This is a genomic window from Psychrobacter sp. TWR1-1-1, from assembly GCF_049895865.1.
Taxonomy (GTDB): domain Bacteria; phylum Pseudomonadota; class Gammaproteobacteria; order Pseudomonadales; family Moraxellaceae; genus Psychrobacter; species Psychrobacter immobilis_A.
In genome coordinates this window covers 288357-346027 of record NZ_JAFCTE010000003.1, presented here as the reverse complement: position 1 = coordinate 346027, position 57671 = coordinate 288357, and the positions used below count along the sequence as shown (strand labels likewise).

The following is a 57671-nucleotide window of genomic DNA, read 5'->3' as shown; positions in this document are numbered from 1 at the left end:
TCAGCGAACTCAAAAATTCAGGTTTGCGAGCTATTAGTGACTTGCGTAACGAAAAGATTGGATTTAAGATACGAGAGAAAACATTAGAACGCGTTCCCTATATGCTAGTATTAGGGGATAAAGAAGTCGAATCGGGCAGTGTCAATGTCCGTACTCGTGAAGGTGAAAACCTTGGCGTGATGAGTGTTCCAGAATTTATTACATTAGTACAGACCGCTGTCAGCAACAAAGGCCGACAGACCCCAAAAACAGATGAGGAGTAATACCTATTAAACAGTCAAACCGTTTGAACATCAACGAAGATATCACAGCCAAAGAAGTCCGTCTCGTTAAAGAAGACGGCGAACAGATGGGCGTGGTCGATATCGAAACCGCGATGAAAGCGGCACGTGAGGACAGTCTAGATTTGGTCGAATTGGTTCCTGAAGCCAAACCGCCAGTATGCAAAATCATGGATTATAAGCATTTCCTCTATGATCAAAAGCAAAAAGCGAAAGAAGCTAAAAAGAACCAAAAGCAAACTCAGCTAAAAGAGATGAAGCTGCGTCCTAGTACTGAAGAAGCTGATTATCAGGTTAAACTGAAAAAAATCGTCAGCTTTTTGGAAGACCAAGACAAAGTTAAAATCAGTATTCGCTTTCGTGGCCGTGAAATGGCGCACCAAGAAATTGGTCGCAAGCAGCTAGATCGTATTATCGAAGATACTGCTGAGATTGCTAACGTTGAGCAATATCCTAAGATGGAAGGTCGTCAGATGGGTATGCTGCTTGGGCCAACTAAGAAAAAGTAATCTGTTTATTAGATGGCTGTTAGTCAATATAGATATGTATAACCTTAACCATCAATATACTGCGGGATATTGATGGTTTTTTATTGTGTGCATAGATACATATCTCTTTTAAATATGTTTAGTCAGATATAATTGGCTGACTCTATTTTACAAAACCTACCTTCTCAACCATTTGATTACGCGGTAATCTAAAGATCTGTTTTATATTTGCTAATCAGCATTTATTAAAAATTTCTAGTAAGTGTATAAAAATAACGTATATCACGGCCATCAGAGTCGTTGACAAAAACACTACTTTTATCCAATATTGAAGGAAATTTCATGCAAGAATTGACCCCACCAGAAAACGCAACGACGCCAAGTATTTCTCTAACCGCGCCTGAACCTGTGAGAGAAATACAAAAAAGCGAAGCAGATCAGATGGTCAAATTGGATGACAGCCAAATCCCAGAACTTGATGCAAAGGTCGATGCCTTTGTTGATCATGTGATTAACAATTCTGTGCACAGTGCTGAATTTCAGCAAAATGTGCAATCGATTCATAATCTCGGTACCAAAGAGATTCGTGAATCAGCCCAAGTGTCTAATCGTATGCTCGATTTACCCGCCAAAAGCCTCAATGACAGCTTGTTTGATAATTCTCCTATCGCCAAGTCATTGACTGAGTTGCGCGGCATCGTCGAAGATTTAGATCCCAGTAAAAAAGAGCTGACCAGCTCACGTAAGTTATTCGGTCTCATCCCATTTGGCAATAAAGTACAGGATTACTTCCGTCAATACGAATCTGCACAGTCGCATATTAATGCGGTTGTTACCAGTCTATATAATGGTAAGGATGAGCTGCTCAAAGACAATGCGATGATTGAGCAAGAAAAAGTCAACATGTGGGAGCTGATGCAATCCATCCGTCAATACGTTTATGTCGGCAAAAAAATCGATGAGCAGTTAGAACAAAAGGTTTATGCGATAGAAGCGACCGATCCCGAAAAAGCACGCATTATTAAAGAAGAGATGTTGTTTTATGTGCGTCAAAAAAACACCGACTTCTTAACTCAGTTAGCCGTGAACGTGCAAGGCTATCTAGCGCTCGATACCATTCGCCGCAATAATTTAGAATTGATAAAAGGTGTTGATCGAGCCACCACAACCACTGTATCTGCATTACGTACAGCGGTCGTGGTTGCACAAGCAATGACCAATCAAAAACTGGTACTTGATCAAATTACTGCTTTAAATAAAACCACCAGCAGCTTGATTGAATCGACCTCAGCGATGCTAAAACGTCAGTCAGGTGAAATCCATGAACAAGCGACCAGTAGCAGCATTGAGCTTGATAAATTGCAAAACGCTTTCAATAACGTCTATGATACGATGGATATGATTAGCAATTATAAAATTGAAGCGCTAGAGAACATGAAACAGACGGTCAATACTTTGACTACTGAAGTCGATAAGGCTCAGAAATACTTGGATAAGTCTAATCAAACAACAGTACTAGAAGTGTCGAAAGAGATAGACAGTAAAAAGATAACCAATAGATCAAGTACAGTCGATATCGACATTTGATTTGTTTTAATAGTTGTTGCCTATCAAAGGTGACTACTTCCTGCTACCAAATACACTTAAGACAATTGACGCAAGATATTGCAACGTCGTTCGTGTTAAGATAGCCATTATTAATAATTTTAAAAATAGATACGGTAATTTATGAGTTGGAACGATCCAAACGCCTCAAGTGAGGCAAAAAGATATGACAATCCTATCCCTAGTCGCGAACTGATACTCAGTACGATTAATGAGCATGGTGAAGTCACGCATCAACAATTGGCAAAAGCCTTTAATATTGATGACCCAGACCAGTTTGACGCTTTAGGCAATCGCCTAAAAGCGATGGCACGTGATGGACAAGTAAACCGCGACGGTCGTCCTTATCGCTATCGCACGGTGACCAAGCAAGATGTCGTCAGAGGTACAGTGTCTGCACATCCTAAAGGCTTTGGCTTTGTATTATTAAGCGATATGCCAGATTTGTTTTTGCATGAAAAGCAAATGCGCTGGGTTTTCAATGGTGACACTGTAGATGCAGTTGGTACATCGACAGACAATCGCGGGCGCACAGAAGGACGTATTGTCGATGTCGTTGAACGTCGCCAAAATAACTTCATTGGTACATTAGCGCTTGATGAAGATGGCTACTGTGTCGAGCTTGGTAGTCCAAATAATCACCAGCCGATTACCGTCACTGAAGAAAATGTACAAGCGATGAATGCCAAGCAAGGATCTCCTGTTAAGGTTGATGTTATTGATTGGCCAAATCAGCATGAATTTGCGACGGGTAAAATCACTGAAGTACTGTCTGACGACAATGATCGCGAACTGATTATTGAAACCACCTTACTCAATTATGACATCCCATCAGATTTTAGCGAAGCAGCACTGAAGCAAGCCAACGATTATCAAGAACCAACTGAAAAGGATCTAAAAGGTCGTAAAGATTTGCGTGATTTGCCACTGGTGACTATCGATGGTGAAGATGCACGTGATTTTGATGATGCCGTATTCGCCGAAAAACGCTCAGGTGGCAACTATCGTGTCTTAGTTGCGATTGCGGATGTCAGTTATTACGTTACACCAAACTCGCCACTTGATAAAGATGCCTACGAGCGCGGTACGTCCGTATACTTCCCGCATCGTGTGATTCCAATGTTGCCTGAAGTGCTCTCCAATGGTCTGTGCTCACTGAATCCTGACCGTGACCGTCTTTGTATGGTCGCCGATATCAAAATATCGCGGGCAGGCAAAGTGACTGGTTATGAGTTCTATCCTGCTGTCATGCACTCACAAGCACGCTTAACGTATAATCAAGTGAATGCTTATCTTGAGAATCCAGAAGATAAGAGCGTACCTACCTCACTCACGGGTAATAAAGACGTCAAAAAATCTGTCGATACCTTACATCAATTGTATGAGCTACTGCTTAAAAAGCGTGAAGAGCGCCATGCAATGGAGTTTGAAACAGTTGAGACCTACATTAAGTTCAATGAGAAAGGTGGTATCGAGGCAATCCTACCGCGTACTCGCGGTGATGCTCAAAAACTCATTGAAGAATGTATGCTGCTGGCCAATACTTGTGCAGCAAACTTTGCACTCAAGCATGAGCTTCCTGTCTTATATCGTAACCATGACAAACCTGATGGCGAAAAATCAATGCGTATTCACGAATACGCAAAGAATTTTGGTTTAAGCTTTCCAGAAGAAAATCCAACGCAAGCCGATTATCAGCGCATTATTGAAGCCACCAAAGACAGACCCGATGCAATTAGTATCCACAGCATGCTGTTGCGCTCAATGATGCAAGCAAACTATGCACCTGACAATATCGGTCACTTTGGCTTAGCTTATGACGAATATAGCCACTTCACCTCGCCGATTCGTCGTTACCCTGATTTGATGCTGCATCGTGCCATCAAAGCAAAAGTGACCAATACTCAGCAGCCAGTAATGGACTTTTCTCTTGAAGCGGCTGGCACGCAAACCTCTGATACCGAGCGCCGTGCCGAAAAAGCCTCACGCTATGTAGAGTCTTGGCTCAAGTGTCACTATATGAAAGATCATGTTGGTGAAGAGTTCGAAGGTGTGGTCACTACAGTCACAAGCTTCGGTTTGTTTGTTACCTTGACTGACCTATATATCGATGGTTTGGTTCACATCTCTAATGTCGGTGATGACTTCTTTGTTTACGATGAGCAGCAACAACAGCTGATTGGTAAAGACAAAGGGACATTATTCGGACTAGGCGATCGCGTTAAAGTGAAAGTTGCTGGCGTCAATATGGATCTGCTACAAATTGACTTTGATTTAAAAGCCAAATTACAATCTAGTGAAATGAATCAAACGAAGAGCGCGCCTTCTAAGAAAGGCACTGATAAGAAAAGTACTGATAGAAGAGGCCCCGCTAAAAAGACTGGTAGCCGTAGTAAAGGTACAAGTAAGAAAAGCTAATGTTAGCAAACGCTTCAAATAATAAAAAGGCCAACGTCATCGTTGGCCTTTTTTGTGCGTGGTATTTTATAACGACTACTTAAATCATTATTGCGCATTACTCATCTGATCTAGACGTTCCTTGTCTGCTTCCTGAGCTTGATCTATTTTCGCGGTAGCATTATCGAGAATAGCTTTAGGCTGTTTGCCAAGTGGCTGGCTTGCGACATCTACTGAGCCACTTTCTACATCATCCGTATTTGGTAACGCTGTATCGGGAGATTGCTCAGATCCTGCATCACTTATGACTACTTCTCTATCTTTCTCACGTTGATTGCCATTAATGAGGTTGAAACCTAGTAACGCAACCATGCCCACTAGGGCGAATATAATCAAGTGTTTCATTTGCATAAAAAATGTCTCGTATTTGAATGATAATCAGATATACGTTTCGTTGCATTTTTTATGCCTAGTTTTTAGCAACTTTTTACAAATTATTCTTGCGGGCTATTATTATTCAGTAAATCAGTCTCGTCAGAGCTTTCTGCAATTTCCTGTTCAACTTTTTCCATGAGTTTGTCGTCAGGACGAGCGTTAAGCACCTCATCAGCATTGCGACCTTGTAAAATCAATTTGGCACGAGCCTTTGCTTGTTTTTTGTCCTTATCATCAACGCTATTATCTTCATTCTGGTTTTCATCAGTCACTTTGGGCGTGTTCTTCGTCATCGTCATATTAGTATTAGCACTGCTGGCGTTACTGTCCTGCATATGCTCAAACGCTTTTTCTAAGTTACTATTAAAACGCAAACGATAAATCGGTTCAGGCAAGCTGAAGCCTTCATTTTCTAACGCATGCTTGGTCTCACGAATGGCAATACTGCGTGCTTTTGAGAAGTCCGTGTCTGATTGATCCACCCAAATTTGAAATTCCAAAATGATATTAGAGTCGCCAACATTGGTAATGACAGCCACTGCTTTTGGCTCATCTAAAACGAATGCTAACGTATGTATCGCATCCAGTCCGACTTTAATAGCCGCTAATGGATCATCATTGGCATCAACGCCTAACTCAAAGGTAAATCGACGTTCTGGATTTTTGGTGTAATTTAAAATCGTTGCTTTAAATACTTCAGCATTGGGAATGCGCAACTGGTTGCCATCTAAAGTCATCAGAATAGTCGCACGTGAGGTTAGCCGTACTACAATCCCCTCTTGATTATTAATCAAAATATGATCGCGTGCGCGAAATGGTTGGCGAATACTGAGCATGAGCGAGGCAATGTAATTCTCAATAGTGTCTTTAACCGCAAAACCAACGGCGATACCGATAACGCCTGCACCGCCAAGCAAAGTGCCTAAGATGGTTTCGGCGCCTATCAAACTCAGCGCAAGAATCAAACCAAAAATAATAAAAATAACTTTAACGGTTTGTGACAGCAATTCGGCGACAAACGGATTGGGCGTGAGCCGTTGCCACATTTTTTTGCGATTAGACAGCCAACTGCCAAACCATGTCACCAATGCAAATAGGACAATGCCTACCAATAGGAGTGGCAAGGCTTTGACTAGATTTTTGGCTTGTGCTTTAAGACCTTGATAAACGGTAGTAACATTGTCTTGAACATCAAGCGTGCGATCAATCCGATCTTCGACGGTGACCACATCTGTCAGACGGTTGGTCAAATTGATGGCTTGTTGCGCTTTTTTCTCGTTTGGCGTCTCTCCGGTTAAGGTGACAACACCTTGCGTAACGCTGACATTGACGGCCTGCAGACCTTCTATTTCAGAAAAAATACCCTGAATACGTTGACGAATGTCATTGTCTTTTTGCGGAGTAGGAGTGGTTTCGATTTGTGCATTATTGGTGCTCTCACCACTGATTATGGGCGGTGGTGCTGGTTCAGGTATGACCACTGGAGATGCTGAAGCTTCCTCTTCTGATGGCCCATCAAGTAAAGGTTTGTCAGCTGCCGGATTTTCTGCTGTTTCTATCCCCAATGCAGTGGTGATACCAGTCACCTCTTCACCGGCCGCATACACTGGAAAGGCAAAAAGGATGCTTAGTAACAACAGCATTTGACCGCACGCTTTTATAAAATCGCGCATCGTTGAACGGTCAAAGTGAGTGTTCATAAGCATCCTTTGCTTTTTATAGATTTTCGTACTCATCTTTCTTTATTAAATGTTCAATAATCATTAACTGTCTAAATAAACTTGTGCCTCGCCTAAGTTTAACGTGCCTTCATAGATTGCGCGACCAGTAATGATACCTTCAATACAATCGCCATAAGGTTTCAACAGTTCGATATCTTTCATATTGGTCACGCCGCCTGAGGCAATCACAGGCAAGCCGCCTTCACGTGCCAAATTGACAGTTTGTTCAACGTTGACGCCTTGCATCATGCCATCACGGTTGATATCGGTGTAGACAATCGACGATACGCCGACATCAGCAAAGCGCTTCGCAAGCTCAGTCGCCTTAGTATCGGTCACATTTGCCCAACCATGAGTCGCGACCATGCCGTCTTTAGCATCGATACCTACAATGATATGACCCGGAAATTCGCGACAAGCCTCAGCGACAAAATCAGGATCTTCAACCGCTTTTGTACCAATGATGATATAAGTCAAACCAGCCGTAATATATTGCTCAATGGTGTTCATATTGCGCACACCGCCGCCCAACTGAATAGGCAGATTCGGATACGCTTTGGTAATGTCATTCACCACTTGTCTATGAACGGGTACGCCATCAAATGCCCCATTCAAATCAACCAAATGCAGTCGACGTGCACCTTCCTCTACCCAGCGTGCTGCCATGGCCACTGGATCATTAGAAAAAACCGTATCATCCTCCATACGGCCTTGTTTTAAGCGGACACATTTACCATCTTTTAAATCAATAGCCGGGATAATGACAGGCACAGCACACATATAGCATTCCTTATAAAGCACAACAATAAATACATTTAGAAAAGTAAATTCAAAAATCAGGGTGTATTGAACGTTCAACACCTTCTAAACACGCATAAAAACATCAGTCAAAAGTGACTTAATATATAGACGAATCAAAAGCTATCCATGATAGACCCAAAAGCCACTTCGATAGATAGAAATGACAATAAAAAAACGGTCAATCATAACCATAAGTTTTAATACATTGAATCACTGGCAACATTAGATAAATTCAATTACTGACTGGCAATTTTAGGTCAATTTAGCGTATAATCCTAGGTAAATTTTTATTTGTTTCTATGTGATAGTAACCATGCGCTGCGCTTTTTATTGAGTCATTTATGGCTTAGTGTTGCATAGCGGTCAGGATGAGTCGAGCAGCAGCTAAGTGCATCTTTTTGATGTTGGCTGACATATTGCTAAGAAGGGTTATATTAGAAATTTCAACTGGTGGCCTCTAAACAGTCTACTCTACAGCACTAAACTCTAATGACGCTTCTTTCTTTTTTATAGTCTCTATCATCTCTCTATCACTAGCTAACTATTTTAGAACAGTCATTACTAGCTGTATAGCCGCTTATTGATGTGAGTGAAATCTACTTAATAATGGCTTCGCTAGTTCGTCTGTTAACCAGTTTATCATCTATTTCGATAGATTATCTTTTGGCTATATTCTTATCTAATTGCGTATCTATTAACAAGATGCCAAACCAATAAGGGTGGTCAATTGCGCTGGTGTTACAAGCTTTAATTTTCAATGAAACGTATGATAGAGCTATTGTCTACACAATCATTTTCGCTAAAGGCTTGAACGATTGCGTTTGATTTGATGGTTTTAACATACACCTTGGTAGCCAGTCGCCACTTTGGTCATTCGAATAAGACATTAACGTGTTGTTAAGGAGTCTAAGGTCAGCGTTAATACTCTTACTAGTAGTTATGATCATGCGTTATTTTTAGAGATCCTTTGTCACTATCCTACTATAGGAAGAGAGACGTGGGGGCTTTATTGAATGACGCAGATGTTCATGCTACCGATATACCAAACAGGACGTCTGGTATCGTTTTAGACTATGGACTAAGTTTTCGCTTATGATTACCATCAAAAAAGGTTTGGATTTGCCCATCACCGGTGAATCATCCCGCGAGATATCTGAGCACCAACCGACACATGTCGCCGTTATTGGCTATGATTATGTGGGCATGAAGCCTACGATGAATGTCAAAGAAGGTGATATCGTAGCAAAGGGTCAGCCCGTTTTTGAAGACAAAAAACGAGTTGGCGTTATCTATACTGCCCCTGCTGCTGGTAAAGTCGTCGCGATTAAACGCGGTGAACGTCGTGTGTTTGAGAGCCTTGTGATTGCGGTCGACCCAAACGGTGAAGAAGTAGACTTCGAGCGCTATGACTCCCAGCAACTTGCTGACCTAGACGCTGAAGTTGTTGAAACCCAACTGCTTGCCTCTGGCGAATGGACCGCGTTTCGCACGCGCCCTTATAGCCGTGCGCCAGAAATCGGTGCCCGTCCTCATGCTATTTTTGTCACCGCTATGGATACCAATCCATTAGCATTTGACCCAATGCTGCTGATTAACGATCAGTTGCAAGCGTTCAATGACGGACTTGCTGTCTTATCGACACTCAGCCTCAAGACCTTTGTTTGCCATCACGGTGATGCCCAGTTGACGCCAGTTGCCAAAACGGCGGCTAATAATGTCACTGAGTATCATAGCTTTGCTGGTAAGCATCCTGCTGGTCTGGCTGGCACGCACATTCACTTTTTGCACCCAATCATGCGCGGCGTGACCGTATGGACGATTGGCTATCAAGACGTGATTGCGATTGGTAAGCTATTCACCAGCGGTCGCTTATATACGCGCCGTATCATTAGTTTGGCGGGTCCTGCGGTCACCAAGCCACGTTTGGTCGCTACTGAGCGCGGTGCTGATATCGCTGCTCTGACCAAGGGACAGCTGGCGGCTGGCGAGAACCGTATTATTTCTGGTTCGGTGTTGTCAGGTCGCAAAGTATTTGGCAATACGGCTTATCTTGGTCGCTTTCATAATCAAATCAGTGTGCTTCCTGAAGGGCGTGAACGTCCAGCGTTCCATTTCCTAAGTGTCGGCACCAACCGCTTCTCTAAGCTGCCTATTTATATTTCTAAGTTTTTTGGTAATAAGAAATATAACTTTACGACCACGAGTAATGGTTCACCGCGAGCGATGGTACCTATCGGGGTTTATGAAGAGGTCATGCCGCAAGATTATCTGCCGACACAGTTACTACGTGCATTAATTGTCGAAGACATGATTAGCGCCGTAGATTTGGGCGTGCTCGAATTGGACGAAGAAGATTTAGCATTATGCACCTTCGTATCTCCTGGCAAATATGAATTCGGTGATATTTTGCGTGATAACTTGACGCGCATTGAGCTGGAGGGCTAACCACGATGAAATTTTTACACAATATGTTCGATCGTATGGAGCCGTCTTTCACCAAGGGTGGCAAACACGAAAAATACTATGCTATCTTTGAGATGTTTGATACGTTTTTGCGTCAACCAAGCTCAACCACATACTCAGCATCACACGTACGCGACGGTATCGACCTAAAGCGTATTATGATTACCGTATGGTTATGTACTTTCCCAGCCATGTTTTGGGGTATGTACAACATCGGTCATCAAGCACTAACGGCGATTGCAACGCTTGGTTTGCAGCCTGAAGGCTGGCGTACTGTTATCACCAGTATGGCAGGCTATAACCCAGACAGTATCTGGGCAAGCTTCGTTTACGGGGCGATGCAATTTTTACCGATTTATATCGTCACTTTTGCGGTCGGTATTCTCTGTGAGATTATCTTTGCCGTAGTGCGCGGTCATGAAGTCAACGAAGGTTTCTTTGTGACCTCAGTGCTGTTTGCGCTTTGTTTACCACCAGATATTCCTTTATGGCAAGTTGCCCTCGGTATTATCTTTGGTGTCGTAGTCGCAAAAGAAGTGTTCGGTGGTACGGGTAAAAACTTCCTGAACCCTGCCCTATCGGGTCGCGCATTCTTATACTTTGCTTACCCTGCTTATATGTCTGGTGACTCAGTATGGACGGCGGTCGATGGTTTCTCTGGTGCAACACCACTTGGTCTTGCCGCGTTAGGCGTAGTTCCTCAAGACTTCGTCGACGTCTATGGTAATGCAATCACTTGGGGTGATGCGTTCTTAGGTAATATGCAAGGCAGTATCGGTGAAGTATCAACACTGGCTATCCTAATGGGTGCCGTCGTTCTACTTTGGACGCGTATTGCTTCATGGCGTATTATGGCAGGTTGTGTGGTAGGTCTGATTGCTACTTCTCTTGTCTTTAATATGATTGGTTCTGAAGACAATATGATGATGAACCTGCCGTTTTATTGGCATTTAGTGATTGGTGGCTTCGCCTTTGGTGCCGTATTTATGGCAACCGATCCTGTATCAGCTGCGCATACCAATAAAGGCCGCTGGGCTTATGGTATCTTGATTGGTTTTATGACGGTATTGATTCGCGTCGTGAACCCAGCTTTCCCAGAAGGCATCATGCTGGCCATTTTATTCGCCAACTTATTTGCTCCATTGTTTGATTACTTTGTGACCCAAGCAAACATCAAACGCCAAACAGCTCGGAGGGTTCGTTATGTCCAAGCCCAAAAGTAATAATGCGAAAACCATCAGTGTGGCATTGACGCTATGCTTGGTGTGTTCCGTCTTAGTTTCAGCAGTAGCGGTTGGTCTAAAACCTGCTCAAATTGAAAACGCACGCTTAGACCGTAACAAAAACATCTTGGTCGCCGCTGGGATGTACGATGCCGAGTCTGATACAGCAGATGATGTTGCTGAACGTTTTAAAGATTTCGATGTCGAAATTATTGACTTAAGTAAAGGCAGCTACGTTGATGATGAAGCGCTAAAAGCCGCTGGCATCCCTGATCGTAATGCTTATGACGCAAGCCAAGCGACTAAGAATAAAGCACTGAGTGAAGATTTAGGCAACGACGATCCTGCTGGTATTGGTCGTAAACCCAAATATGCCAAAGTCTATGTTAAAAAAGATGACGCAGGCAAACCTGAAATGGTTGTTTTGCCGATTCAAGGCTATGGACTATGGGGCACTATCTATGGTTTCTTAACCCTTGAAAGCGATATGAATACCATCAAAGGTATCAGCTTTTATGAGCATAAAGAAACCCCAGGTCTGGGTGCTCGTATTGAAGAGCCAGAGTGGCGTGCGAAGTGGAGCGGTATCCACTCATATGACGAAAACGGTAATGTTGCCACTGGTGTGACCAAAGCGGGTACACCAAAAGAGAACTGGGTCGATGGTATCAGTGGTGCAACCTTGACCGGTCGCGGTGTCAGTAACATGATTCAGTTTTGGTTGGGTGAGCAAGGTTATAAGCCTTATTTAGATACGCTACGTAAAGAGAGTGGTCAAGCGATTGATAATGCGGCAGATACGCAATCAACGCTGAGCGCTCAACCTGAAACCGAACTGGCAGCCAAGCGACCAGTAGCAAACGGCAAGGAGACATAACATGGCTGACACTAAAAGTATTTTAACCTCGCCTATTTTTGATAATAACCCCATTGCCCTACAGATTCTTGGTATCTGTTCGGCACTGGCTGTCACCACAAGCATGGCCAATGCCATGGTGATGTGTGTGGCGTTGACCTTAGTCACGGCGTTTTCAAGCTTCTTTATCTCGATCATTCGTAAGCAAATCCCTTCAAGCATTCGTATTATCGTACAGATGACCATTATTGCTTCCTTGGTTATTTTGGTCGATCAGGTGCTAAAAGCCGTTGCTTATGATGTGAGTAAAGGCTTGTCGGTCTTCGTTGGTTTGATTATCACCAACTGTATCGTGATGGGTCGTGCCGAAGCATTTGCCATGAGCAATCCACCAGTGCCAAGCTTTTTAGATGGTATTGGTAATGGTCTTGGCTATTCTGCGGTTTTGCTGTTTGTCGCGACTATCCGTGAGCTACTTGGCTCAGGTACGTGGTTTGGTATCACCATCCTACAGCCTGTCACTGATGGCGGTTGGTATATTCCGAACGGTCTATTACTGTTGCCACCGTCAGCATTCTTTATTATTGGTTTGTTCATTGCCATTATCCGTATCTGGAAACCTGAGCAGGTTGAAGATGCTGAATTTGTAATGAAGCCGCAGTCTAAAGGCATGGCACATGGAGGCGGTCACTAATGGGACATTATGTTAGTTTATTTATAACCTCAGTCTTTATTGAGAATATGGCGCTGGCCTATTTCTTAGGTATGTGTACTTTCTTGGCCGTATCAAAGAAGGTTTCAACCGCTATTGGTCTGGGTGTTGCCGTGGTCGTCGTGATGGCGATTACCGTACCGCTAAACAACTTACTCTTTCAGTTCATTCTAAAAGATGGTGCACTGGCATGGGCAGGTTTCCCTGATATCGACTTAAGCTTTTTGGGCTTGCTCAGTTATATCGGCTTGATTGCTGCGACCGTACAGATTCTAGAGATGTTCCTCGATAAGTTCGTTCCTAGTCTGTATAACGCGCTTGGGGTGTTCTTGCCACTTATCACTGTAAACTGCGCCATCTTAGGTGGTGTACTATTTATGGTTGAGCGTGACTATAATTTCGGCGAATCTGTCGTGTATGGTGTGGGCGCAGGCTTCGGTTGGGCATTGGCGATTACCGCATTGGCCGGTATCCGTGAAAAGTTAAAATACTCAGACATTCCAGCACCGCTGCGTGGTCTTGGTATTACTTTTATCACAGTTGGTCTGATGTCACTTGGCTTTATGTCTTTCGGCGGTATGTCAATTTAGACCGCTAAGCTTAACAGCCTATTTAGCGATTTGACCTATTTAATTCATTTATTCGGTAGGGGTTCAGGAAACACGCAATGACGTATTTTCGCACCCCTACTCCATAGATTAAGGATACCTACCATGGATTACGCTACGGCGATTGGTGGCGTTGCTATGTTTACCTTGATCATCATGGGCCTCGTTGCCATTATTTTGGCGGCGCGCTCAAGACTGGTCAGTTCAGGCGATGTTACCATCCATATCAATGATAATCCCGATAATGACGTCGTGACCCCAGCAGGCGGTAAATTACTACAAACCCTTGCAAGCGAAGGTATTTTCTTATCTTCAGCCTGTGGTGGCGGTGGTACTTGTGCGCAGTGTCGTTGCCGCGTTATTGAAGGGGGCGGCTCTATCTTGCCCACCGAAGAAGGCTATTTTACTCAAGGCGAAATTCGCAATCACATGCGTTTGGCTTGTCAGGTAGCCGTTAAGCAAGACATGAAAATCGAGATTGACCCTGAGTTTTTTGATGTACAAAAGTGGGAATGTGAAGTTCTCTCTAATGATAACGTTGCTACCTTTATTAAAGAGCTGGTTCTTAAAATTCCAGATGGCGAAGAAGTAAATTTCCGTGCTGGTGGTTATGTGCAGTTAGAGGCGCCGCCGCATGAAGTGCATTATAAAGACTTTATCATTGACGAAGAATACCGCGAAGACTGGGAAAAATTTGGTATTTTCAACTATGTCTCAAAAGTTGATGAGCCAGTTATTCGTGCTTATTCGATGGCCAACTACCCTGAAGAAAAAGGCCTTATTAAGTTTAATATTCGTATCGCCAGTCCACCGCCACGCGGTCCTGACGGTATTCCACCAGGCAAAATGTCCTCATGGGTATTTAGCCTAGTACCTGGCGATAAAGTAACGGTTTCAGGTCCTTATGGTGAATTCTTTGCCAAAGAGACTGACGCTGAAATGATTTTCGTTGGTGGTGGTGCTGGTATGGCACCGATGCGCTCGCACATCTTCGATCAGCTTAAACGCTTACATACTAAGCGTAAAATCAGCTTTTGGTATGGTGCACGCTCTATTCGCGAGATGTTCTATGTTGAAGATTATGATCAACTAGCAGAAGAGTTCGATAACTTTGAGTGGCATGTGGCTTTGTCTGATCCCTTACCAGAAGACAATTGGGAAGGTCCAACCGGCTTTATCCATAATGTTCTACTTGAAAACTATCTGAAAAACCATCCAAACCCAGAAGACTGTGAATACTACATGTGTGGGCCACCGATGATGAATGCGGCGGTCATCGACATGCTACACAGTTTGGGTGTGGAAGATGAAAACATCATGCTTGATGACTTCGGTGGTTAAGTGAGTAACTAAGCAAATGGTTACGTAAAAAAGTATTCTAAAGTGATAAATAAAAAAGAGTCTCAATTGAGGCTCTTTTTTTGGCTTTGACTAAATGCAACTCTTGCATAATAAGCCTACAAATCTAAATAGCAGACCATCTGCCCTCTACTATATGATTAATTGTTTATTGCCTTAAGAAAGGATTCTTATGAAAACCAACATTAAAGATTTGACCATTTGGATTACTGGTGCTTCTAGTGGTATCGGCGCAGCATTGTCTATCGCCTTTGCCAAACGTGGTGCCACCATTATTTTAAGTGGGCGTGATGAGGCAAAATTAGTAGCAGTCAAAAACCGCTGTAAAAATAGCAAAAATCATTTCATCATCCCTTTTGATATCACCGATGCTAAACAAGCAAAAGACGCGTATAAGACAGCTAAAGCTCAAGCTGGACAAATTGATTGGCTTATTAATAATGCTGGCATCAGTCAACGCTCGCTTATTATGGAAACCACTGAAGAAGTTGAGCGCCAAATTATGGAGATAGATTATTTTGCGCAGACACGTCTTACTAGACTGGTATTGCCAGATATGGTCACACAAGGTGGCGGCAAAATTGTCATGGTATCCAGTGTTGCAGGTTTATTAGGCACACAATATCGCGGCGCTTATGGAGCAGCCAAAGCCGCACTTCATATGTGGGCAAACAGTCTGCGTGCAGAACTGTACGAGCAAGGCATAGAGGTGGCGACGATATTCCCTGGATTTATTCAGACCAGTATTTCTATTAACGCCTTGACTGGTGATGGTAGCGCGCAAGGAACGATGGACGAGGCAACCAATAAAGGATTAACCACAGCTACCTTTGCTAAACAGGTCATAAAAGCCCTGATTAAGGGTGAAGAATATATCATCGTGGCAGGTACTAAAGAAAAACTGGCGACCACGGTCAATCGCCTATCGCCGCCAAAACTATATAAGCTCATCCGTGAATCAAAAGTAAAATAAATCTAGTCGTTTAAGCCACTAGGTCTTAAGTCGATGATTGGCGTTATGGGTGACAAGGGGTGTAAAATGGGCGACGCTAATAGAACGTGCCACTCGCCCTTTTGCCATAAAAGCCATTATGATTAATATGAGAAAACCAATAATGCAAAAATTATCCCCACTCTCATTGTCTAGAAAATCGATGAAAACCACCTTATTGCCCGTTATGGCTATCAGTGCTGTATTCAGTCTTAGCGCTTGCCAGCAAACGCCAGATTATGATTATCTCAGCGGTGAGACCATGGGAACGAGCTACCATATCAGTTATCAGCTACCTGCGGATGCAGATGAAGCGGCCATCCAAGCGTCGATTGATAAGCGCTTGCAGCAAATCAATGACAGTATGTCTACCTATCAAGCAGACTCTACTATCTCTAAGTTCAACCATTTAGGTAAAGACATCCCTCTCACTATCGATGCAGATTTTGCTCACGTACTTGATGTGTCACGAATCGTCTATCAGCAATCTGGTGGCGCCTTTGATCCTACCGTCATGCCATTGGTAGAGACTTGGGGCTTTGGTAGCACCATGACCGTTGAGCGCTTGCAAAGTCCGCCGACAGCACTTGAGATTGCTCAAGCAAAAGCCTTGGTAGATTTTGAGAGCATCATACAAAAAGAGCAGAGCATTTATAAAACCAAAGATGGCGTCGGGCTTGATTTCTCAGCAGTTGCTAAAGGTTATGGCGTCGATGTAATCGCCGATGTGCTCAGAGATGACTATCAAATTCGCAACTACATGGTAGAGATAGGGGGTGAAATTGCAACCTCTGGGGTCAATAATCAACAGCAGCCGTGGCAAATTGCGATTGATGCGCCTATTGAGGACAGTACGGTCAGCGAGCGTCAGACAATATCAGCGATTCGTCAACCCATCAATACCGATAATCAGATGTATTTGGCAACTTCTGGCAACTATCGTAATTCCGTCATATTCGACGGTCAGCGCTACAGTCATACGATTGACCCAACCACTGGCAAGCCTATCGCGGGCGGCGCACCATCGGTAACCGTTGCCGCAGACTCAGTCGCACTGGCAGATGCGTGGGCAACCGCCCTCACTGCGATGCCTTATGAAAAAGCCCTTGTAACAGCCAAAGCACAAGATATAGCTGCCTTATTTGTTGTTTTAGCTGATGAGGCAAAGGCGACGGATTCTGATAAGAATACTGACCAGTGGCAAGTGGTACAAACACCAGCGATGCAAGCATTACGCGCTGACAAACAGTCTTAGAACTTAGTCGCAATAGAGCTTAGTCGCAATACTGTAAACGGCTCGATAACCATCAACGAGCCATACAAAAATTTGCTATACTGGTTTTGCTATACTATATAGGTATTACCCTAGTACATAGCCACACTATTTTTAAAAATCGAGGTTTCCTCTATGCTTAATCAATTGCTTCCCATGCTTGCCATTACCTTTACCGTATTCGTCCTGTTCTTTATCTTTATGGGTATCGGTTATATGGTCAAAAAGAAGCCGCTTAGAGGATCTTGTGGCGGCGTTGCTAAACTAATGGGGGATGAAAATTGCTCGTTTTGTGGAAATGATCCCAATAAGTGTGATTCAATCGTGGCAGAACAGCAAGAAAATGCCCTTAAAGCCGCTCAGCTAGGCAAACCTGTATAAACTAAATTTTATAAATACCGCGTTTGTTACCATACGCTGGTAGTATTTACCTAACATCTGTTCTTATAATAGCGTCTAGTCCTTTGCAAGGGACTGGCGCTATTTTTAGTTGTGCCAGCCGCGACGTATCTAATTAGCATCGCTTTAAGATATTTTGGATATCAATACGGCACGTGCAAGGCCTGTTAATAATAGTAGACTAAATAAATCTAATACCGTATCCAGTTGATAGGCGATTGAAGATAAGCGCGCTTTCAAAATGGTTACTCATATATCTTGTATTCTGCAAATAATCTCTAGTTCTAATTTACGATTCTAATTGATGATTTTAGTCACCGTCCAGGTGCGTTTTCTTTGGTGTCATTTACAAGCGACGATGCTTCGGCGCTGTTTAATGACGTGTCCTTTTTCTTATTCTAATAGTCGTGCTGCTATGTCTACCTCTACTGATTTGCCACCTGATGTGCCATTACAGTCTCATTCAGATACGCCGTCACCGTTTGAGCTGCCCTCCTCACGCTTCACTTTTTGGCTCATTTTATGTGCCATGATTTTGCTCGCCACTAATATGCGTGCGCCTATTGTTGCTCTTGGCTCTATTGCCCCTGTGGTGCAAGATGCACTCAATATCTCTGAGACGCAGATTGGTTGGCTAGGAGCAGTGCCCATGCTGACTTTTGCGGTGGGCGCACTGATCGCGCCAGCCATTGGTAAGCGTTTTGGGCTTGAGAATACACTCATTGCGATGATTGCATTATTAACCACTGGTATGATTATTCGTACCGTTATTCCCACTTGGTCTGGGTTTTTGATTGGTACGTTACTGCTGACCTTGGCTATCGGTTTTGCGAATACCTTAGCTGCCCCTGTTATTAAACAGCGTACGCCCCAGCATATTCCACTCATAACAGGGCTATTTAGTCTAACGATGACGGTAACGGCAGGCATCGTCGCCGGAGTTGTACTACCATTATCTGAGCAAGTGGGTTGGCAATGGGCACTGGGTGGGTGGTCGCTATTGGGCATTTTTGCGATCATTATTTGGATATTTTTACGGCTGCGTCTGGGTTCGTCTAGTCATCAAGCAATTGTGCCACCTACCTCTGGAGCGTCTGATATATCCATGTGGCGTACGCCTTTTGCTTGGCAAATTGCGGTATTTATGGGGCTGCAATCACTATTATTTTATACCGTTGCCAGTTTCTTACCCTCTATTTGGGTAAGTAAGGGGCTATCCGCAGTGCAAGCAGGACAAATGGCTTCAGTGTTTCAGTTTATGGCGCCAGTCTCTATTTTGAGCCTGACGTGGCTGATCAATCGCGGCCGCCCTATTCAGGCGCTGGCGGTGTTTGCAGCGGTGCTGAATGTTATTGGTATTTTAGGAATCAATTATTTATCTACCGACCTCGCGTGGTTGTGGTCAGGTCTGATGGGCATTGGCTGCTCCGCTATTTTCACCTTGAGTATGATGCTGTTCTCCTTACGTACTTATACGACCAACCAATCTAGTGAGCTGTCAGGTATGGCGCAATTCGTCGGTTATTTGATTGCGTTTTTTGGTCCCTTAGGGACAGGTTGGCTACATGAAGCGACTGGCAGCTGGGATTTACCGCTATTCATTATGCTCATTTTGATGGTTATCAACGTCGTCATTGCTTGGGTAGTGAGTCGTCCAGTGATGGTTGATGGCAAAAAGCTTTAATATCAAAAACTACAGTAACCTTAGGATAATATTGGTGTCTGTCTTATTTTGCTACACTGGTTTGATTGCTTATAGGACAGAATAATCATGATGAATTTATCCATTCGTTTCGCTCGACACTTACCAACATTGGCTATTTTAACAGCCGTAATGGCGCTCGGTGGTTGCCAAAAACCATCTGAACCTAGCACCGATAATGGCATGCAAAATAGCACTCAAACTGCCGAACCTCAAACGACAAAATCTGAGCAACCGGTAACATCCACTGCACAGCAAGCGCCATTAACGATCTTGGCATTGGGCGACTCCCTGACAGAAGGTCTTGGGGTGGACAAAGATGACAACTATCCTGCTCAGTTAGAAGATCGTCTGCAAGCAATGGGTTACGACAATGCCAAAGTTATCAATTCAGGATTGAGTGGTGAAACCAGCACGGGATTGGTCAATCGCTTAGACTGGGTGTTGCAGACTAAGCCTAATGTGACGATTTTGACCATTGGTGCTAACGATGCCATACGCGGTATCGATGTGGCAACAGTTGAAGCCAATATTCGTATCGCGGTCAAACGTCTACAGGATAATGGCAGTATCGTCATTTTGGGCGGCATGCAAATCTATGACAACCTTGGCTCTGAGTATGTGAAGTCATTTGCAGCGATATATCCTCGCGTCGCCAAAGACATGAACGTGACGCTGATTCCGTTCTTTTTAGATGGTGTGTGCGGTGATCCTGCGCTCAATCAAGCCGATGCCATTCATCCGACCAAAGAGGGCTACGAGATTATCGTCAATGACAATATCTTGCCTATTCTAGAGCCCAAGTTAAAAGAGCTAAGAACAGCTGATGCAGACAACACAACTGAAAATGCTAAAGATGAGACGACAAAAAATACGACAAATGAGACTACTTAACGAGACACTGTAATGACATCATCACCTTCGATTGCCGCGTCAATGCCACAAGCAAACTTTAAAACAGAAGCCCTACTGACTGCTAATAAACTCAACAAAACCGTGCAAGTCGGCGAGCAAACCCTATCAATCATTAAAGATGTAGATATCTATGTCAATGCTGGCGAGTTTGTGGTCATCATGGGCAAATCAGGCTCAGGTAAATCTACTCTGCTTGGGCTATTAGCAGCGCTAGATTATCCCGATAGCGGCACCGTTGAGTTGGCAGGTCAAATGCTCAGCAGTCTTGACGAAGATGCGCTAGCGGTCATTCGTCAGCACGATATGGGCTTTGTCTTTCAGTCGTTTCACCTACTGCCAACCTTGACAGTCGCCGAGAACATCGCCTTTCCACTTGATATTGCCAGACGTCCAAACCCAGCACGAGTAGACGAGCTAATTGATGCCGTTGATTTGGGTCATCGCCGTCATAGCTTGCCCAATCAGTTGTCAGGTGGTGAGCAGCAACGTACAGCGGTGGCACGAGCGCTAGTATCGCATCCAAAGATTGTGTTTGCGGATGAGCCAACGGGCAATCTAGATGAGCAAAATGCCGATCAAGTCATGCAGCTATTGTTAGATTTAAGACAAAAAGTCGGTTCGGCATTGGTGGTCGTGACTCACGATCCTGCACTTGCCGAGATGGCAGATCGTGTCATCACCATGCATGATGGTCGAATTGTACCTACATGAATAACTGGATTGTATCTTAATGAATCGTAAGCCCACAGACAATAAACCACCAGCTGATACAAAAAAGACTGATACCAGTATGCGTCAAGCGTCCAGTTATCCTAGCGGTATCCTAAACCAATTATTTATCCGTACCCTAGGTTTTCAAACACTCGGCTCTCAAGCACTCAGCCGTAGTTGGTGGCAGCGCTGGGTATATCCGGTATTGTTTCTGCTGACATTAACCCTATCGCTTGCAACTTACCTAACCCTCGATTCTGTGCAGCAGTCTGTCGATCGCTATATCAATGACAATCAGCGCGCGCTCGTTGGTGGGGATCTAATCTTAAACAGTAAGCAAGACTGGCCAAGTGAAGTATTGACGCAGGTAGAAACTCTCCCCGATACGCAGACGGTGTATGACTATCAGTTTAGCGCCATGCTGGTCAATGATGAGCAAACCTTGCTTGCCAGCATTAAAGCGGTCTCACCGTCGTATCCCTTATACGGTACAGCGGATCTTGCCTCAGGACAGCCGCTGTGGGAACAGCTAACCTCTGACAGTGTCATCGTCGCGCCAGAAGTGCTCAGTAGTCTACAGGCCAATGTCGGTGACCGTATCACCATTGGCGATGCGCAGTTCACAATAAGTGATATATTGACAAAAGAACCTGATCGCCCGCTGACCACCTTTGGGTTTGGTGGGCGTGTCTTAATGCATCAAGACTCACTCCCGTCAACCAACCTATTGGGGCAACGCAGCCGAATAAACTATCGTATTGAGATGGCAGGCGATCCCGAACTGATAACCACGCAGCGCGATAAGCTCACAGAGATACTGACCAATTATCCCGATATCGAGCTCTCTGACGCAGAGTCCGCAGACACTTCGGTCTCGCGTATCTCTGATAATGTACTGATGTTTTTAAAGTTATTGGTCATCGCAGTGTTGCTACTTTCTGCGGTCGCCATGTACGGCGTCATTAGTGCGTTTGTCACCAAGCAGCAGTCTAGTAACGCCATTCGCTTGGCATTAGGTGAACCGCTTGGCTCACTCAAGCGCAGCTACTATCAACTGCTTATCGTCACCACTGCCATTGCTTGTGTCGCCGCGATTATACTGAGTCTAGGTTTGCTTAAAATTGGTCAGCCGTATCTGGTGGCTATCTTGCCTGCCGATGTTGGGATGTCCATCAATCCAATCAGTGCAATTAAGACTATTGTGATTGCCTTGGTTCTAACGTTGCTGATTGCGCAGCGTGGTCTAAGCGCACTTAACACGACCAAACCCGCTACCCTACTCAATCAAGGGGCAAGCACGCAGACGCAAAACTTGCCGTGGTATCGACGCGTGCCCTTACTCTGGTATGGCTTGGTGCTGGCAGGGCTGTATGCGTTCTTTGCTTATGAAGTGGGCTCGCTGTCATTAGGGGCGCAGTTATTGAGTGGGTTGATCGGCTTCGTGGCGATATTTTGGCTATTGGCGCGTGGGTGGCTCTGGCTACTTGCCAAATTGGCGAGCAATACCAAGGTCAGTTGGATGCAGCGTATCGCCATCCATAACCTTGCGCGTAAAGGCAACCAATCAGCGTTGTTCTTTGTCACCTTATCGCTATCGGTGGCGGTGCTAACGCTTATCACCACACTCAATCACAGTATCAATGCGCAGTTTATCAATGCCTATCCTGAAGACGCGCCTAATCTGTTTTTACTGGATGTGCAGAGCGATCAACATGACGATATTGATGCGATCATTGAAGCACCCGTCACTTATTATCCCGTCATTCGTGCCCGTGTGGAGACGGCAAATGACGTACCGGCAAAAGATATTGAGCCTGAGGATGGGTTTGATGACCCTACGCGTGTGTTTAATTTGAGCTACGCAGATACGGTCATGGAGACCGAATATATCACTGAGTCGCTCACAGACGACGCGCTATATACCCCTATCGATGCGACAGATGAGCAAGTCAAACCCTTATCTATCTTAGATACTGCCGCCAGTATGCTCAATGTCGGTATGGGCGATAAGGTGCGCTTTAACATTCAAGGTATCGAAATCATCGGGCAAATCACCAGTATTCGCACGCGCTATGAGCGTGGCCCAAGTCCGTATTTTTATTTCCTGTTTGAGCCGTCGGTGCTGTCCGCAGCTCCGCAAATTCAATTTGCTACTGCCCACGTATCAGAGAATGACATTCCAGAACTACAAGGCAAACTGGTACGCGAGTTCCCTGCTGTCACCACGATTGACGGCACTGCCATTGCCAAGCAAATCCAAGAGCTGGTTGTACAAATGAGCCGCTTGGTCTATGTGTTTACCTTGCTTGCTCTGCTCACTGGGGTCATGGTGCTGATCAGCTCGCTACTGTCCACCTCACAAGATCGCATGAAAGACAGCGCGTCATTTAGACTACTAGGCATGCAAAAGCGTGACCTATATATGCTCAATATCTTAGAGCTGGGTGTGCTTGGTATTAGCGCGGCGATATTTGCCGTCGTCATCGCTAGCGTTGGCGCATGGGCGGCTATCACTCAATGGTTTAATCTACAGTTTAGTATGCCGTGGGCAAATCTAGCTATGGGTGGTGCAGCATTAGTTGTCTTGCTATTCGCTATTGCCATTATTTATGTGAAACTGGTGATTGGGCGCGGGATTATGGCGAGAGTTAGGGCGATGGTTTAGAAGGTACGCTATGAACTCAAATGACATGATAGTTAGTGATTTTTTGATAAGAATTATTTAACTTTTACCTCTTAGTGAGATCAGCATTGACCAAGCTCATTTTTTGATTTTCAGCCTTGACAGGTTATCAACAATCAAGGAAAACAACGACTTAAAAGGGTTAGCGCCTATTATTAATCAGGCGCTTGAACTCGAAGATATATTGTCTATATTAGTTATTGAAAAGTATCAGCAGGAACTAACACAACTTGAACAGTTATTGGTCAGTCATTTAGATATCGTAGATGATTGTGAAGGCTTGCATGAGTTGTCGAAAATGATAACTTCGATATGAGCTAAAGGGAGTTTCCTAAACTTTGTTTAACTGCTTATAGTCCACTAACTATTCATAATTGTCGTCAATTATTTCTATATTTAGTGAGTGCATTTTAATTGGCTCATTATCCCACTTTCTTGCCAGATACTCTATTTCCTGATAAATAGTCTTCTTACCGCTGATTGCACGAATTCTAAGAATTAATGGGTGAGCATATTGCCAAACTTTCATAAAACTAGAGTAGTGTAAATTTTTAAAAATCTCTTCTTCGAAAGCTTTTACACGTATTCCTAAGGCAACTTGTTCGTAATAGTTTAGTACATAATGAATATCATCTTTTAACTTTTCGTCTTCTAGTATTCTCTTATATCTTTTCTTTTTCTCTTCTTCGACATCTATTTTTCTTTTTTTTCATTCTTTAGAAAACTTTTGTTTATTTTTATATGCTTAAATATTATAAAATCTTCTTTATGTCTAATTTCTTTAGATATTTCTTCGTCGGATTTATTTTTGTATTCATGATTGTCTAGCTGGCTATAATATTGGGGCAGATCATTTCCCTTAACAAAAATTAAGTTCTTAGTATTTTGCAATCTTTTATTTTCATTGAGTTCTGTCACAAGTTGTATTGTTAATTGTTTTCTACTAGAAGATTTACTACTTTGTATAGACTGATAAGTTAGATATAAACCTATTGTAGCTACAGCCACTAAAACATAGCTAGGGAAGGATCCAAGAACTACTCTATACACACTATCTTGGAAGCTTCGTACCGTCACTTCATCTGAAGCTGATACTACAACATCTGAGTAATTTATCTGATAGTGCCACCACAACCAAATAGCCCCTAGTGTAAACAATACAATAGGGGCTATTATAGGTAATTTGAGTTTTCTTCTTAATTTAACCATCCCATCCTTCATGAGTAACCTTCTTGAACATATCAAATTTTACCATTTGAATTCTCCTAACTAAGTAGAATTGTAAGCTTAATTTCACTTCCGTACTAAGTTGATTTACAGATAAAAAATACACTACGTATATACATAGTACAAAAATTTTATGTACTACAATGTAGAGTTAGTATTAATTTACGTAAATATAAAACGAACATTAGTTTATTTTTCCGCTCTGGCTTATCAATATTCTTTAAGAATATTGATAAGCCAGAGCTTAATTATACACAAATTTATCTTTCTTGTCAATAGATAAATTTCAGAATACACGACAAATTAGAGATAAACAAGACTTTTATAGGATAATTATATCAATAATATGTATAAACTAAACTCTTTTCAATCCACATCTGCCCCTGAACATCTCTCCCCGACCCCCTATCTTTTGCTATACTAGCCCAACTTTTATCAATCAAATTCCTTCTTATCAAACCCTCCCAAACAGCATGGTAGCCTTATGAAATTCTCAAAGTTCGGTCAAAAATTTACCCAGCCAACTGGCATCTCACAATTAATGGACGATCTAGGCGATGCGCTAAAAAGCGATCAGCCAGTCAACATGCTGGGTGGTGGTAACCCTGCCAAAATTGATGCCGTTAATGAGCTATTTTTGGAGACGTATAAAGCACTTGGTAATGACAATGATGCAGGAGAAGCCAATAGCAGCGCGATTATTAGCATGGCGAATTACTCTAATCCACAAGGTGATGCCGCCTTTATCGATGCGTTGGTTGGTTTCTTTAACCGTCATTATGATTGGAATCTAACGTCAGAAAATATTGCCTTGACCAATGGCTCACAGAATGCGTTTTTCTATTTGTTTAATCTGTTTGGCGGCGCTTTTGCTAATGAAAACAGTCAGGATGAAAAGAACGAATCTGTCGACAAGTCCATCCTACTGCCATTGACCCCTGAGTATATCGGCTATAGCGACGTGCATGTCGAAGGTCAGCATTTCGCAGCGGTATTGCCACATATCGATGAAGTGACTCATGACGGCGCGGAAGGGTTTTTTAAATATCGGGTGGATTTTGACGCGTTAGAAAACTTGCCAGCGCTAAAGGAAGGTCGTATTGGCGCGATTTGCTGCTCACGCCCGACCAACCCGACTGGCAACGTGTTGACCGATGAAGAAATGGCGCATTTGGCCGAGATTGCCGAACGTTATGACATACCCCTTATCATCGATAATGCCTACGGTATGCCCTTCCCTAATATCATCTATTCAGACGCGCATTTGACGTGGGATAACAATACGATTCTGTGCTTTAGCCTGTCTAAAATTGGCCTGCCCGGTATGCGTACCGGTATTATAGTAGCCGATGCGAAAGTGATCGAAGCGGTCAGCGCGATGAATGCGGTGGTGAATCTAGCGCCGACACGTTTTGGTGCAGCGATTGCCACGCCATTGGTAGAAAACGACCGTATCAAGCAGTTAGCCGATAATGAGATTAAGCCGTTTTATCAAAAGCAGGCCACTCTTGCCGTGAAGCTGTTAAAAGAAGCATTGGGCGATTATCCGTTGATGATTCATAAGCCTGAAGGCGCGATATTCTTATGGTTGTGGTTTAAAGATTTGCCGATTACCACGGTTGAGCTGTACGAGATTTTAAAAGAAAAAGGCACGCTCATTGTACCAAGTCAGTATTTCTTCCCTGGTGTCGATGTCAGCGATTATCAGCATGCACATGAGTGTATTCGTATGAGTATCGCCGCTGATGAGCAGACACTGACTGATGGTATTGCAGCGATTGGTGAAGTGGTACGTGGGTTGTATAATCAGAAATAGGTTTCTAAATATCTTGGTGGCGTCTCTATAGAGCCACCTTTATCCTAATATATTGAAACTCATCATTGATATGCCCATCTTCTTTCCAAAAGGCGGCGCTATGATTAACCGCTAGGTATAGGAAACCATCTTTTGCCCAAAATATATTTTCTGGTTCAACAGTAAGCATCCAATGCATAAAGCCTGCACCCATAATCGGGATGGTGTCTGTTCCCTTAATTTTATACAGCTCTAGATCGGTGTATTGCTCATATGGGTTGGTATAGGCTGAGATGATATATTTTTTATTGGGAGAGATATGAGGATAATCTATAAATACCTGCGTCATCTCACCCGAATTTTTATCAATCATCTCGTAGTTCGAGCTTTCCCAGTAGTTTCCTTCTATTAAATGTTGGTTTAAAAAATCGATACTACCGATGTAATCAAAACGCTCATCGCCGTCATCACCATTATCTTTATCAACAAACTTCACTGGTTTTTTTGCAGTTGGAATGGACATCACACCATTTCTCTTTTTAATACTTTCATCTTTTGATAAAAAATCAACGGCAAGTGGACGTTTCTTCTCAAACAAAGCCTTATCAATTAGCTCTATTTTTAGGTAATCGTTAAGTGCTTTGCCATTTTCAAAAGTCTCGTAGTCTTCGCCAATGGATAGATATGCTAGTATGTTTAAATCTTTGGACGTTAGCGAGGCAGGTATAGTAGAACCCGTTTGCTCTTTTCTCACAAAGACCTTTTCCCATTTAACAACGTCTGTCTCTACAATGCCATCATTGTCCTCGTCATACTCTCTACGAATTCTGTCTTGCACCGCATACCAATCCTTTCTATCTTCAATGACCTCTAGTTTCTCTCCGAACGTATAGCTTTTCACCTTTCGAGCAGCGCCGCTTGGTAACTGACGTGCGATTGCCCCATCTTTTTCCGTCACGTAAACTTGCTTCAATACAGTCGTATCATCGTAGTCAATCTCGATACCATCACGATTGTACTGCGCCAAAAGTGCTGCCGATATGGGTTTATTTAGGTCAATGATGACATTTTGACTTGCCACTGCTGAATGATAGCTAAACATCGTTAGACATAGAATAATAGAAGAAAAAATGTAAGTAGGTATTTTAAATGAAGACATAATATGGTCTGCTATATATTTTATATTATGAATTTTACACCATAAAATCCTACTTAAGTTTACTTTTTTGATATCTGAAATAAAATTACTTCGGAATATTAGCGCTGCTTTAAAAGTTTAGTAGACGGATTGAATGAACTGAATATCTTCGTCCACTTATTCAGCGCATAGAGCACGTAAGGCAGCAGGCACGTATTGATCAAATCGCGGAGGCTTGCGACCAGCTGTTCGTGGCTTAAGCCAGCCATGCCTGATGCTTCAATCGTATTTCGATTATCTAAATACTCGCCCAATAAAGCAATGCCCGTCACGACGACTAGAGCCATGAATGATCTGATGCTTTGCTTTTTAATGATAGGACGCAGCACAAGCAGACACAAAAGATAGATGCCGACGCCGACATAGATATGTAAGGCATCTTTGGCAAGTCCAGATACTTCAATAACATTGATTTTAAAAGCGGTAAAATCCACTGAGATATTCCAAATATAAGCAAGTAGAAAACGACGGAGAGTATCACTAAACCATGATGGCTAAACTATAATAGCTAAAGAGTGGCAGCTACAAAGTGATGGCTGAGCATAAAAAAGGCAGATTATATAATGGATAATCTACCTTCTGCTAAATTAAATATTCACTTCACGTTTATCGCCTACTTACACATTCCACTCGACGAAATTTTTCAACAACTGCAAGCCAGCAGTATGACTTTTTTCTGGGTGAAACTGGGTAGCAAATAAATTGTCTTGGATGACACTGGCACAAAACGGTTGACCATAGTCACATATCGCCGCCACTTGTGAGCTATTAGTAGGCTCGCAGTAGTAACTATGCACAAAGTAAAAATGCGCGTTGTCCTCAATACCCTGCCACAGCGGATGGTCAAAATCCATACCGCTAATGGTATTCCAGCCCATATGCGGTACTTTGATGGTAGTGCCCTGCTTGTCTTTCCACGTAGGGTCAAATGCTTCTACAGTGCCGTTTAAGATACCCAAGCAGTCTGTACCACCATTTTCAGCGGACTGCTCAAACAATGCCTGCATGCCCACACAGATAGCCATAACAGGCTTATTAAATACCGCATGGCGTATCACGTCATCAATGCCCGCCTCGTGCATGCCAGCGATACAGTCACGCATCGCACCGACACCGGGGAAGACAATCTTGTCTGCCGCAGCGACAACCTTAGGATCATTGGTAATAGAGACGTCTGCCCCAACTACCGATAGTGCTTTGCTAGCAGAGTGCAAATTACCCATACCATAATCTAGTAGCGCTACTTTGGTTACTTTAGCCATTAAAACGCCTCTTTAGTCGAAGGCAGAGTATTGAGTGCACGCTCATCATATTCGCACGCCATACGTAGCGCACGAGCAAACGCTTTAAAGGTAGACTCGATTTGGTGATGGCTGTTTTTGCCTTTTAAATTGTCTAAATGCACCGTCATCCATGAATGATTGACGAAACCATAGAAAAACTCACTAAACAGGTCAACATCGAAATTACCGACGTGCGAGCGGGTAAAGGGAATGTCCATATGTAGACCAGGACGACCTGATAGATCGACGACAGCGCGGGTCAATGATTCATCAAGCGGCGCATAAAAGTGCCCATAACGACGAATGCCCTTTTTATCGCCCAATGCTTTATTAAATGCTTGTCCAAGCGTAATACCAGTATCCTCAACGCTATGATGGTCATCGATAAAGGTATCACCGTTGCATTTAATTTCTAAGTCAAACAAACCGTGACGCTTGATTTGATCAATCATATGATCCAAAAACGGTACGCCAGTATCTACAACCCCTTGACCCGTACCATCAAGATTGACGGTACAAGTCACTTGGGTCTCAGCAGTAATGCGCTCAACGGTCGCAATACGTTCAGGGCGACCATGTAGATTTAGGTTTTTTGGTGCATTTTGCTCAGGTGTATCAGCAGTCGTCATTGCATTGGCTGTCATGGCTACTCTCTATCAGTTTTTTATCAGTGAAAAGCGGTCAATAAATAAGGCGAAACATGTCTAAATATTTTACTAGTGTCTGGGTCAGCGCTAGCAAAAAATGTATTAGAAAATGATATATACAAAAGATATCAAGGTATTAGGGTTTGTACGTACTAAATATCATCTAGCCTCATCATAGCAAACCCTAACATTTACTGCCACGACCAAGCGGTAAACCACGCACAAAATCACCTCATTCTGCTAAAATAGTGTGTTCAGTATTATTAATCATGATTTGCACTGACTTTTAGATATCATATTCTACAGCCTACTTTCTATGACTTTTGCCGTGTTATAACTTTGTGCTGTGTCATACTGCTACTTTATACGATAGAAACCCTCTGTTTATAGGAACTGCCATGCCTTTAGAAGCGATCGCCATTAATAGCTTGGATGTACCACTTATCAAAAAACCTGCTCGCGACAATGAGCTATCAGAGCGCTTGCAGGCATTATACGATAGCGATGACGCGCAGCCTGATGGTATCGAGGTATTAAATATCGTTGAGCAAGGTTTTAAGCGTGGTCAGTATCTATACGTCGGTATGTTTAATGATAAACCTATCGCCGCTGTTGGCTGTTTTGATGATGGGCAAACCGATGCCAAGCGTTTGCAATATTTAACGGTGCATCAGCAAAATCGCGGTCGCGCGATCGATGCTAAGTTTATCAAACTGGTCTATGATGCCGAGGTCAAAAAAGGTGTGCGTGAGTTTGTCCCTGCCGATGCAGATATTCATCGTATTATGAGCGAGTATGATTTACTGCGTGTTAAAGATTAAATCGAAAGCAGAGATAGTTAATTTTGCCAATATTTGATTATTTATCGTCTTTTATCTTCTATTATGCAAAAACTACTTGACAGCAACGTCTATATTTAGTTTAATAGCGCCTCAACGAAGACGGCTCGATAGCTCAGTCGGTAGAGCAACGGATTGAAAATCCGTGTGTCGGCAGTTCGAACCTGCCTCGAGCCACCATTCGTTTAAGAATTCTAAAAAGCCCCAAACAGCAATGTTCGGGGCTTTTTTTATGCTTATATTCCGTTCTGAAATAAGTCTAATAGCTTATGACAAACGTCTTCTTAATAACACCTCGCAACGTTCACGCGAGTCTAAGTCATAAACCGTCGCGCGGTAATCGATACCATGACGCCCTTCAAAAAATATCACTCTATCGCCCACTGCTAAAAAGCAAGACGTGCGCGCATCATAAATGAAACCATCAATCACGAACGCCAAATCACGATCTATCTCGCGTACCGTGTAAGTTTCTCCTTGCGGAATCAACCGCTCAAACCATGCGCTATGGGCAACATTGGTGCTTAACACGCTGATGAGCAGCAGCACCAATATCACAAATATACTTTTTAACGACATCGTAAAAGTCGAGCCAGCTAGACTGATTATATTGAGGATGTTTTTATTAACTGTCATAACTTTAACCTACTCAGACCTGCTCAATGATTGATTCTATTCGCTATGCTAAACGCTTACTGTCACGGTTGCATAACATTTTTGTGCTGTTTTTTAGACAGCGGCGCTCAGTATACTCGATAGTATTGATAATGATAAATTTGACAGATGACGAATACTAATAGGGAAAAGCGATGAGAGCGTTCGATTACGATTTGGATTATAAAAACCTAGATTTGCGCGCGCAGCCAGAGCTGTATCGGGTCGGTCGCGGCGAGCAAGGCGTATTATTGGTAGAGCCGTATAAGTCTGAAATCCTGCCACACTGGCGCTTTGCGACCCCTGATATTGCGCTTGAGAGCAGCGAGACAATTTATCAGATGTTTTTAGATTATCTGGCGGCCGATGACTTTGTGGGTGCTGATATGGCGCGCAAATTTATTCAAATGGGCTATACCCGCGCCCGTCGTTACGCCAATCACAAAGGCGGCAAAAAATATAAAGGGCCAGTGCCCGATGATAAAAAAGGTCAGAGCGGCGCACATGGTCGCGAAGAGTTGCCACGACAAATCGAAGACCCAGTCAAAGCAGAGTCAGCGCGCATATTTAAACAAAAATGGGACGAGTGTCGTGAGAACGAAGATTATTTAAGAATGAAAGCCGAGCATCGCGAACGTTATAAAGAGGTTGAATAAGCATAAAATATATCAATAAAAATTATCCTCAGCCTGAAAAGATAGAAATATTGATAATGACAGACTGTTAAATAATTGAATTCATGATTTGCTGTGCTAAGGTAATGAGGGCTTGGAGCTAATACTCCAAAAAAGTATAAAATTGATAGCGTGGGCAAATAATAATGACTGTAGATATTAAGCGACTTTTGATTTTTGATTTTGATGGCACGCTCATTGATAGCGTGCCAGATTTGGCTGATGCGACCAATGCGATGTTAGCCACTCTGGGCAAAAAGACTTACCCTATCGAGACCATACGAAACTGGATAGGCAACGGCTCAAGATTGCTGGTAGAGCGCGCACTAGTAGGTAAGGTAGACATGTTAGAAGGCGAGTTGACGGTCGAGGAAGCCAATCACGCAGAGCACCTGTTTTTTGAGGCTTACAAAAATCTCAGTGGTAGCAAAACCGTTGCTTACCCAGATGTCGATAGCGGATTAAAAAAGCTAAAAGCAGCAGGATTTACGCTGGCGCTAGTGACCAATAAGCCGATTCGTTTTGTACCAAAAATATTGCAATCCTTTGGCTGGCAGGACTTATTCAGTGAAGTATTAGGCGGTGATAGTCTCTCAACTAAAAAGCCTGATCCAGCACCGCTACTGCATGTCTGTAAAGCGTTGAACGTCACTCCAGAAAAAGCTGTGATGATTGGCGATTCTAGAAACGATATCTTAGCCGGACAAAACGCCAATATGGATACTTTCGGGCTGTCTTATGGCTACAACTACGGACAAGATATCCGTGAGCTAAACCCGACCGAAGCCTTTGATGATTTTGCGGCATTGGTAGAATATATTTTCAAAAATTATAAGATAGACAGCTAAAATTTGAACATTAGAATGATTCATTTAAGCCATTCTTTGAAATTATTATTTGCTCCGATAACTGAGCGCCTCAGACACATGAGCGCTTGTAATATCGATACTGTCAGCCAAATCAGCAATGGTACGCGCCACTCGCAATACTCGATGATAACCGCGTGCCGATAAATTCAGACGCTGCTGAGCGAGCTGTAATAGTTGCTGTTCACCCTCTCCTAGTTGGATATATTTATCAATCTCGCTAGGGCTAAGCTCATTATTGACCTTTTGTTGCCGCTGCATCTGACGTTTATGTGCGGCAATGACTCGAACGCGCACTTGTTCGGAGGTTTCGCCAGCTTGAGCATTTTGCAAGTCGGCAATTGGCAGCGCAGGTACAGTGATATGCAAATCAATGCGATCAAGCAGTGGACCTGATAGTTTGTCTTGGTAACGTTTAATCTGTTCAGGTCGGCAGCGACAACGCCCTGAGGTATCGCCATCATAGCCGCATGGACATGGATTCATGGCAGCGACCAATTGGAAGTTTGCTGGAAAAGTCATCTGCGAGTTGGCACGGCTAATAGTGATTTGCTTGGCTTCTAATGGCTGACGCAATACCTCAAGCACACTCCGATCAAACTCTGGCAATTCGTCAAGGAATAATACGCCCTTATTGGCAAGGGTAATTTCACCCGGTTTTGGTCGTGAGCCACCACCCACCAAAGCCACGGCTGATATAGTGTGATGAACCTGCCTAAACGGTCTTGTCCCATAATCGTAATCGCTGTCTGCCACTGAATAAGTACTGGCAACTTCTAATGCATCTTCATCACTTAAATCCGGCAATATGGTCGGCAGCCTTGACGCCATTAACGTCTTGCCTGAGCCGGGTGGCCCTGTAAATAACAGCGAATGACCACCAGCAGCGGCAATCTCTAGCGCGCGCCGTGCATGATGCTGTCCTTTGACATCAGCCAAATCCACTTGATAGCCAACATGCTGCTGCGCTGGACTGGGTTGTACAACGTCCAAAGATTCATAGGCTGCGCTTGGATTGGCTAACGACTGTAAGTGGTCACAAACTGTCTTTAAGCTTTGCGCGGCTAGTATCGTCACGCCATCCACACGGCTAGCCTCAGCACCATTATCAATCGGTACGATAAGCTGCGGTAGTTTTGACTGCGGCTCGCTCAGCTCTTGTTCAGTGATATTTGCTACCTGCAATACTTTGGACGCTAGCGCCTCAGCTTTGATCGCTCGTGCCACCGCTAAGCTGCCTGTCACTTGCCGTAAATTCCCATTGAGCGCTAACTCACCGATAAACTCAAACCCTGATAATACTTCTGGATCCAATTGATCACTGGCTGCCAAGATTCCGATGGCAATCGGTAAATCAAGACGCGCGCCATCTTTAGGCAAATCAGCGGGGGCTAAATTGATAGTGAGACGACGATTAGGAAATTGAAAGCCAGAGTTCAAAATCGCAGAGCGTACACGGTCTTTGCTCTCACGTACCGCCGCCTCCGGCAAACCGACAATGGTCAATGCTGGCAACCCTTGTGACAGATGCACTTCAATAATGACCTTGGGCGCATGCAGTCCGACGACTGAACGAGTATAGACTTGGGCAAACGACATCAGCATTTTCCTAATATAGGGAATAATTGATAATAGAGCATTATGTATCAGTGCGCAAATGTCGTGTTTTCTTGTCTAATTTTATTTACTAGCATAATTATCAACAGTTGTTATATGATAAACGGATGCTCTTTCGCTCAGTCTTATTCAGCTATGCTGCCCCAAAGATTATCACGCCTGTTAACCACGTTATTAACGTATTGGGTAGTTTTAATCGCGCTATAAAGCACTAAAGATTAGCAAGAGTATTGGCAATAAAAGGATTTTATTGATCATATAAAGTTTGCTGGCGGTTTTTTGCTGTAGATTTATATAACACCTACTTTATACAATACCTACTACCATGGACGGATAAGCTTATGAGCATAAAGATGCATAATCGGCGTGTGCCCACACTCACGCTACTGACAGTAGCAGCCTCTTTAGGACTATTCGGCTGCTCAGACAGCGACAATAGTTTCAATGACGATGATGTCATATCCCCTTCCACTAATTATGAAGCCGATATTCAGCGCACTGAGTTCGGTATACCGCACATCACTGCAAAGGATTATAAAGGTCTGGGTTATGGCGTCGGTTATGCATTCGCAGAAGATAACTTCTGCTCACTAGCGCGTGAAGTTGTAGTCGCTAGCGGTCAGAGTATGCTGTATCTAGGCGCTGACGGTAATTTGGCTAGCGATGCTTTTTATACGTGGTACAACACTGACAAGCGAAAAGCTGAATTTTTAGCAGCTCAAGACCCTGAAGTCATTGATGCTGTGACAGGTTATGCTGCAGGCTATAGCCGTTATCTACGTGATAAAGGCGTGGCTAATATCGATCCTGCTTGTGCCAATGCTGAATGGGTACGAGAGATTACTCTCGATGATTTATTGACGGTCTACGGTAAAGCCAATCTACGTGGTGGCTTATCTAATTTTGTCGGTCCCATTGTAGCAGCGGCACCGCCCTCTATTGCTGGCGTTCAGGGTAGCTCAAGAATGCGTAGTGTTCCAGTCGCAAATCCTGTCGTAGAGTCAGCACCTGCATTCAATATGGATACGATTAATGCGATGAGTGGCGGTAGTAATGCCTACGCCTTTGGTAAGGAGGTGACCGGTACTAGTAGTGGGGTCATGTATGGCAATCCGCATGAGCCATGGGATGGCGTCCAACGCTTCTATCAATTTCACTTAACGATGCCAGGTGAGCTGGATGTGATGGGTGCGGCTCAGCAAGGTCAGCCTTTCCCTAACATCGGTTTTAATAAAGACGTGGCTTGGAGCCATACCGTATCCACTGCCAAACGTTTTACACTTTATCAGCTTAGCCTAGTTGACGGAGATCCTCTCAAATACAATTATACTAATAGCGCTGGTGTGACTGAGCAGCGTGATATCGAAACCGTTCCTGTCACTATTCAGCTACCAAATAATCAGACGCAGGTTCACAATATTTATGTCTCACAATATGGACCTATGTTAGCGGTCAATTTACTCAATGGCCAATTACCAGCATGGGGCGCTAATAATCTAGCTTATACTATCCGTGATGCCGCCTCTGAAAACCCAAGAGCACTCAATCAATGGCGTAGTATGAATAAGGCTACGAGCGTTGAGGACTTAGTCGACAGAATGCAAAGCGTCCTTGGTCTTGGGTTTGTTAATACTATTGCTACCGACCGTAATGGTAAGGCACTCTATGCTGACATCTCAACCGTACCAAATGTGACCAAAGCTAAGCTTGAAGCTTGTAGTAGTGCTGCATCTGGCCCCTTCCTTGGTGCTTTAATTGCCTCTGACTTGCCAGCACTGAATGGTAGTACCGCTGCCTGTGAATGGGGAGTTGATACAGACTCACCGCAAGCAGGTATTTTTGGGCGCTCAAACTTACCTTTCTTGATCCGCGATGATTATGTTGCTAACTCAAATGATAGCTATTGGTTAAGCAATTTAGAGCAACCACTGACTGGATTTTCACCACTCCTACGTCGTCGTTTAGCCCCCTTCTTAGGTGCTAGTCCAGTAGATGGTGTTCCATTGCTTATGCGCTCACGTATGGGACTGGTTCAAATACAAGATCGATTCAGTAATAAAGATAACTTGGGCGGTACTAACTTCAATTTAGACAATATGCAAGAGGTCGTCTATGGTAACCGCAGTTATGTCGCTGAGTTGGTACTCGATGACGTATTAGCAGATTGTCGAGCGAATGCTAGCATGCCTTTGACAGGCGGCTCTACTATTGATGCAACTAATGCTTGTAATATCTTGGGTAATTGGGATCGTCGTAATAATTTAGAGAGCAAAGGCGCTCATGTCTTTAGAGAGTTTTGGCGTAATGTGGATTTCAATGAAACGACGGATACGATATTCAGTGTTAAATTTGATGCAAAAGACCCAGTCAATACGCCTCGTGGTTTAATTATTAGTGCGGATACACGTACTGCTTTAGGAGATTCCATTAAGTTCTTCCAAGATAAAAACATTGCTCTTGATGCGTCTTTATCTGATTTGCAGTATATCGTTGATGCTGGTAAAAACGGCGAGCGTATTGCTATGCATGGTGGCTTTGGTCGTGAAGGTGTATTCAATGTTGCAGAAACGAGAGGCACAAGCGCTAATGATGGCGCAAACTACCTCATTAATTTTGGTCCGACATATATGCAAACCGTTACCTTTGATAAAAGCGGCCCTGTAGCAGAAGCATTACTAGGTTACTCGCAAGCTTCTGATACTACTCGACCGTTCCATCGTGACCAGAGTGGTCGCTACTCAGCTAAAGAATGGATTCGCCTACCCTTCAATGCTAGTGACGTTAGCAAGCAAGCCGTTGGCAATAAAATCCAGCTAAAAGAATAAGTTTGACGTAACTTAAATTAGTGATAGCTTAAATTAGTGATAAAAAGACCTCAGATATATGCTGAGGTCTTTTTTACTTTATGGAAGCAGCCTGTGTGCAGATCGTCGATTCATTATTAAGAAAACTCGCCGACCACCCCACTGCAAACAAGGATTTGTTATACTAGTGCTTATTCATGGCTATAAATTTAGCAGCAGATAGCGCTGTGAAAATTATTATTGATAACAAACTTATTATGGTTATTAACCATCTATCAAACACCTACTGGCTTTCAGATATTTGGTCGTTAGAGATGTAAGAACAGTAATACTCAAGGTCAAAACGAGGAGTACCGCATGAAAGAACATTCAGAATCAAATACTCAGCAACCTTACAATCGTGCAGGAGAGCAACCGACCACGACACGCCCTGTTATGCAATCAGAAAGTCCTTATGCCAGTACGCGTGGCAGTATGATGAGTAAGCAGCTACCTGCCTTTGATGAAGCGATTATTAATAAATACAATCGTTCAGGACCACGTTATACCTCCTATCCGACCGCTTTAGAGTTCTCACCCATCTCTGATGGTCTTGAGGCAAAGATCCTTCAAAACCGTGAAGCTCGTGCACCACTGTCTTTATATTTTCATATTCCTTTTTGTCGGCACCTCTGCTATTACTGCGCTTGCAATAAAATTATCACCAAGAAAAATAGCGACTCAGGCGATTATTTACAGTATTTAATCGCTGAGATTAAGCACAAACGCCGCCTGCTATCTGTCCCAGAAGGTAGTAGCAAACCCCTCGTTAAACAGCTGCATTTGGGTGGGGGTACGCCAACATTTTTGCGTGATGAAGAAATGGTTCAACTGTGGCAGTTTTTACAAACTCAGTTTGAATTCTTACCTGAAGACAAAGGCGATTACTCTATTGAAATTGACCCACGTGAGCTGAGTGGCGAGACGTTAAAAGTATTGCGTAACCTTGGCTTTAACCGTGTCAGTTTAGGTGTACAAGACCTCGATGAAACGGTACAAATCGCCGTCAATCGCGTACATTCAGCAGAGCTCATTGAAAATGTGTTAAATGAGGCGCGTGATCTAGGTTTTCATTCTATCAATATCGATCTGATTTATGGTTTGCCGCATCAAACACCCGCAACCTTGGATAAAACGGTACGCCGTATCATCGAGATGTCGCCGGATCGCTTGTCAGTATTTAATTACGCACACTTGCCAGAACGTTTTAAAGCCCAGCGCCAGATTAAAGAAGCCGATTTGCCAGATCCAGCGGCCAAGCTTACGATGCTTGGCAATACCATCAATACCCTGACCGAAGCTGGCTATCAATATATCGGTATTGATCATTTTGCCAAGCCTGATGATGAATTAGCCGTGGCGCAGCGTGAGGGCAAACTGCATCGTAACTTTCAAGGTTATACCATCATGGGCGATTGTGATTTATTGGGCTTCGGCGTCTCCTCTATCAGTCAAATTGCCAATGCCAATACCCGCTATATTTTGCAAAATGATACAGATTTATCAGTTTATCAAGCGAGTATCGATGCTGCACAAAGTAACTCGGCTGCCATGCCTGCGGTAAAAGTCATCAAAACATCTATCAAAGATCGCTTGCGTGAATATGTGATTATGAATCTACTTTGTCACGACTATATCGACTTTAAAGACGTCAATCAAAAATTTGGTATCGATGCCATCACTTACTTTATCAATGAGATTCAACAGCTTGGCGCCATGCAAGAAGACAAGCTCATCGATATGGACGCGGCTGGTATTCGCGTACTACCAAAAGGTCGCTTATTAGGTCGTAACGTCGCCATGGTATTTGATGAATACCTTGAGAAAAAACATAAGAATCGTTTCTCAAAAGTTATTTGATTGAGTGATTCCACAAATTAAAAGCAGTCATAAAAAAGACCTCACTTGAGGTCTTTTTTATGGTGTTTAATAAAGCTGATGATTGACGAAAAATACCTCTAGGGCGTGTCCTCATTTCAAAAATGGTGATAAAAATGAGATAAATTGCCGTCAAACGAGGAAAATAGCACAGATAATATCGGGATATTAGCCAGCTATTTAACGATGTTTGGCAAAATTTAGCCATTTTTTTTAGCCCGTTTAGATATGATCAATTGAATTGAGGACATGCCCTAGCCTACTCAGTAGACATCACCACATTCAGAAGGCATCACCATATATATCCTATTTGCATCTTCTATTGTTTTTTCACTGTCCAAGTATTTTTGCTCAATTGTGCTTTTAGCGTTGGCAATCATTGAATACGTCATCGCAAAGTCATCGTCATTTAGTAAACCCAATGAGCCGTCTTGACGCAACCACAAACCTTCTAACTTATCATGCGGATACTCTACAGTCGCGAGAACGTCGACTGCCAAGGTTTTCTTGACTGGTTTGATTGCCAATTCCTTCAGCAATTGCCAATTTTTTTCATCGGCTGCAATAAGCTGCTCCAGCGTTTGTTCATTAATCGTTAAACCCAATACATGATCTTGCTTGATATTATCTGTATTTAAAATATTCTCAATATCAGTCGCCTGCGAGAGATCAATTTTATAAATGAGCTTTTGCGCAGACTGGTCTTGTAGCGGAAACTTGCGATCGTGTTCAATCAAATAAAACTCGTGATTGTTAATCGCAACGATACCCGAAGTCACATGGTGAGCATGATCGAGACGATACAAATACTGTGCTATTTGACCAGAGTATAGATTGATAGTGACGACGCGCGTCAAACTAGAAACACGACCTGACTGATCAGGGTTGTCCATAGAAGACTCCATAATACCCACCAGTGTGCTCTGATCTGGAGTAATCGTTAATGCTTCCATACCGCGATTTGCACGACGTTTGGTAAATTCTGCTGGTAGTAAAATCGGCTGACCATTAGCCATTACATTATTGCGCTCATCGCTCGCAAAGGCATTGATACGCTCAATCTCCACCCCCTGCGCATTATAATGAACCAAATGAGGACCATACTCATCACTGATCCAAAAACTGCCATCTGTGAGCGCAGCAAGTCCTTCAGGATCTAAACCATTGATATCGTTTTTGATAGGATTGGTCACTGCATCAAAAGGTAGGTTGGGATTCATGGTCATCGGCTGGCCGTCGACATCGTAAGGGACTTCATTAGTTCCGCCGAGTGCTTGTGGATTCGGTAGCCCAGAGATAGGATTGCCATTTGCGTCTTTTAGTAGTATCTCTTTGATCTTAATAATTTGCCCAGTTGCTTGTAGCTCAAACAGTCCGATGCGCGGTGTATAGTCAGGTACTAAAAACTGTTTACCTTTGCCTGCACTACCTTCGAACTCCGCATTGGGACCGCGATCGGTGAGCACATAAAATTGATTGGCATTGGTTGGATGAGCCGCTGCATCTGAGCCAAAACCACCCCCTCTAATCTCAAGCTTCCTCTCAGGATACGCAGCATTGATATGCGTACCATCGAGCACGGTATAAGGTAGTGCAATGCCTTGGATAAAGTCTTTTATTTGAATGATTTCTGTATTAATATTTTTCATAGTCATTTTTATCCCTGATATATATTTTATTCTTGTTAAACGAACCATATGAGTAATTTATTAGATGTAGCGTTCAGCACAATTGACAGTCGAAAAAATAGCCAGCGCCTAATAAGCTCACTGACCATTTTAAACATTAATGCTATAGCACATGGCTATACATGACTGATTAAACCTTAAGCTTGTCACCCACCATACCTTTGATGGTACTTAAAATATCAGCAGGTAATACCACCATTTTGGCATTGTCAGACTCTGCCAGCTCACGAATCGCCTTAATATATTGCTCACCAAGTAAGTAGACAATAGGCATCTCTTCCTCGCCCATTGCATTAGTAATCAAGCGAATAGACTCTTCAGAACCTCTCGCCAATACCACTTGTGCTTCGGCATCACGACGTGACGCCTCTAGACGTCCATCTGCTTCCAAGATAGCCGCTTGCTTTTGACCATCAGCACGAGTCACTGTCGCACGGCGTAGACGCTCTGCCGCCGCCTGCTCTTCCATTGATGCTTGCATCGTTTGCGATGGATTAATATCTTGAATTTCTACTGTCTTTAGGGTGATACCCCAGTCCGCAATATCTTCTGATATCGCATGCTTTAGCTTCATTTTGATTTCATCACGGCTAGACAATGCACTATCAAGATCCATCTCACCGATAATTGAACGTAGTGACGTCTGCACCAAATTACGAATACCATATTCATAATCTTCAATGCCATAAACAGCCTTATCTGGGCGCACGATATTAATATAAGCCACGGCGTTGGCAATAATAACAACGTTGTCTCGCGTAATGACCTCTTGTGAGGGAATATCAAGAACAATGTCTTTGGTCGTCACTTTATAAGCGACATCATCAACGAAAGGAATAATAAGGTTGAGACCCGGCTCTAGTGTTTGGCTATATTTGCCCAATCGCTGCACCACCCACTTATAACCTTGTGGCACGATTCGAACGCCTTTGAAAACCGTAAAGACAACCAGTGCAACCAAAACCACCATGACAATGCTAAAGCTTTCCATAATTCATCCTTATTATTATAATTGCATGTCTTTATTAATCGCTGCCTGCGATTTCATACTGCTCACAATCAGCTCATTACCGACAATATCGGTCACCACCACTCGATCGCCGACCGCCACCGGCTCACCCGTAGTGCGGCACATCCACTCCGCTGCCCCAACAATAGGAACACTGAATCTGACAGTGCCCGCTCTATCTGGCTGCGGCTGGACGATAATCATGCCAGTTTCACCAACGATAACACTACCACCCAAGCCTGCTTTGGTGCGATCTACTGATAAGGGTTTAATAAACTTGAACCATGCCAGCAAGAATATGGCAGAAAGCACCAACCAAATAATAATTTGCACAGAGACAGAAATAGGCAATAGCCACGAAAGCGCGGCAACGATGATGGCAGCGGCACCAAACCAAAGGCTGGCGAATGTCGGCACAAACATCTCAATGATCAGCAATATAAAACCTAAGACTAACCAGTGCCAAGGTTCAATCATCCACAGCATCTCCATCATCACTACATTCCCTATCTTTATCATTCTAACTTTTAATGTAGCACATTTTTGGTATTAATAATTTCTTAAAAATCATCAATATATGATGTATATACTTCGAAAAATATGAGAAACACGTACTAAAACTTAGAGCATAAAAAAACGACCGCCAAAGCGATCGTTTCTCTTTTCTTTAATCAACTCATTAAAACTTAATGTGAGCACCTAAAGTCAATAGAGTAATATCTTCAGCAACATAATCATATTCAGCTTCGACGCTCATGCTAGGATTAAAGTTATAACCCAAACCAATACCACCAGCAACACCACTATCGCTATCGCTTTCACTAACAGTGTTTCCAAGTACGTCACTTAAAGACGCATCAATCTCAGCTTTAGCAAACCCTAACTTACCTTTGGCATATAAACCAGTATTAGGGAATTGATAACGGTAAGTACCGTAAGCACCATAAGTTTTAAGGTCATATTCACCCTTAAGAAGTCTGGTACCTGTATCAATATCAGTGTCACTAGAGCCTACATATTCAACTTCAGCACCAAAGTTAGGATCAAAGTTATAACCAGCATAAATACCATAAGCAGTAGGATCATCTAGATCATCAGCATCTACCATGAACTTACCAGCTTTTACACCAACATACGGCTGACCTGCATAGTTAACTGCCGCTTGCGCGCTGACACTCAATAAAGAGCCAACTGATAGGGCGATCAAAGCTTTTTGTAAAGTATTCATATATCTTCCTGTTAAATAAAACTAAAAATACCATCTGAATGAAAATAACAGAGCATATAAGTTAGCTGAACTATTGTCGAATCCGAGATACTAACAGAACCTTATTTTAAATGCACTCTTTTTTAATGACGCTTACAGTGCTTTTTATCGTACAAAAAAACGCACCTCGAAGGGTGCGTTTTTTTGTTATCATACTGCTAATCAAAAACTTAGAATTTTAGCTGAGCACCAACAGTCATTAGATCTGCGTCGCTACCTAACATGTCATATTCAGCTTCGACACTGAAGTTTGGGTTAACCGAATAACCAAGGCCTACACCACCTGCAAGGCTGGTATCGTCGTTAGAAATGGTTTTTCTGTTAGAGTCTTCAACGATATAGTTACCTTCGATTTCAGTCTTAGCAACACCTAGCTTACCTTTGGCATATAGCGCAGTATTTGGGAACTGATAACGATAAGTACCATACGCGCCATAGCTCTTGGCATCGATATCACCGTTGTAATAATCGGCATCGCCTGAACCTACATATTCTGCTTCGATACCAAAGTTAGGATCAAAGTTGTAACCACCATAGACACCATAAGCGGTTGGCTTGTCAGCACCGTTTACATCTAAGTCAAATTGACCGACTTTTACACCAACGTATGGCTGACCAGTGTAACCGTTGCCATAAGATACGGCGGCTTGTGCACCCATGCTTAATAAAGAACCAGCTGCTAATGCAAGTAACGTCTTTTGTAAAGTTTTCATAGTATTCCCCTAGGGTTATATTTTTAGTTATTTGTCTATAAAGTATCTGGATGAGAAAAGATTATTGTTGCCATCTTCTCTCACTCGTTTAGCTGATAAATCGTTTTGGCTTTAGAACTTCAACTGAGCGCCAACAGTAAGTAGTTTGGCATCGACATCACTGTCCATCATTGAGTATTCAGCTTCGACACCGAAGTTAGGGTTCACTGAGTAACCAAGACCTACACCACCAGCAAGACCTGTGTCGCTGCTAGATTTCGAAACTTTAACTGGACCAACGGTGTAATCACCTTCTACTTCAGTTTTGGCAACCCCTAGCTTACCTTTAGCGTATAAGCCAGTATTTGGGAACTGGTAGCGTGCCGTACCATATGCGCCATAAGTTTTGGCATCAAGATCACCATTTTTGTAATCAGCATCATCTGAACCTACATACTCTGCTTCGACACCAAAGTTTTGATCGAAGTTATAACCACCGTAGACACCATAAGCAGTTGGATCATCTGCATTGTCGATATCTAGATCAAACTGACCGACTTTGACGCCGACATACGGCTGACCAGTGTAACCGTTGCTATAAGAAGTAGCGGCCTGTGCGCCAACAGTTAACAAAGAACCAGCTGCTAGTGCAAGTAGCGTTTTTTGTAGAGTTTTCATTATTAGCTCCTTAAAATCAATTTGGACAAACAAGTTATCTATTTATATTGGCTTTTATAGCCCTATCGCCTTGTTTGCTAACGATGGGTATATAGTAACAAACTATTTCAAGTCGTCTGTCAGTGTTTGATGGTATGAGAGTTAAGATTTGCAAGTATTTATCAGTGCTTGGGTTACAAAGGCAAAGATATGAAATCTTTTGTTACAACCACTGAGTTTATGCAATAATCCCTACTCATTTCATCGCCTTTCTAGCAGAAATAAGCATAAAACAATAAGAGATACCGAATATTTTAAGGTAAAAATAATGACTGGACGTATAACTAGCCGCTTACAAGAAGCGCTTACAGCACTCAAAGCCACCCAACAATATCGTCAATTACCCAATCTCCAACATCATGGGCGATACGTTATTAGCGAAGGTCAAACCTTACTCAATATCGCCAGTAACGATTATCTAGGCTTAGGCGGCGACACCGAATTACAAAACGAATTTCTCAGTCAACTAACACCGCTATCAGTCGCACAAATGCCTAAAATGAGTGCGACGTCCTCACGTTTGCTCACTGGAAATGATGCACAGCTACAAGCGCTAGAGTCTGAGTTGCAGGAATGGTATCAAACCGCTATTGGCAAACGTGATATCTCTGCCTCAAAATCGGTGTTGGTATTGAATAGCGGCTATCATGCCAATCTTGGTATATTGCCAGCCCTCACCGCATTGCCAGTCAAAACACTGATCTTAGCTGACAAGCTGGTACATGCCAGCATTATCGATGGGTTGCGTTTGAGCCAAAGCAAACTTGTCAGCTATCGTCGTTATCGTCACAATGATTATGAACATTTGGCTATGTTTATTGAGCAAGCAGCGCCAGACATTGAGCGCATCATTATTGTCACTGAGAGCATCTTTAGTATGGATGGTGATCGTGCGGATTTATGTCAACTGGTACAATTAAAAGCTAGCGATGCTCGTATCGAACTGTATGTCGATGAGGCTCATGCCGTCGGTGTATTAGGTGATACAGGCTTGGGACTAGCGGAAGAAACGCAGACATTGGCTGATATTGACTATTTGGTCGGTACTTTCGGTAAAGCGTTTGCCTCGGTGGGTGCTTATATCATGTGCGATGATGTCGTCAAGCAATGGCTAATTAACCGCATGCGTCCACTAATTTTTAGTACTGCATTACCCCCTATCAATCACGCATGGACGCGATTTATTTTAGCAAAAATGCCAATGCTAAATAATCAACGGGCGCATTTAGCGCGGTTGTCTACCAAGCTTAGTCAAGCCATCGAGCCAAGATACCGTGCGTTCCAAAACACCCAGCATCCACACTATGAATCACCGATTGTGCCTTATATCTTGGGCGACAATGCCAGCACGCTTGCCAAAGCACAACAATTGCAAGCAGCAGGTTTTTACGCACTGCCTATCAGGCCACCCACTGTGCCTATAAATACCGCTCGTATCCGTTTGGTGATGAATGCCAAGCTGACAGATGAAGACTGCGAACAATTGATACAACAATTATAAGTCTGTTGTTATAAATCAGCGATGTCAGTCCTGCTATCGATTGATAATTGGCTCACTTGGATATAATAAACCGTATGAAAACACTCACCACGCCTGATAACTTTAGCACCAGAAAACAAACCATCGCTCGTCATTTTGCCAATGCCAGCGACTATGATCAGCATGCCAATGTTCAGCAGCAAGTCTGTCAATATTTAATAGACAAACTCACTCACACTGAACATGACAGTGTGCTTGAAGTCGGTGCAGGAACTGGTCAAATGACCCGTCTACTCGCAGCACACATTCAAAGTCAATATTGGCTAATCAATGAATTATGCGCTGAACAATCGGCTACTTTACAGTCCATAATGCCCAATGCTGACATAGCAATTGGCGATGCTGAAACGATGGACTTTGAGGATGAGCATAGCTTAATAATCAGTGCCAATGCTGTGCAGTGGTTTGATGACCCCTTAAACTTTGTTGCACAATCAGCACGCCGTTTGCGAGCTGGAGGTCAACTGCTGTTTAACACTTTTACGCCAAATAACTTTTTGCAAATAAAGACTCTAACGGATCAGGGTCTTCACTATCCCGATATCATTAAGTGGCGATTGGCACTGATTAGTGCTGGTTTTGAGAAAATTGAACTGTCCACTCAGCGTTTCGAGTTACCGTTTGCTAGTCCTTACGCCATCCTAAAACATATGAAATTGACGGGCGTATCGACCAATCAGACGCAAGTAAAAGCCAACAGTACCCAGCCCTTTATGTGGACCAAAGCACGCTTGCAACAGTTTGAGTCTGATTATTGGCAATATTTTTCGGCGCAAGATGACGACGGTCAACCTATCGTTCATTTGACTTATGAAGTACTGATAGTGAGTGCCTTTAAATCATAAAGACAAGATATAGAGTGGTAGGATATTTCTTATAAATAGCAGCCATAAAAAAACGCATCCCGAAGGATGCGTTTTTTGTTTTAACTGCGTTTAGCTACTAAATCGCAATTATTTTTTGTCTTCGTCTACTTCAGTAAACTCAGCATCAACGACGTCATCATCAGCTTGGTTACTATCTGCTGCATTGTCCGCGCCTTGTTGGAACTGGCTTGGATCCATGCCCTCGCTACCTGCGCCTGCATCAGCATAAATCTTCTGACTAACTGGCAAGAAGGCATTGTCTAATGCTTCAAGCTTGGCTTTGATGTCATCATGATCATCTTCTTTCATTACCGCTTCAAGCTCAGAGATAGCAGCTTCTACTGTTGATTTTTCTTCAGCAGTTACTTTATCTTCAGCGTCTTTCAACGCTTTTTGTACCGCATGAATACGACCATCTGCTTCGTTACGAACTTGCGCTAAGTTAGCGAATTTTTCGTCTTCTGCAGCATTGGCTTCTGCATCACGAACCATTTGCTCGATTTCTTCATCCGTCAAGCCAGAATCTGCTTTGATCTGAATGCTTTGCGCTTTACCCGTACCTTTGTCAGTTGCTGAGATATTCATGATACCGTCAGCATTGATGTCAAAAGTAACTTCAATTTGCGGTAGACCACGTGGTGCTGGTGGAATATCCGTCAAATCAAAACGACCAAGCTGTTTATTTTGGTTAGCGATTTTACGCTCACCTTGATAAACCTGGATGGTCACAGCTGGTTGGTTGTCTTCAGCCGTTGAGAATACCTGTGATTTCTTAGTAGGAATCATGGTGTTTTTCTCAATAACTGGTGTCATGACACCACCCATCGTTTCGATACCAAGCGTTAGTGGCGTCACATCAAGTAGCAATACGTCTGTTTTTTCACCAGACAATACCGCGCCTTGAATCGCAGCCCCTGCCGCTACTGCTTCATCAGGGTTCACATCTTTACGTGGCTCCTGACCGAAGAACTCTTGTACTTTTTGCTGTACCAGTGGCATACGAGTCTGACCACCAACTAAGATAACATCATCGATGTCACCAATTTTTATGCCAGCATCTTCAAGCGCAATCTTACAAGGACCCATGGTACGTTGTACCAACTCTTCAGTTAAGCTCTCAAGTTTTGAGCGACTGATAGTGACCACCAAATGCTTAGGACCATTGCTGTCTGCAGTAATATAAGGCAAGTTCACTTCAGTACTTTGGGCACTTGATAACTCAATTTTCGCTTTTTCTGCCGCTTCTTTTAGACGCTGCATCGCCAATGAGTCACCTTTCAAATTGACATCTTGGTCTTTTTTGAACTCATCAACCAAATAATCAATCAATGCTGAGTCAAAGTCTTCACCACCAAGGAATGTATCACCATTGGTTGCTAAAACTTCAAACTGCTGCTCGCCATCAACGTCAGCGATTTCGATGATTGATACGTCAAAAGTACCACCACCCAAGTCATAAACAGCAACCGTGCTATCGCCTTGCTTCTTGTCCATACCATACGCAAGAGCCGCAGCTGTTGGTTCGTTGATGATACGTTTTACATCAAGACCCGCAATTTTACCCGCGTCTTTTGTTGCTTGACGTTGTGAGTCATTAAAATAAGCTGGTACGGTTACAACCGCTTCAGTAACAGTTTCACCAAGATAGTCTTCTGCTGTTTTTTTCATTTTTTTCAAGATTTCAGCAGAAACCTGTGGTGGTGCTAATTTTTTACCGTTAATTTCTACCCATGCATCACCGTTATCTGCTTTGGCAATTTTGTAAGGTACCATGCCGATGTCTTTTTGCACGACTTTGTCATCAAAACGACGACCAATCAAACGCTTAATCGCAAACAACGTGTTGTTTGGATTGGTGACCGCTTGACGTTTGGCTGACTGACCCACCAAAATTTCATCGTTTTTATAAGCAACGATAGATGGCGTTGTACGAGTACCTTCAGCATTTTCGATGACTTTGACTTTGTCACCTTCCATCACTGCGACACACGAGTTAGTCGTACCTAAATCAATACCAATTACTTTACCCATAATTATTTGCTCCTAATTTGTTTTAAGTATTTATCTATTCAGACCGTGGTTGATCTCTTGTTGCTATATATATCGGTTTACTTATGGATTTTTTCAAGTCAATCATCATGCAAAATTTGTCTTTCGTGTGACTTTTTGTGAAAACCCTTAATAATAGTAGGGTTTAGCACATTAAAAATCCAATTTTTAGTACTACTGTCCAACACGTACCATGGCTGGGCGTAATAAACGACCGTTCAAGCTATAACCTTTTTGTAATACAGTACCGACAGTATCAGCTTCCGCTTCTTCATCGATACCCACCGCTTCATGCAGATCCGCGTTGAATTTCTCGCCTTGTGGGTCAACCATTTCGACGCCATTCTTATTTAATACGTCCAATAACGCTTTGTGCGTCAGTCTCACCCCTTCTATAACAGGGTCATCGGCATGGGCGCTTTCGATGGCGCGTTCTAAGTTATCGACCACTTCTAATAGCTCTTTGGCAAATTTCTGCAAGGCAAAACGCTTGCTCTTATCCGCCTCTTGCTCCATGCGTTTTTGTGCATTGTAAGCTTCAGCATTGGCACGGGCGGTGACTTCTTTAGCTTGCTTCACTTCACCTTCTAGCTCAGCGATACGCGCTTTAAAGGTGTCGAGATCGATTTCATTTTCGATGGTCATCTCTTCACCTGAGTTATGCTTTGGATCAAACTCTTTCATAGTTTCTTCTAAAATACTGTCACTGTGTTCAATATTGTCATGCGCCACATTTTGCTCAGGCGATTCGTGGTTGGTATTTTGCTCGCTCATGATAGCTCCTTAGAATTTTAATAATGACAATTTATATAAGAGGCAACAAGCTCACTATTTGCTAGGGATACTGTGCTCTTATTAAATAATTAACCCGTCTTACACATTGTTGTTATGAGTACCTTCTACTAGCTGTTTGATAAAGGTGATGAAGGTAAATTTCAAGCCTAAGCCAAGGGAATTTTTCTAATTTACAACAAATATTGCCTAAATCTGGATTAAAGTGCTCAAAACAGAATTTCATAGGTGGTAAATGGCTATCCATGTTCGTTAACACAAGCTACAAGAAAGCAGTACTTATTCCAAAAAACTTACCGTTGGTACATAAGCCATTACCAAACAATACTCAACTTTATTTTTGATTACTCTATTATTGCTACAAATAGTATAGCTCATGTCAAAGTGAACACTCATATATGACAACGCATACTGACAATCATCAACGAGAAGTGTTATGTCTAAATCAACCGTGTTATCAATCAATGCGCTATTAAATAAAGCGCTGATGACGATAAAGCTCGCATCAACAGATCGTATAGATAAGGGTATAAAAGAAGAAAATGGCACTCAAGAGAATCGTTTGACTGTCAAACAAAAAGTGCTTAGCTATAACCCGTTGACGACTTGCCAGCCGCATACCTTGCACTATGCCATGAAAGGAGTCGGCTATCTGCCAACGCCACTATTAGAGAGCTTGGTTGGGTATTTGAAAGGACCTACCTCAAAACAATATCTGCACGCCGATGCTCACCTGCGTTTGATTCTCGCGGTGAATAGTAAGCTTAAAACGCCTCTTGAGCTAACACCAATGCATGAGCTGCGCGAAAGGTTCGCCGCTGACGCCGTGGCGATGCAAGCGCCGCAGGTATGGCAGCAAGCAAGTGACAATATCATCGGCAACATGAAACGATTTACGAAAAAAAATCAGAAGCTTGTGCATTGGGAAGACAAAGTGATTGCCAACGCTGATGATGGCGATATGACCATTCGCTGTTATCAATCAGATGCGAGCTCTCATGGCTTAGGGTTCAAAAAAGCGGATACTCATAATTCTGATGAAACAGTGCTGTTATATTTTCATGGGGGTGGATTTTGTATTGGTGATGTCAATACCCATCATGAGTTTTGCCACGCGGTTTGTGAGCAGACGGGCTGGCCGATAGTCAGTGTTGATTATCGCTTAGCACCTGAACATCCAGCACCAGCCGCATTAAAAGACTGTATCACTGCCTACGCTTGGCTGGCGGAGCATTGCCATACCTTAGGCGCTTTACCCTCGCGAATCGTTCTAGCAGGCGATAGTGCTGGCGGCGGATTATCCACTTTGATTGCTCAACAACTCACTGCGCCCTCGCAAATCGCATGGTCAGATCTGGGTATTGCAGGTCAAAAAATGTTCGATTTATTAGAGCACTTACCAAAGCCACTTGCACAAATGCCTTTGTATCCTGTGACGGATATCGAAACGGATTATCCAAGTTGGGAGTTATATGGCGAGGGATTATTATTGGATCATGCCGATGTGGCTGTATTTGATGCTGCTTGTTTAGATAACAGCCCCTTGCCACGCCAGCATATCCTTAACTGTCCGATGCTTGGTGATAATAGTAAAGTATGCCCGACTTACATTGTCGCCGCAGAATTAGACGTATTACGTGATGAAGCATTTGCTTATGCAAACCAATTAAAGGTGCATGGTATAGCAGTCGAGACTCATACCATTCTGGGTACGCCGCATGGTTTTATTCATTTTATGAGTATTCATCAAGGTATCGGACAAGCAACAGACGATATTATTAAAGGGTTTGCGAGTTTTGTGCGTGACGTTATCAATACCCAGTCACAATTAGCGGCATAGTTATCAACACAGTTGTATAAGAAAGTGCTAGTTCATTTATAAAATATAATGGTACTGCTATTATTTAAACGTTACTTTTTTAAGCATTGTGTTCCTAAATATTGTTTTCTTAAATATTACTTTCTTAAACGTTATCTTCAACATGACTATTCACAGTGATCAGCCAAATCTCTGAGCGCGAACCCAAGCGAAATGGAATGCCCCAAAAGCCGTAACCAGATGACACCACAAAGTGTCCTTTGCCAATGGCTTCATAGCCATAACCCAAGCTATTGATGGCACTGACAATGAAGTTGGCGGGGAATACCTGACCGTTATGGGTATGCCCTGAGAGCTGTAAATCAATCGGCATTTGACTGTGCTCAGCAATATCACTTGGTCTATGATCTAGCAGTATCACTGGCTGTGTAGTATCAACTTGGGCTAGTAGATCGGTTGTGGCTACCCGCTGTCTTTTATGGTTATCAAAACGCCCAACCAGCCAGATTGGTTGACCTTCATGCTCGATACCGATTACTTCATCATTTAACAACTGCACGCCAGCAGCACGCAACGCTTGGACAATCGGCTGCTCGTGCCCGTATAAATCATGATTGCCTAAAGTAGCATAGACCCCATATGGCAGGCTTTTGCATAACTCCGCCAAGTTTTTCGCCATATTATAATCAGTAAATGCCTGTATATTGTCATCCATGATATCGCCCGGCATCAGCAATATGTCGGCTGTATTTTTTACCATAAGATGATGCAGCCTATCTATTGCACCGCTACCAAATAATCGTCCGATATGTAAGTCGCTAGCGACCGCAATACGTAATGGCTTAGCCAAAGGTTTATCAATATCAATAGATAACTCACGTACTACAGGCGCATAAGCACTATATAAGGCGTAAAAAAATAACCCGACAAATATTGCCAATGCCAATATGCGCAACCCAAAATCGACGGTAGCCGGTGTAGCGAGCGCATCACCAGTTAGCGATGTAATTAGCCAATAGCCACCATAAAATAGACTCGTAACTAAAGCCGTCAATAGCATGAAATGCATAACTAACATCCAACCACTGATCCAGCGATAGCTATTTTTAAATGCTCTATTGACACTGAGTAGCAGCAAACCGTTGGTAATAACGAATACGATGACCCATACCGAAGTTTGCAAATCTGCTGTCTGCCAAGGCTGTAACCACCATTGCACGCTTAGAGCAGCGCCAAAACTAAACAGCTGCAATAGCACAAAAATGATCATGAAAAATGCGTAGCGCATGAAAAATCCTTGAGTATGATGTCGTCGATACACTATGTTTTTAGCTGACAATACGAGCAAAGTCGCTATTAGCCAGCCTAACAGCAAATAAAAGCCTCTACCATTTAGATATGGTAGAGGCTTTATCATAGGGGTAACACTGTTTATTTAAATAGCTCATACACCAGACTGCAACGTAATTATCCAAATCTCAGAACGCGTACCCAGTCTAAACGGTACTGGACCGATACCATAACCAGAGGTCACCAAAAACTGCGTATCGGCTATTTTTTTGCTGCCATAGTTTAGTGGTGTCAACCAATCCATCAATAGCGTTAGTGGAAATATCTGCCCGCCATGGGTATGCCCAGACAGATGCAAATCGACTGGCAGGGCGCTGACCTCATCCATCGCGCTAGGACGATGCTCCAAAAATATCACCGGTTTGTCTGTGTCTACTTGCGTCAATAATTCCTCGGCTGACAGTCTGGTACGATCAATATCATCTGAGCGCCCCACCAGCCATACTGAATCATCTAATAGCACACTCTCATTATCAAGCGCTTTGATGCCAGCCTCTTCCACCGCCTGTGTGATCTGTTGGTCATAACCGAAATAATCGTGATTGCCTAAAGTCGCATAGACGCCAAGCGGTGCCTTTAGCTTTAATAGCTGCTCATGCATATTCGTATTATCGTAAGCAATCGTATTATCATTCATAATGTCACCAGCGATAACCACCACGTCAGGATGTTGCGCATCGATAAGGCGCACCATTTTCTTTATCTGCCGATTGCCAAACCATCTACCCAAATGTGTATCAGAAACGAGTGCTATCTTCATTGTCTTATCGAGAGGCTTAGCTGTAGTGACCGTCAATCGATGTACTTCGGGCGAGTAGGCATTAAATATAGCTAAGCCAACAATACCGACATAAACCACCATTGCAAACGCACGAATGGCTCTTGGTCGTGGCTTTTGTTTAAGAATTAGAGCATAAACCCCTGCAAGTACAGCCGTTAGTAAAGCGGCATAAAGCATAAAACCTTGCAAAACACTAACGACCAAATAGACATAAAAGCGTTCGTACCAAAACTCGCTCAAACCATAAATGAGAAAGCCGTTGTTCACTATCAAAACACTTAATACTAAAAACAGCTTCATACTCTGACGTTTTGGTTGGATAAACCACCAAAGCAATATGCAGGTCATCATAGAGAGCAGTTGGGTAAAGCCGATAAAAAGCCACATAAGTAAATCTAGTTAAATAAAGATAGCGCTATCTTACGTTAAAAATTTGATGTTCTGAATATCGTGTCTTTTTTCCACGAAAGCTTCATATGTTTTACGTCTAGAGTGCTGTTGCCACAAAACTAAATGGTTGCCAATAAACGTACTTTAACGTTTATTTGGTGCTATTTGGCAAACGCCATTTTTACAGGCTTGTATCACTGCTTTGCCATAGACCAGTTTGGTCACCCAGTTCGGAATTCTATAACGATTGCGCGCAACATACGGATAAGCGAAGTCGCCAAGTTGTTTGACTACTGGCAAAAACAACAACGGTGACCATTTAACGCCACCCGTTCTGTAGAGCAATCGCACAGCATCCATATGCGTGTACCAATTGCCGTAGTTGTCTTGCACACACATATAAGTCATCGCATCCTTGCGGCTGAATCCTACGACTGCCAACTCATTAACCCCCTCGTCCACAGGAACTAAGCGTATCTTCTCCGGCTGCCGCATTTTCATATTGTGCGCCTCGGTGCTACATATGACGCAAGCATCGTCGTAATACATGGTGATGGATAAATGCGCTTGCTCTCTATAACTGTTGATATGATTTTGGATAATCATCTTACGACTCCTTTATGAGTGATATATTCAATCCTATATAAATCAGATACGGTGTCAGGCTCGCTTAGTCTACTATTTGTAGTACTTTCGCTCACATTCCTTGTATCCAAATTATATTGAACCGACTATAGCTAAATATCAAAGTGACGCGAATGGGCATTGGATTTTTCAGTCACCCTAGATTCTTGATACTGATTGGCTGGGGCTAAAAGAGGAATGACTGGCTGCTGCGTCCACTGCGGAGCGGTAGCATCTAAGCGCTTGGCCAGTACCGGTAAATGATTGGTCGGCACCGCTGGAAACAAATGATGCTCGATGTGATAGAGCAAGTTAAAAGTCAGTAAATTAATCAATGGATGGCGCTCACTGCGGGCATATACCACGTCATCACAACCATGATGGACGCTCCATACGGCAAAAAACCCAACCATCGTATTGGCCAATATCATTACCAATACGTGATACATCAAAACTGGATGCATCGTGATAAAAGCGGTGGCAATCACTGCGCAAATGAGCAACAGATCAAAGCCAACGAGCATACGATTGCGGCGGCTACCATGCGTCAAGCCAAACCATTGAATCATAATCGAAAATAGCCCACCGCCTAATATCGCCTGATACCAAGGCAGACGAGCCCAATTACCCTCGACATCGCTGTCACCCAGTGGATCTCTATGATGGTTAAGATGAGTATGCCGAATAGCATGCGTGCTACAGAGCATCGTGATACTGAGAAGAAACAGCATGAGCTCTGTGGCGACTTTACTCACCCCTAAAGTGCGGTGATAGCAATCATGCGCTTGTCTCAGTGCGGCAGTAAAAAAGAAAAATGTCGCCACAAGTGCAAGCAACCACCACCCTTGCCACGCGCTCCACCATGACAATAATAAAAATGGTAACGATAAAAAGATATTGTAAACGGTCTCAGTGGGCTTGAGCTGACGCAAATCTTGCCATTCAATATTGGCTAACGAAGGATGACGCATGATGTTCTCCTTGCTTAGTGATAAGCAGTAGCTGTCTTGCCGGCGCGACCACTTAATTTAATCGGCTGTTTTAATTTACTTTATTTCTGTCAATAATGAAATTTAAAGTTAAATTTTATTTGTGTTTAGGTAATGCGATAAGACCTGTAATCACAGCGCTGGCTCCACCTATCAAGCTAAGAACCAATCCAAATATTATTTTCTCTAAAAAAACATCTGTTGCTATAATCCAAACTGAAAATATAAAAGTACTAAAGAATCCAATGAAGAATAACGGTACTATTTTTAGTATGGAGTCAAAGACTATCTTCAACTTACATATAGTTAATCCAGCTACTAACGTAGGGAGCAAACCAAAAAAGAATCCGCCTACAATAGAAGCTAATAGCATTTTGAAAATATCTGTTAACTCTTGCCTAAAAATATTACCGTCAATTACAAGCATCACAATCATATATAAGCAGACAATCAGACCACCTATCGCACCTCCCAACAATCCATAAGTTCCTATTACCTTAGCTTTAGGATAGCTGGATGCTGTGGCTGTAGCGCTAATCTCAATATCACTCATATACACCTCTATTTAGGTTTCACATGAAACAAAGCATCATGTAAATAATAATGATGTTTCACATGAAACAGTCGCTTAATGATTTACGAACTCTGCTCTTCTAAAGCTTGCTTCAGTGTTGGCTGTTTGAAATCATAACCTGCGTCCTGTAATGCTTGCGGCACTACTTTTTGACCATCAATTAGTAGCGTCGACATTTCACCAAAAATTAGCTTAAGTAAGAAATTTGGCAAGGTAAAAAATGTTGGACGGTGTAGCCATGCTCCAAGCGTTTTGGTAAAAGTATGATTGGTCACTGGATTAGGCGCAGTGAGGTTATACACCAGCACTGGCGTATCATTGATAGTTTCTAACGAGTGATCATCGGTAGTCTGAGTGTCCGCATAATTAGCAAGATGCTTTTCAATGATGAATATCACCGCCCCAACCCAGTCTTCACGACTGATCCAGCTCATGATTTGTTTGCCATCACCTAACTGTCCACCAACGCCCATTTTAAATGGGGTTAATAACTTACCAAGCATCCCGCCATCAGGATGGATAACCACCCCAGTGCGCACGATAGCCACAGGCACGCCATGTTTAGTGGCTTTGAGCGCTAACTGCTCCCATTCATGACATAATTGATGGGCAAAATCAGTTTCAAAACCACTGCTTTCGGTAAGAGGTTTATCGCCTTGTGCGCCATACCAGCCAATCGCAGAGCCGCTGACCATTAGCTTGGGCTTAATACTGGTGCGCTTAATAAATGCCAATAAGGATTCGGTAGGCTTGATACGGCTGGCGAGCAACTGCTCTTTGCGCGCATCGCTCCAGCGCGAGTCAGCAATGCCTGCGCCTGCTAGGTTTAAGATAATATCAAAGCTTTTATCCGAACTCGCTAGCTCATCGTAGGTCATCATGCTGATCGCGTCAGGATGCGTTTGGCTGCTATCGCGTGTTAGCCATGTAATGTGTAAGTCCTTATCCTGCGTACGATAGCGTTTGATCAGCTCGCCACTAAAAGCACTGCCTAAAAAGCCTGAGCCACCACTGATTAAAATATTCATGTCCTACTCCCTATATTTTTCGCTTATCGTTTAGTAAAACTTAATCCGTCATAGCCATCGTCTACTTTTTTAGTACTAACATCAAAATGACTTTTACATACTTTTGGTAAAGCAATGCGGCTGGCAATCGCTGAATTGATTGCGCCAAACAATCCTATACCAATCATAAAGGCCAGTAGCACGCCAACCTCTATCCATGAGTTGATGCCTAAATATAGGATGATTGCACCCATATAACCTGCTGACGTTATAAACCCCACTAAAAATGTCGTGCGTAGACTCTTATGATCACCGCGCCATATCTGCTTATAAGCGACGATAACACCCGTTAATAAAGCAGGAATAAAACCAA

53 protein-coding genes and 1 tRNA gene (2 of these 54 cut by a window edge) are annotated in these 57671 nt (G+C 43.1%); 28 read left to right on the top strand and 26 right to left on the bottom strand.

What is annotated here, in order from left to right; genetic code table 11:
* From thrS to rnr, 4 genes are all read left to right on the top strand, one after another.
* Positions 1–263, top strand: the final stretch of a protein-coding gene (gene thrS, locus ACP69U_RS05270) for a threonine--tRNA ligase (protein ID WP_193007077.1). 1672 nt of this gene lie to the left of the window's left edge; the window shows 263 of its 1935 coding nt (coding positions 1673–1935); the start codon falls outside the window, past its left edge; its stop codon occupies positions 261–263.
* Between the two features lie 23 nt (positions 264–286).
* The gene (gene infC, locus ACP69U_RS05265; protein WP_045447656.1) at positions 287–790 is read left to right on the top strand and encodes a translation initiation factor IF-3; all 504 of its coding nucleotides are present in this window, start codon (positions 287–289) and stop codon (positions 788–790) included.
* 321 nt (positions 791–1111) lie between these two features.
* Positions 1112–2356: a toxic anion resistance protein gene (locus ACP69U_RS05260; RefSeq protein ID WP_045453830.1), complete on the top strand. Its 1245-nt coding sequence runs from the start codon at positions 1112–1114 to the stop codon at positions 2354–2356.
* A gap of 141 nt (positions 2357–2497) precedes the next feature.
* Positions 2498–4792 carry a ribonuclease R gene (rnr, locus tag ACP69U_RS05255; protein ID WP_193007284.1) on the top strand — a complete coding sequence of 765 codons (2295 nt, stop codon included), beginning with the start codon at positions 2498–2500 and terminating at the stop codon, positions 4790–4792.
* Positions 4793–4879: 87 nt separating this feature from the next.
* Here the strand turns inward: rnr and ACP69U_RS05250 are convergent, their stop codons facing one another.
* From ACP69U_RS05250 to hisA, 3 genes are all read right to left on the bottom strand, one after another.
* A complete protein-coding gene (locus ACP69U_RS05250) occupies positions 4880–5182 on the bottom strand; it encodes a hypothetical protein (protein WP_087815140.1) in 303 nt (100 codons plus the stop codon).
* 83 nt (positions 5183–5265) lie between these two features.
* Positions 5266–6906: a mechanosensitive ion channel domain-containing protein gene (locus ACP69U_RS05245; RefSeq protein WP_426138016.1), complete on the bottom strand. Its 1641-nt coding sequence runs from the start codon at positions 6904–6906 to the stop codon at positions 5266–5268.
* Between the two features lie 63 nt (positions 6907–6969).
* The gene (hisA, locus tag ACP69U_RS05240; protein WP_201580576.1) at positions 6970–7707 is read right to left on the bottom strand and encodes a 1-(5-phosphoribosyl)-5-[(5-phosphoribosylamino)methylideneamino]imidazole-4-carboxamide isomerase; all 738 of its coding nucleotides are present in this window, start codon (positions 7705–7707) and stop codon (positions 6970–6972) included.
* Between the two features lie 1113 nt (positions 7708–8820).
* On the opposite strand from hisA, the gene ACP69U_RS05235 reads away from it, so the two are divergent.
* The 14 genes from ACP69U_RS05235 to ACP69U_RS05170 all read left to right on the top strand — a co-directional run bounded on the left by ACP69U_RS05235 (position 8821) and on the right by ACP69U_RS05170 (position 23939).
* The gene (locus ACP69U_RS05235; RefSeq protein ID WP_426138015.1) at positions 8821–10173 is read left to right on the top strand and encodes a Na(+)-translocating NADH-quinone reductase subunit A; all 1353 of its coding nucleotides are present in this window, start codon (positions 8821–8823) and stop codon (positions 10171–10173) included.
* Between the two features lie 5 nt (positions 10174–10178).
* Positions 10179–11414: an NADH:ubiquinone reductase (Na(+)-transporting) subunit B gene (locus ACP69U_RS05230; RefSeq protein ID WP_055125672.1), complete on the top strand. Its 1236-nt coding sequence runs from the start codon at positions 10179–10181 to the stop codon at positions 11412–11414.
* Complete coding sequence (locus ACP69U_RS05225) at positions 11395–12291, top strand: Na(+)-translocating NADH-quinone reductase subunit C (RefSeq protein ID WP_426138014.1); 897 nt, start codon at positions 11395–11397, stop codon at positions 12289–12291. Before ACP69U_RS05230 ends, ACP69U_RS05225 begins: the two co-directional genes overlap by 20 nt.
* Position 12292: 1 nt before the next feature.
* Complete coding sequence (locus tag ACP69U_RS05220) at positions 12293–12964, top strand: NADH:ubiquinone reductase (Na(+)-transporting) subunit D (protein WP_055125671.1); 672 nt, start codon at positions 12293–12295, stop codon at positions 12962–12964.
* Positions 12964–13572: an NADH:ubiquinone reductase (Na(+)-transporting) subunit E gene (nqrE, locus tag ACP69U_RS05215; protein ID WP_011281361.1), complete on the top strand. Its 609-nt coding sequence runs from the start codon at positions 12964–12966 to the stop codon at positions 13570–13572. The genes ACP69U_RS05220 and nqrE overlap by 1 nt, the downstream gene beginning before the upstream one ends.
* A gap of 123 nt (positions 13573–13695) precedes the next feature.
* Positions 13696–14931 (top strand): NADH:ubiquinone reductase (Na(+)-transporting) subunit F, encoded by a 1236-nt coding sequence (gene nqrF, locus ACP69U_RS05210; protein WP_045447641.1) that lies wholly within the window; start codon positions 13696–13698, stop codon positions 14929–14931.
* Positions 14932–15121: 190 nt separating this feature from the next.
* A complete protein-coding gene (locus ACP69U_RS05205) occupies positions 15122–15922 on the top strand; it encodes an SDR family NAD(P)-dependent oxidoreductase (protein WP_426138013.1) in 801 nt (266 codons plus the stop codon).
* 142 nt (positions 15923–16064) lie between these two features.
* Positions 16065–17195 (top strand): FAD:protein FMN transferase, encoded by a 1131-nt coding sequence (locus ACP69U_RS05200; protein ID WP_426138012.1) that lies wholly within the window; start codon positions 16065–16067, stop codon positions 17193–17195.
* A 153-nt stretch (positions 17196–17348) separates the two neighbouring features.
* Positions 17349–17594, top strand: a complete 246-nt coding sequence (nqrM, locus tag ACP69U_RS05195; RefSeq protein ID WP_426138011.1) for a (Na+)-NQR maturation NqrM — start codon at positions 17349–17351, stop codon at positions 17592–17594.
* Between the two features lie 433 nt (positions 17595–18027).
* On the top strand, positions 18028–19296 hold the full coding sequence (locus tag ACP69U_RS05190) for a CynX/NimT family MFS transporter (RefSeq protein ID WP_426138010.1): 1269 nt from the start codon (positions 18028–18030) through the stop codon (positions 19294–19296).
* 87 nt (positions 19297–19383) lie between these two features.
* Entirely contained in the window at positions 19384–20208 is an 825-nt protein-coding gene (locus ACP69U_RS05185; RefSeq protein ID WP_426138009.1) for an arylesterase, read from the top strand.
* A gap of 12 nt (positions 20209–20220) precedes the next feature.
* Positions 20221–20940 (top strand): ABC transporter ATP-binding protein, encoded by a 720-nt coding sequence (locus ACP69U_RS05180; protein ID WP_426138008.1) that lies wholly within the window; start codon positions 20221–20223, stop codon positions 20938–20940.
* Positions 20941–20959: 19 nt separating this feature from the next.
* The gene (locus tag ACP69U_RS05175) at positions 20960–23605 is read left to right on the top strand and encodes an ABC transporter permease (protein ID WP_426138007.1); all 2646 of its coding nucleotides are present in this window, start codon (positions 20960–20962) and stop codon (positions 23603–23605) included.
* 79 nt (positions 23606–23684) lie between these two features.
* Positions 23685–23939, top strand: a complete 255-nt coding sequence (locus ACP69U_RS05170) for a DUF3969 family protein (RefSeq protein ID WP_353511621.1) — start codon at positions 23685–23687, stop codon at positions 23937–23939.
* A 48-nt stretch (positions 23940–23987) separates the two neighbouring features.
* Here ACP69U_RS05170 and ACP69U_RS05165 read toward each other — a convergent pair whose 3' ends face one another.
* Positions 23988–24320, bottom strand: coding sequence for a DUF4760 domain-containing protein (locus ACP69U_RS05165; protein ID WP_426138024.1), 333 nt, complete (start codon positions 24318–24320; stop codon positions 23988–23990).
* Positions 24317–24844 carry a hypothetical protein gene (locus ACP69U_RS05160; protein ID WP_426138006.1) on the bottom strand — a complete coding sequence of 176 codons (528 nt, stop codon included), beginning with the start codon at positions 24842–24844 and terminating at the stop codon, positions 24317–24319. Before ACP69U_RS05160 ends, ACP69U_RS05165 begins: the two co-directional genes overlap by 4 nt.
* 490 nt (positions 24845–25334) lie before the next feature.
* On the opposite strand from ACP69U_RS05160, the gene ACP69U_RS05155 reads away from it, so the two are divergent.
* Positions 25335–26666, top strand: a complete 1332-nt coding sequence (locus ACP69U_RS05155) for a valine--pyruvate transaminase (RefSeq protein ID WP_198330236.1) — start codon at positions 25335–25337, stop codon at positions 26664–26666.
* Between the two features lie 25 nt (positions 26667–26691).
* Here ACP69U_RS05155 and ACP69U_RS05150 read toward each other — a convergent pair whose 3' ends face one another.
* The 4 genes from ACP69U_RS05150 to hisB all read right to left on the bottom strand — a co-directional run bounded on the left by ACP69U_RS05150 (position 26692) and on the right by hisB (position 29770).
* Positions 26692–27804, bottom strand: coding sequence for a hypothetical protein (locus ACP69U_RS05150; protein ID WP_426138005.1), 1113 nt, complete (start codon positions 27802–27804; stop codon positions 26692–26694).
* 98 nt (positions 27805–27902) lie between these two features.
* Positions 27903–28277, bottom strand: a complete 375-nt coding sequence (locus ACP69U_RS05145; protein WP_045453863.1) for a hypothetical protein — start codon at positions 28275–28277, stop codon at positions 27903–27905.
* Between the two features lie 183 nt (positions 28278–28460).
* Positions 28461–29105, bottom strand: coding sequence for an imidazole glycerol phosphate synthase subunit HisH (hisH, locus tag ACP69U_RS05140; protein WP_426138004.1), 645 nt, complete (start codon positions 29103–29105; stop codon positions 28461–28463).
* Positions 29105–29770 (bottom strand): imidazoleglycerol-phosphate dehydratase HisB, encoded by a 666-nt coding sequence (gene hisB, locus ACP69U_RS05135; RefSeq protein WP_227697690.1) that lies wholly within the window; start codon positions 29768–29770, stop codon positions 29105–29107. Before hisB ends, hisH begins: the two co-directional genes overlap by 1 nt.
* A 401-nt stretch (positions 29771–30171) precedes the next feature.
* Between hisB and ACP69U_RS05130 the strand changes: the two genes are divergently transcribed.
* Both ACP69U_RS05130 and ACP69U_RS05125 read left to right on the top strand, forming a co-directional pair.
* Positions 30172–30594: a hypothetical protein gene (locus tag ACP69U_RS05130; RefSeq protein ID WP_045453868.1), complete on the top strand. Its 423-nt coding sequence runs from the start codon at positions 30172–30174 to the stop codon at positions 30592–30594.
* A gap of 122 nt (positions 30595–30716) precedes the next feature.
* A tRNA-Phe gene (locus ACP69U_RS05125) sits at positions 30717–30792 on the top strand.
* 87 nt (positions 30793–30879) lie between these two features.
* Here the strand turns inward: ACP69U_RS05125 and ACP69U_RS05120 are convergent.
* Positions 30880–31248, bottom strand: a complete 369-nt coding sequence (locus tag ACP69U_RS05120; RefSeq protein WP_426138003.1) for a hypothetical protein — start codon at positions 31246–31248, stop codon at positions 30880–30882.
* A 173-nt stretch (positions 31249–31421) separates the two neighbouring features.
* On the opposite strand from ACP69U_RS05120, the gene ACP69U_RS05115 reads away from it, so the two are divergent.
* Complete coding sequence (locus tag ACP69U_RS05115; RefSeq protein ID WP_060492083.1) at positions 31422–31922, top strand: DUF4385 domain-containing protein; 501 nt, start codon at positions 31422–31424, stop codon at positions 31920–31922.
* A 164-nt stretch (positions 31923–32086) separates the two neighbouring features.
* A complete protein-coding gene (locus ACP69U_RS05110) occupies positions 32087–32788 on the top strand; it encodes a phosphoglycolate phosphatase (protein ID WP_426138002.1) in 702 nt (233 codons plus the stop codon).
* Positions 32789–32833: 45 nt separating this feature from the next.
* Here the strand turns inward: ACP69U_RS05110 and ACP69U_RS05105 are convergent, their stop codons facing one another.
* Positions 32834–34405, bottom strand: coding sequence for a YifB family Mg chelatase-like AAA ATPase (locus tag ACP69U_RS05105; protein ID WP_426138001.1), 1572 nt, complete (start codon positions 34403–34405; stop codon positions 32834–32836).
* A gap of 359 nt (positions 34406–34764) precedes the next feature.
* Here ACP69U_RS05105 and ACP69U_RS05100 point away from each other — a divergent pair, with 359 nt between their 5' ends.
* Positions 34765–37248, top strand: a complete 2484-nt coding sequence (locus ACP69U_RS05100; protein ID WP_426138000.1) for a penicillin acylase family protein — start codon at positions 34765–34767, stop codon at positions 37246–37248.
* A 336-nt stretch (positions 37249–37584) separates the two neighbouring features.
* Positions 37585–39126 (top strand): oxygen-independent coproporphyrinogen III oxidase, encoded by a 1542-nt coding sequence (gene hemN / locus ACP69U_RS05095; protein WP_426137999.1) that lies wholly within the window; start codon positions 37585–37587, stop codon positions 39124–39126.
* A gap of 281 nt (positions 39127–39407) precedes the next feature.
* Here hemN and ACP69U_RS05090 read toward each other — a convergent pair whose 3' ends face one another.
* From ACP69U_RS05090 to ACP69U_RS05065, 6 genes are all read right to left on the bottom strand, one after another.
* On the bottom strand, positions 39408–40793 hold the full coding sequence (locus tag ACP69U_RS05090; protein WP_426137998.1) for an esterase-like activity of phytase family protein: 1386 nt from the start codon (positions 40791–40793) through the stop codon (positions 39408–39410).
* A gap of 169 nt (positions 40794–40962) precedes the next feature.
* Positions 40963–41823, bottom strand: a complete 861-nt coding sequence (locus ACP69U_RS05085; RefSeq protein WP_045447605.1) for an SPFH domain-containing protein — start codon at positions 41821–41823, stop codon at positions 40963–40965.
* Between the two features lie 15 nt (positions 41824–41838).
* Complete coding sequence (locus ACP69U_RS05080; RefSeq protein WP_087816353.1) at positions 41839–42336, bottom strand: NfeD family protein; 498 nt, start codon at positions 42334–42336, stop codon at positions 41839–41841.
* Positions 42337–42520: 184 nt separating this feature from the next.
* Entirely contained in the window at positions 42521–43069 is a 549-nt protein-coding gene (locus ACP69U_RS05075; RefSeq protein ID WP_060492090.1) for a porin family protein, read from the bottom strand.
* 209 nt (positions 43070–43278) lie between these two features.
* Positions 43279–43821: a porin family protein gene (locus tag ACP69U_RS05070; RefSeq protein ID WP_045447596.1), complete on the bottom strand. Its 543-nt coding sequence runs from the start codon at positions 43819–43821 to the stop codon at positions 43279–43281.
* A 111-nt stretch (positions 43822–43932) separates the two neighbouring features.
* Positions 43933–44478, bottom strand: coding sequence for a porin family protein (locus ACP69U_RS05065; protein WP_060492091.1), 546 nt, complete (start codon positions 44476–44478; stop codon positions 43933–43935).
* Between the two features lie 307 nt (positions 44479–44785).
* Between ACP69U_RS05065 and ACP69U_RS05060 the strand changes: the two genes are divergently transcribed.
* Positions 44786–46018, top strand: a complete 1233-nt coding sequence (locus ACP69U_RS05060; protein ID WP_426137997.1) for an 8-amino-7-oxononanoate synthase — start codon at positions 44786–44788, stop codon at positions 46016–46018.
* Positions 46019–46092: 74 nt separating this feature from the next.
* Positions 46093–46902 (top strand): methyltransferase domain-containing protein, encoded by an 810-nt coding sequence (locus tag ACP69U_RS05055; protein WP_426137996.1) that lies wholly within the window; start codon positions 46093–46095, stop codon positions 46900–46902.
* A 108-nt stretch (positions 46903–47010) separates the two neighbouring features.
* On the opposite strand, the gene dnaK is transcribed toward ACP69U_RS05055, so the two are convergent.
* Positions 47011–48954, bottom strand: coding sequence for a molecular chaperone DnaK (dnaK, locus tag ACP69U_RS05050; RefSeq protein WP_045447587.1), 1944 nt, complete (start codon positions 48952–48954; stop codon positions 47011–47013).
* Positions 48955–49146: 192 nt separating this feature from the next.
* Positions 49147–49746, bottom strand: coding sequence for a nucleotide exchange factor GrpE (gene grpE / locus ACP69U_RS05045; protein WP_426137995.1), 600 nt, complete (start codon positions 49744–49746; stop codon positions 49147–49149).
* Positions 49747–50200: 454 nt separating this feature from the next.
* Between grpE and ACP69U_RS05040 the strand changes: the two genes are divergently transcribed.
* Positions 50201–51604, top strand: coding sequence for an alpha/beta hydrolase (locus ACP69U_RS05040; protein ID WP_426137994.1), 1404 nt, complete (start codon positions 50201–50203; stop codon positions 51602–51604).
* A gap of 124 nt (positions 51605–51728) precedes the next feature.
* Here the strand turns inward: ACP69U_RS05040 and ACP69U_RS05035 are convergent, their stop codons facing one another.
* The 7 genes from ACP69U_RS05035 to ACP69U_RS05005 form a co-directional block, all read right to left on the bottom strand.
* On the bottom strand, positions 51729–52871 hold the full coding sequence (locus tag ACP69U_RS05035) for a metallophosphoesterase (RefSeq protein WP_198330220.1): 1143 nt from the start codon (positions 52869–52871) through the stop codon (positions 51729–51731).
* Between the two features lie 156 nt (positions 52872–53027).
* Positions 53028–54101 carry a metallophosphoesterase gene (locus ACP69U_RS05030; protein WP_198330219.1) on the bottom strand — a complete coding sequence of 358 codons (1074 nt, stop codon included), beginning with the start codon at positions 54099–54101 and terminating at the stop codon, positions 53028–53030.
* 147 nt (positions 54102–54248) lie between these two features.
* Entirely contained in the window at positions 54249–54710 is a 462-nt protein-coding gene (locus ACP69U_RS05025; RefSeq protein WP_198330218.1) for a thiol-disulfide oxidoreductase DCC family protein, read from the bottom strand.
* Positions 54711–54841: 131 nt separating this feature from the next.
* On the bottom strand, positions 54842–55699 hold the full coding sequence (locus ACP69U_RS05020; RefSeq protein ID WP_426137993.1) for a fatty acid desaturase family protein: 858 nt from the start codon (positions 55697–55699) through the stop codon (positions 54842–54844).
* Positions 55700–55814: 115 nt separating this feature from the next.
* Entirely contained in the window at positions 55815–56270 is a 456-nt protein-coding gene (locus tag ACP69U_RS05015) for a hypothetical protein (RefSeq protein WP_109592250.1), read from the bottom strand.
* Positions 56271–56353: 83 nt separating this feature from the next.
* A complete protein-coding gene (locus tag ACP69U_RS05010) occupies positions 56354–57319 on the bottom strand; it encodes a TIGR01777 family oxidoreductase (RefSeq protein ID WP_426137992.1) in 966 nt (321 codons plus the stop codon).
* 23 nt (positions 57320–57342) lie between these two features.
* Positions 57343–57671, bottom strand: the 3' portion of a protein-coding gene (locus tag ACP69U_RS05005) for a hypothetical protein (RefSeq protein WP_426137991.1). Its footprint extends 172 nt past the window's final position; only the last 329 of its 501 coding nucleotides appear in the window; its start codon lies beyond the right edge, outside the window; its stop codon occupies positions 57343–57345.

Excerpts from the sequence above, each read along its gene's own strand:
- ACP69U_RS05010 (WP_426137992.1), bottom strand. The coding sequence starts at position 57,319 with ATGAATATTTTAATCAGTGGTGGCTCAGGCTTTTTAGGCAGTGCTTTT.
- ACP69U_RS05225 (WP_426138014.1), top strand. The coding sequence starts at position 11,395 with ATGTCCAAGCCCAAAAGTAATAATGCGAAAACCATCAGTGTGGCATTG.
- hisA (WP_201580576.1), bottom strand. The coding sequence starts at position 7,707 with ATGTGTGCTGTGCCTGTCATTATCCCGGCTATTGATTTAAAAGATGGT.
- ACP69U_RS05220 (WP_055125671.1), top strand. The coding sequence starts at position 12,293 with ATGGCTGACACTAAAAGTATTTTAACCTCGCCTATTTTTGATAATAAC.
- ACP69U_RS05130 (WP_045453868.1), top strand. The coding sequence starts at position 30,172 with ATGCCTTTAGAAGCGATCGCCATTAATAGCTTGGATGTACCACTTATC.
- ACP69U_RS05175 (WP_426138007.1), top strand. The coding sequence starts at position 20,960 with ATGAATCGTAAGCCCACAGACAATAAACCACCAGCTGATACAAAAAAG.
- ACP69U_RS05160 (WP_426138006.1), bottom strand. The coding sequence starts at position 24,844 with ATGAAGGATGGGATGGTTAAATTAAGAAGAAAACTCAAATTACCTATA.
- dnaK (WP_045447587.1), bottom strand. The coding sequence starts at position 48,954 with ATGGGTAAAGTAATTGGTATTGATTTAGGTACGACTAACTCGTGTGTC.
- ACP69U_RS05040 (WP_426137994.1), top strand. The coding sequence starts at position 50,201 with ATGTCTAAATCAACCGTGTTATCAATCAATGCGCTATTAAATAAAGCG.
- ACP69U_RS05035 (WP_198330220.1), bottom strand. The coding sequence starts at position 52,871 with ATGCGCTACGCATTTTTCATGATCATTTTTGTGCTATTGCAGCTGTTT.
- ACP69U_RS05250 (WP_087815140.1), bottom strand. The coding sequence starts at position 5,182 with ATGCAAATGAAACACTTGATTATATTCGCCCTAGTGGGCATGGTTGCG.
- nqrF (WP_045447641.1), top strand. The coding sequence starts at position 13,696 with ATGGATTACGCTACGGCGATTGGTGGCGTTGCTATGTTTACCTTGATC.
- ACP69U_RS05105 (WP_426138001.1), bottom strand. The coding sequence starts at position 34,405 with ATGTCGTTTGCCCAAGTCTATACTCGTTCAGTCGTCGGACTGCATGCG.
- rnr (WP_193007284.1), top strand. The coding sequence starts at position 2,498 with ATGAGTTGGAACGATCCAAACGCCTCAAGTGAGGCAAAAAGATATGAC.
- ACP69U_RS05205 (WP_426138013.1), top strand. The coding sequence starts at position 15,122 with ATGAAAACCAACATTAAAGATTTGACCATTTGGATTACTGGTGCTTCT.
- ACP69U_RS05235 (WP_426138015.1), top strand. The coding sequence starts at position 8,821 with ATGATTACCATCAAAAAAGGTTTGGATTTGCCCATCACCGGTGAATCA.
- nqrM (WP_426138011.1), top strand. The coding sequence starts at position 17,349 with ATGCTTAATCAATTGCTTCCCATGCTTGCCATTACCTTTACCGTATTC.
- ACP69U_RS05020 (WP_426137993.1), bottom strand. The coding sequence starts at position 55,699 with ATGCGTCATCCTTCGTTAGCCAATATTGAATGGCAAGATTTGCGTCAG.
- ACP69U_RS05090 (WP_426137998.1), bottom strand. The coding sequence starts at position 40,793 with ATGAAAAATATTAATACAGAAATCATTCAAATAAAAGACTTTATCCAA.
- ACP69U_RS05070 (WP_045447596.1), bottom strand. The coding sequence starts at position 43,821 with ATGAAAACTTTACAAAAGACGTTACTTGCATTAGCAGCTGGTTCTTTA.
- ACP69U_RS05110 (WP_426138002.1), top strand. The coding sequence starts at position 32,087 with ATGACTGTAGATATTAAGCGACTTTTGATTTTTGATTTTGATGGCACG.
- ACP69U_RS05085 (WP_045447605.1), bottom strand. The coding sequence starts at position 41,823 with ATGGAAAGCTTTAGCATTGTCATGGTGGTTTTGGTTGCACTGGTTGTC.
- ACP69U_RS05120 (WP_426138003.1), bottom strand. The coding sequence starts at position 31,248 with ATGACAGTTAATAAAAACATCCTCAATATAATCAGTCTAGCTGGCTCG.
- ACP69U_RS05075 (WP_060492090.1), bottom strand. The coding sequence starts at position 43,069 with ATGAATACTTTACAAAAAGCTTTGATCGCCCTATCAGTTGGCTCTTTA.
- ACP69U_RS05185 (WP_426138009.1), top strand. The coding sequence starts at position 19,384 with ATGATGAATTTATCCATTCGTTTCGCTCGACACTTACCAACATTGGCT.
- ACP69U_RS05245 (WP_426138016.1), bottom strand. The coding sequence starts at position 6,906 with ATGAACACTCACTTTGACCGTTCAACGATGCGCGATTTTATAAAAGCG.
- ACP69U_RS05065 (WP_060492091.1), bottom strand. The coding sequence starts at position 44,478 with ATGAAAACTCTACAAAAAACGCTACTTGCACTAGCAGCTGGTTCTTTG.
- ACP69U_RS05025 (WP_198330218.1), bottom strand. The coding sequence starts at position 54,710 with ATGATTATCCAAAATCATATCAACAGTTATAGAGAGCAAGCGCATTTA.
- ACP69U_RS05200 (WP_426138012.1), top strand. The coding sequence starts at position 16,065 with ATGCAAAAATTATCCCCACTCTCATTGTCTAGAAAATCGATGAAAACC.
- hemN (WP_426137999.1), top strand. The coding sequence starts at position 37,585 with ATGAAAGAACATTCAGAATCAAATACTCAGCAACCTTACAATCGTGCA.
- ACP69U_RS05260 (WP_045453830.1), top strand. The coding sequence starts at position 1,112 with ATGCAAGAATTGACCCCACCAGAAAACGCAACGACGCCAAGTATTTCT.
- nqrE (WP_011281361.1), top strand. The coding sequence starts at position 12,964 with ATGGGACATTATGTTAGTTTATTTATAACCTCAGTCTTTATTGAGAAT.
- ACP69U_RS05030 (WP_198330219.1), bottom strand. The coding sequence starts at position 54,101 with ATGTGGCTTTTTATCGGCTTTACCCAACTGCTCTCTATGATGACCTGC.
- ACP69U_RS05115 (WP_060492083.1), top strand. The coding sequence starts at position 31,422 with ATGAGAGCGTTCGATTACGATTTGGATTATAAAAACCTAGATTTGCGC.
- grpE (WP_426137995.1), bottom strand. The coding sequence starts at position 49,746 with ATGAGCGAGCAAAATACCAACCACGAATCGCCTGAGCAAAATGTGGCG.
- ACP69U_RS05180 (WP_426138008.1), top strand. The coding sequence starts at position 20,221 with ATGACATCATCACCTTCGATTGCCGCGTCAATGCCACAAGCAAACTTT.
- ACP69U_RS05080 (WP_087816353.1), bottom strand. The coding sequence starts at position 42,336 with ATGATGGAGATGCTGTGGATGATTGAACCTTGGCACTGGTTAGTCTTA.
- ACP69U_RS05190 (WP_426138010.1), top strand. The coding sequence starts at position 18,028 with ATGTCTACCTCTACTGATTTGCCACCTGATGTGCCATTACAGTCTCAT.
- hisB (WP_227697690.1), bottom strand. The coding sequence starts at position 29,770 with ATGACAGCCAATGCAATGACGACTGCTGATACACCTGAGCAAAATGCA.
- ACP69U_RS05055 (WP_426137996.1), top strand. The coding sequence starts at position 46,093 with ATGAAAACACTCACCACGCCTGATAACTTTAGCACCAGAAAACAAACC.
- ACP69U_RS05060 (WP_426137997.1), top strand. The coding sequence starts at position 44,786 with ATGACTGGACGTATAACTAGCCGCTTACAAGAAGCGCTTACAGCACTC.
- hisH (WP_426138004.1), bottom strand. The coding sequence starts at position 29,105 with ATGGCTAAAGTAACCAAAGTAGCGCTACTAGATTATGGTATGGGTAAT.
- ACP69U_RS05155 (WP_198330236.1), top strand. The coding sequence starts at position 25,335 with ATGAAATTCTCAAAGTTCGGTCAAAAATTTACCCAGCCAACTGGCATC.
- ACP69U_RS05100 (WP_426138000.1), top strand. The coding sequence starts at position 34,765 with ATGAGCATAAAGATGCATAATCGGCGTGTGCCCACACTCACGCTACTG.
- ACP69U_RS05015 (WP_109592250.1), bottom strand. The coding sequence starts at position 56,270 with ATGAGTGATATTGAGATTAGCGCTACAGCCACAGCATCCAGCTATCCT.
- ACP69U_RS05150 (WP_426138005.1), bottom strand. The coding sequence starts at position 27,804 with ATGTCTTCATTTAAAATACCTACTTACATTTTTTCTTCTATTATTCTA.
- ACP69U_RS05230 (WP_055125672.1), top strand. The coding sequence starts at position 10,179 with ATGAAATTTTTACACAATATGTTCGATCGTATGGAGCCGTCTTTCACC.